Here is a 47851-nt window from a genome sequence, read left to right as displayed (position 1 = left end):
AAACGCGTAAACAAAAAACAAAACGCTATCGAGATCAAAACCAACAAACCCACTCGCGCGAAGTTTCCCTCGCACCGGGGAACCCGATTTTAGAGCACAGAACTCCCTCAGCGGTTCATTCCGTAGCTTTGCCATCAGGCCCGATTTGCCGCTCTACCGACTTAGTCAGTCGCAAGAGCAACGGATATATAACTTAGTAGGTTTCCTACGCAGTGTCAAATCGAAGTTATACATCCGGGGTTTCCCCCCAGTTTTCAACTGTTTACGACACCGCTTCCCGACGCAAGGCATCCTTCAGTTTTATGCGTTCACCGGTGGCCAAGATTCCCCTGCGGTACAGCCGCGCTCCCAGCCATAACAAAACCGGCAAAATCGCCAGGTTTATCACCATAGAGAGCCAGGGCTCCCACCACTCCACGGTGGAGGAGGCAAGCTGACGTGCCGGCATCGCGTAGCAGTTAAGGAACGGAATTAGCGAGACCACTTTGATGAACACGCTTCCGGGAGTGAGTACCGAGAAGATGGCGGCGTAGAACCCGCCCAACTGCAGCAAAATGAGCGGAAGCGTGGACTGGCCAACATCTTCTTGACGCGATGCCAGCGCTCCCGCCCCGGCGAATAGCACCATATAGGTCGCTAAGCCCAAGATAAACCACACTATGTACCAGCCGGAGAAACTGGCCAGGTCAATTCGGATTCCGCTGGTCAGGCCCGAAAATAACAAGGCCACCAGTCCGGCTGAGCCCATGATTACGATTTGCAGAGCTCCCAATAATGTGATGCCCAGAATCTTGCCGATGAGGAGCTGCTTAGGAGTCACCGTAGAAACCAAAATTTCCACTATTCGTGAGGACTTTTCTTCGACTACCCCGTTAGCCACCAGTTGTCCCGATGCCATGACCGTGCCGAAAAGCAGAGTAATCAGCACCATGACCACCAGGTAAGCAGCGAAGTTAAAGTCATCCCCGCGAGCCTCGGACTCTGAGATGTCTCTCACCTCGACCTGCACCTGCTGCATTTTCTGACCGATTTCCTGGAAACTACCGCCCAGATTCCCGATATACGAGCTCAACATGACGCTTTGCGCGGTGGAGTTAATCATCAACATCGCCGTAGGAGAAGCCGGCCCATCGCTGAACACCACCGGTTTGTTCGCAGTGCCGCCAATCCCCAGGCTAATCTCCTTGTTTTGTACCGCCTGTTCCAATTCCTGATCGTCGGCGTATCCCTTGACCTTATACATCGGCCCCATCGGGGAAGCCGTATTCAGAAAGGGATTCGTCTCGGGTTCAAAGGCCGGTGCGTAACTTTGAGTTTGGGTGGTCACGCCGATTTTTTCGGTGTCTACCTCGGAGAGGTGAAAGAAATTTGCCAATCCCCCTGCAATTAACATCACCAGCACCCCCACGATGGTAGAGATAATGGCAGATTTGGATTTCATTCGCACCGAGAACTCACGCCCGGCGATAATCATGATTTGTTTCATTCCTGCCCCTCTTTCACGCCCTCAGTCTCGGCGACGACCGTCGCGGTTACCTCGGATTTTGGTTCATTTTCCTCCACGGCGTTACGGAAGATTTCCGCCAGAGAAGGAATCACGGGGACGAATTCGGTAACAGCCCCTGCTTCTACCGCTGCTTGCAGTATGGCGTGAGCCGTAGGGCTGTCTGAAAGAACCGGCACCAGCAAACCGCCAGGAATAAACTGTACCGACTGGTTTAATCTGCGAGTGGCTTCCACCCCCGCCGCTAGGGCGGCTTCGTCGCCGCACAGCCTGACCACTGGAGTTCCGGCCTCCCGCCGCAGCTTTTCAACCTCACCCGAGGCAACTATGGACCCGCCCGAAAGAATCGATACGTGCGTACACAGCGACTCCACCAGGGACAGCTGATGCGACGAGAAAATGACCGGCACCCCTTGTGCCGCGTACTCCCGCAACACCCCACTCATGACATCAACTGCCAGCGGATCCAATCCGGAAAATGGTTCGTCGAGAATCAGCATCACCGGATTGTGAACCAGCGCCGCCGCCAGCTGCACGCGCTGCTGGTTGCCGAGGGAAAGTTTTTCCACATTATCTTTCAGCCGCTCGGACACTCCCAAACGTTGTACCCAGCGCTGGGTTGATTCGCGTGCGTTGCTTCGATTCTGACCGTGCAATCTGGCGAAATATTCCAGCTGCTCGCCAACTTTCATCTTTGGATACAGGCCGCGCTCCTCCGGCATGTATCCAATGGAGGCCCGGACCGTGGCGTCAATAGGTTCCTCCCCGAAAGTTACCCGTCCCCGATTCGCGTCAGTGATGCCCATCACAATACGCATGGTTGTGGTTTTCCCGGCTCCGTTCGCCCCCACAAAACCCATGACCTGGCCAGGCTCCACGTTCATGGAAACACCTCGTAAAACGTCCCGCGTTCCAAAAGATTTGTACAAGCCCTCAATGCGCAAAGCTCTACTGTTTTGTTCCAAAATTTCCCCTCACACCAGATTGCCAACCCAAAATCAGGATACAACAATCCCCGGGCTTCCGGTTCCGTTTGTCAAGGTTTCACGATACGACGTATAGGATAAAACCCATGTCATGGTGGGAAGCGCTAATCCTCGGTATCGTCGAGGGCATTACAGAATACTTGCCGGTCTCTTCAACGGGACACCTCACAATTACTGAATACCTGATGGGTAAACAGATTGATGACGTGGGAATGGTCGCTTTCACAGCGGTCATTCAAATCGGAGCCATCGCGGCGGCAGTACTGTACTTTTGGAGTGATATTTGGCGCATCATAAAGGCTTGGGTGACGGGTCTGTTTCACAAGTCCGTCCGGCACAATCCCGATTATCGCTTCGGATGGGCCATCATCATTGGGTCGGTGCCGATTGCCGTGGTGGGATTGCTGTTTAAGGACTTTATCGAGACGGGCTTGCGTTCCATGTGGTTCGTAGCAGCCGGATTGGTGGTGTGGTCAGCAGTGTTGTTCGCTGCCGACCACTATGCGGCGCGGCTGGCGGCGAAAACACCGACTCCCGGTTCACAGAAAGCGACGAAAGCAGACAATGAAACCACTGTCATTCAGGCGCTCCTCATTGGCCTAATGCAATGTGTCTCGCTCATTCCCGGAGTTTCGAGATCCGGAGCCACGATTTCTGCGGGCCTGTTCCTGGGCTTTGACCGGGTTTTGGCGACTCGTTTATCTTTCTTCCTGGGGATTCCGGCGTTGGTTGCCGCGGGAACTCTGGAAGGAGTGAGCAACTTTGACACTATTGGCGCGACTGTAGGTTGGGTGCCCACCATTTTGGGGCTGGTCATGTCGTTTGTGATTGGGTACGTATCTATCGCCTGGTTACTGAAGTTTGTCTCGAAGCACAGTTTTAACTCCTTCATCATCTATCGTCTGTGCATTGGCGGGCTCATCGCGGTGCTGCTGATTTCCGGCATTATCCCGGCAAACTGATTTCGGGTATCGTGGAGTCCATGAAAACTGAACTTGGGTTGTTTATCTCTACATTCACCACATTGTTTGTAATCATCGACCCCTTTGGGAACCTCCCCGTGTTCATGTCTCTAACCAAAGATCTCCCCAAGAAACAGCGTCAAACCGTCGCTTGGCAGGCTAACCTGTTGGCGATTATCATCCTGTTCGTATTCGGGTTCTTTGGCTTTCAACTGTTCGGCCTGTTGGGAATCAGTCCCGCAGCTTTACAGATTTCCGGCGGACTGCTGCTGTTGATTGTGGCTCTGCAACTGTTGACCGGTGCGGAGGGAACTGTCGGCGAAGAGGGGGGCTCATTGAATATCGCCGCCGTTCCTTTGGGCACTCCCCTGTTGGCAGGACCGGGAGCAATAGTAGCTCTGATGGTGGCCATGGGACACGCCGGACAGCATCCCCTGTCCGTTATCGCGGTGACCGGTGGAACCCTCGCAGTGATGTTCACCTCGTGGCTCGCTATGCATTTTGCTACACCTATCATCCGATTCCTAGGCGATTCTGGCGTCGCTGTGATGACGCGATTGGCGGGTATGCTGCTCGCCGCCATCGCGGTGGAGCTGATGATTACCGGTGTTATTTCAGTCGTTCAGGATGTAGCAAAAACCCTTTAGTATTCAATCGAAATAATTTATACCTATATTTTGTATTCTAATTTGTCGATGCATATGGACTTTCAGGAGAAGAACCCAAAGCGGTCCATACGTAATTGAACTAAGCTGAGATGACGACACGGCGAGTCGATGCTTCACGATTATGCGACACCACGGCTTAGCCAAAACCTGAGGAGGAAAGCAATGACGCAAGTAAAAGCTTATGCGATGGACGGACCCGATCAGCCCTTTCACCCAGTAACCCTGGAACGCCGTGAGCCCGGCCCTACTGAAGTGTATTTTGAGGTGAAATATGCCGGGGTATGTCACTCTGATATCCACACCGGCCGTGGCGAATGGGGGTCAGTTATCTACCCACTGACGCCAGGCCATGAGATTGCGGGTGTTGTTACCAAGATTGGAACGAACGTTACAAAATTTAAGGTCGGCGATCGCGTCGGCGTGGGCTGCTTCGTGGATTCCTGCGGTCACTGCGAGGCTTGCGAAGCCGGTAGCGAACAGTTCTGCCGCAACGACGGCGGCACCATCTGGACTTACAACTGTGTGGGACGCGATGGACTGCCCACAGCGGGGGGCTACTCGCAGGGAATTACCGTTGAACAAGACTATCTCTGCCGCATCCCGGATTCCATTCCGCTGGATAAAGCCGCTCCGATTTTGTGCGCTGGTATCACCTTGTACTCTCCTTTGACTCGCTGGGGCGCCGGACCCGGCAAGAAGGTTGCTATCGTGGGGATGGGCGGTCTGGGTCATATGGGAGTCCAGATTTCCGCCGCTCTGGGTGCCGAGACTCACGTCATCTCGCGCACGCGCTCCAAAGAGGCTGACGCTCGCCGGTTTGGAGCCGTAGAACTTCACCCCACTTCTGAGCCGGGCACCTGGGAGTCGATGGCAGGACGGTTTGACCTGCTGGTTTCTACGCTTAGCGATGGGGTAGAACTTGACGACCTGGTTGCTTGCGTGAAGCCTGAAGGCGTGGTGGCTGTAGTAGGACTGCCCGAACACAGGCAAGAATTTTTGATGCGTAATGTCGTCAATGATCAAAAGATTATCGCTGGTTCCAGCATCGGAGGCATTGCCAAGACTCAAGAAGTCCTGGACTTTTGTGCCGAGCATGACATCGCACCCCAGATTGAAATCATCAGTGGGGATAAAATCAACGAAGCCTGGGAAAACGTGGTGAATTCCAAGGTGCGCTACCGCTACGTGATTGACACGTCAACTTTCTGATTCACGCGAATCCAAAAAAATTTTCCGCGTCACAAAGTTCCACACCGCGACAACCACGGTGGCGAGGATTTTTGTGATGAGAGGGTCGATGCGGAACACGACATCGCCGACGTAGAGCATGATTTCGTTGATACCTAAGCCAATGACGGCACCGACGAAGAACAGGATGATTTCACGTCGGCGAGTCATGTCGCTCTTGTGCCTGAAAACATAGCGCATCGATGCCGCGTAGTTGAAGGCTAGGGAAACGCAGAAGGAAATCACCGCCGCAATGAGGTAATGAATTCCTATGAATTTGTAAAGGAAGGCGAAAAGCGTGTAGTCGATAAAGAAAGCCAGTAATCCCACAATCCCGAAACCGATAATCTGGTTGCACAGATGCCGCAGTTTCTTCCAGCGATGAGACGATTGAGGTGCTGTGGCCATTTCCTTATGTTCGACTGTGATTTACGACACTAGAATCGGAACCGGTTTCGCCCAAGCTCGAACTTCCAATCGTAAAGGTAGGGGTGTCGAGTCCTTTCAGGTAAATCCACGGATAGAACGGCTTTCGCGGGTAATTAAAAACGTTAAGTGGGTGGTTTAATGGGTGGTTTTTACTCGATTTCCCGACCCCCAAAACGCTCTGACCTGCGATTATGTCTGTCCGGTGGAGCATAGGGGATTCGAACCCCTGACCTCAACATTGCGAACGTTGCGCGCTACCAACTGCGCCAATGCCCCGGTTCGTATAGATTCTAGCGGTTGCAGGAGCTAACTTCCAATTTTTCCGACCCTTCAGAAAGTACGGCAAAAATGCGCAGGAGATTGAAAGAAAATACGCTTTAGTCTCCGCTGGCGCGGCGACGTTCCAGGATACTTTCCAAGTCCACCGGAGCCGCACTCACGTCTTTTGCGGCCAAGGCCTCACCGGCAGGCAGAATCTGAGCTGTCTGCGGACGCATGGGTACCGGGGCGTATTGCCAATCGACACGAAAATCTTGTTCCACAACTACCTGGCGTATGGCACCCGTCTTAAGCGTGTAGGACGGGGTCGGTAGATCAGCAGGATTCCACTTTGCGGTAGTTTCCTGCACAGTTTCAACAGGATTCTCAACGTTTTCAATGCCGGGCTCTGTTCCAGATTTTGCCTTTTTATCAGGGCTCGAGTCTGCTGTTACCGGCTTTGTTTGAGCTTCAGCCTCATTATCATTTTGTACCGGACGTTCCGAATCAGTCAGGTACTCTGCGTTCTCAGCCAGACTTACCGCAGTAGCGGGCGCGGCTTCATTAGCTATCTGCACCGCTTGAGCCAGAGTACCGGGCACCGGTTTTCCTCCTGCTAGCGATGCCGCGGCAACCCTAGCCCACTGCTTAGCTCCGCGCATCCCTACCGACTGCAACGCCGCTCTCCCTGCGGGACTTTGCGCCAAACGCTTTTCGAGAATCCGAATGGACTGCTGGAATTGACGGTCTTGCTCGCGACCGCGCTTCGCCGCTACCGCCCCCCACCAGATAGTTGCCACGATACCCATTACGGGGGCAGCCAGAACCCACCAGGCTAGGAAACCGGTGGCTGCAAAGACGCTGACCACCACCAAAGCAAACACCATGCCACCCAACAGGCCAACGCGACGACGAGCCGAAGTGACCCGGTTGGAAGCTGCCGCCGCGCGGTTGGCCTTCGTCTCTGTGTAGGTTCTCAAATCCTGAGCCATCTTAATGGGACGAGTCGCTGTTCGTCCAAGTTGACCTTGATTTTTATGCAGAGCGACCTCTACGGAATGGGGTTGCTGCACCTGTTGGTCTAGTTCCAAAAGGCGCACTCCGTCCGAGAACCGGTCATCGTTTCGGGCTTGGCCCATTAGACGCCGCGATTTGGCCACCTGGGGTAAAAGCACCCCGATGACCACCAGTGTCAGGCCTAAAAGAATCCATGCAGAGATACCCACAAACCCAAAATAACGACCGGGCGGTACAAAAGGGTCACGCCACTCCGTAATCCCCTCGGAATACCGCAGTTTGACCAGCTGCGGAATCCTCACCAGTTAACAACTACCACATTGCTAACAATATTCACACTGACTCGCGAACAATTTTTGACCGGCGGCTAGCCACGTTGACGCGCCATCTCCAACTTGGCCACCATGTCACCAGGATGCCATTCTTCCGTAGTAATTGCGAAAGAACTATGGTCACGCCACGCCCCATCAATGTAGAGAAAACGCTGACGCAATCCCTCATAGCGCAGACCGAGCTTTTCCATGACCCGCAGTGAGGGGCTATTCTCAGGCCGAATATTCACTTCTAAACGGTGTAGACCGTAGGAGGCAAAACCCCAATCAATGACCATAGCTAGGGCCAGCGGAGTCAGACCCCGACCAGCGAAACGGGAGTTAATCCAATAGCCCAGGGCAGCGCTCATCTCTGCCCCCCGCTGCACCGAACTAAGGGAAATTTGGCCAGCTAGGCGGCCTGCGGCAACGATTCCGAAGTACATCCCCTGACCCAAGCGCGCGGTGCGAGCGGCATCCTTCACGAACTCATCCATGCTGACCGGGTGACCCAACCCCGGCGGCGCTCCGGCCTCCCAAGGCGCTAACCAAGTCCGGTCTCCCATGCGCAACTTTTCGATGGCGAAAAAGTCGCGCCCCTTTAGCTGGCGTACTTCCAGCCAATCGAACTCCGTTTGCAGACCCCGTTCTTTCAGGTTTTCTTCCCGGATGATTATCCGCCGAAATGCCCCCGGGTAAACTGTCTCACCTCGCAAATTACGCATTTTGTAACGCTCATTCCAAAACCATACAGTGCAAGGTTTGTTGAGGCTGGACTTCTGTGATGTCCTCCGGAACCACCGCAAAGGCATTGGCCTGAGCCAGAGCCGCCAGTCTAGCCTGCGGATGCGAACCCAATACTTCTGCGCGGTATTCTCCCGGTTTTCCGGTCAGAACCACGGGAACAAACTCACGACGTTCCGCGGGAGAAACCCAACCTCGTGACATTTTTGCCGGCACGGAAGCACGGTACAGATTCGACCAACCCGCCATCTTTCGCAAAGCCGGGCGCACAAAAGTTTCAAATGCGACTTGGGCAGCCACTGGGTTACCCGGCAGACAATAAATCGGAACCTCGCCCAACTTGCCGACCCCTAACTGACGGCCCGGAGCAATGGCCACATTGTCAAAGCGTAGGGAGCCCAAAGGCGTGAGCACGTCCTTCACAGTATCTGCCGGACCGTAGGATAGACCTCCCGTGGTAACAATCACATCAGCACGCACCAGCTGGTCTTCAATAGTTTCCCGCAACCGCGAACGCTCATCGGTAACCATCACCCGAAAAGTTTTCGCGTCAACTTCCTCGGCAGCGGCGGCCAGGCTATGACCATTCGCATCATTAACCTGACCCGGTTCACGATGAGCTCCCGGCTCTACAAGTTCATCACCAATGCTCAAAATCACGACCCGGACTCGGGGATGCACCCGCACCCGTCCCTTACCCAAAGCCGCTAATAGAGCGATTTTTTGCGCATCCAGACGTTGACCGGCACGCAGTACCGTTGTCCCGCCGGGGACATCGATACCGCTGGGAATGACCATTGCGGAGGCTCCTGGAGAGATCGGCTGGTTGACTGTGACCTGGGAAATGCCCATATCTGTTGACTCCACCGGCGCCACTGCATCTGCACCGGGAGGTAGCGGAGCCCCTGAAGCAATCCGGATGGCGCTGCCCGGCACCAATCGCGTCCACACGGTATCACCCGCTTGAATGTCCGCGGTAACGGGTAAGACTGCGGGAGCGTGAGCCACGTCCTGCGCCCGCACCGCATAACCATCCCCACCAGCCAAGTCAGTTGCGGGCAGGCTGGATTCGGCAATAATATCCGCCGATAACACGCAGCCCACGGCGTCTTCCAGGGGCACTGCCAGTTCCGGCAGCGGTTCAGCGGCCAGCAGGCACAGATTCAGATGTTCTCCAACGGAACGCATCGTCACTCTCCTGCTTGCGTATCCTCATTGACAGAAATCTTATCCGCTAGGCCCTGGATGAATTTACGCATGGTTTTACCGACATACTCATCCTCCAGGGATAGTTCGATCTGTGCTTGAACGTATCCAGCTAGATTACCGGTATCAAAATGGCGTCCACGGGAAACAACCCCCCAGACTCCGCCCCCTTCCGTAACAGGAATTTCAGCAAAGGCAGCCAGAGCGTCGGTCAGCTGGATTTCGTTGTTGCGTCCCGGTGGAGTTTGGGCCAAAATCTCAAAAATACGAGAATCCAAAACGTAGCGCCCCATCAGAGCGTAATTGGACCGTACTTGTTCAGGATTGGGTTTCTCAATGATGTTTGAAAGTTTAAATACCACATGACCGCCAGTGACTTTGTCGCTCAAATCAGCTGTTTCTACGGTTGCGGAACTGTACATTTTCGCCTCTTCAGTGGTCACTTCCATTAAAGCCACCACGCAACCACCAGTCACAGTATGTACGTCCAGCATAGCTTGCAGTAATGGGTCTTCCGGATGATAGAGATCGTCCGGAAGCTGAACCACAAACGGTTGATTCCCCACAATATCACGAGACTGCAGGACGGCGTGACCAAGGCCCTTAGCGACTTCCTGAGTAACGAAATCAACCTGCGGCATAGTAAATGCGCGGGGGTGACTTGGATTATCGTCCTCGCTAGGGGTGAAAAATTCGCGCAAGGCAGGCTTTTGAGGACTTGTAATCAGATGGAACTGCTCGATACCACAGCGTTGCGCCTCCTCGATAACTGTCAGTAGGACGGGCTGACCCACCAGCGGCAGAAGCTCCTTGGGCACAGATTTTGTCAACGGATACATACGGCTACCTTTACCGGCAGCGGGAATAACAGAGCATTTAACATTAGCAACCATAACACCAGCCTAATGTATTTATTCCAAATAACCTGATAAAAGGGAGACATTAAGGCACAATGTTAAGGTGCATGAGATGGAGCTAAACTTACCTGATTTGCGTGGGCAGGAACCCGAAGACGCTAAGCAGCAGTTAAGGCAACTCATTCGCGGATTTAGGGATCGGCTCAGTGATAGCCAGGTTTCCCAGGCCGGCCAGGAAATTAGGGACCGCGTGCTGGAGTTCGCCGCAGACTTTCACACTATTGCTTGCTACGTCTCAGTTAAGAAAGAGCCTCCTACCCTGGAACTAATCGAGGCGCTTTATCAGCAGGGCAAGCGGCTATTGGTGCCAAAGCTGGGTTCCAAGCTCAACCGTGACTGGGCTTATTATGCCGGTCGCGACGATCTAGCCAACCGATCCCCGAACCGACCGATGGAGCCCAGCGGGGACGCTTTAGATTCCTCCGCCTTAGCGGCCGTGGACCTGGTAATCACCCCCGCTCTGGCAGTGGACAGACAAGGAAATCGCTTGGGTCAAGGCGGAGGCTGGTATGACCGCGCCTTGCCTTACGTTAAGAAACAGACCCCTATCTATGCGCTGTGCTACACCCATGAGTTGCAGCGGGAACTAATCCTTCCCACCGACCAGTACGACATCCCCGTGACCGGCGTGTTGACGCCCTCTTGCTGCTTCAAGTTGGCAGGCTCCGAGTTTCAAAAGTCGGGAATTTTGCCCGCTTAATTCCCTTCCATCGGCCCTTTGTACTGCTGTTTTACTCGATCACAGGAGGTTTTCCACAAGGGCGGTGAAATTCGGGTTTTCCACAGGTAGACAACCGTGGTGGTGGCGCGTTTTCCGTCATCTTCCTAGCGTGGACTCATGAACATAAATCGTTTTTGGAATTGGCGTTACCCCCTCGCCGCGGGTTTGGCTATCTTGGCCGTGTTCGTTGTGGTAACGCTCTTTTTACCTGAGAAGGCCGCCGCCACCGTAGTGGTGGTCAAACATGAAGTGTGTGCCGGCTGTGAAATTACCGCGAAAGACGTGGGGCTTTCCGCTCTGGCTCCCTCCGGTGTTCCCCGATACCACTATCAAAAAGCTGACCGTGTCATCGGGAAAACCGCCGCGGTTAACTTGTCTTCCGGAACCGTGCTTCAGCCTGCATTGTTGGTGGAAAACGCGGTGGAGGATCTGCGGACAGGAGAGGTTGCCTTCGCCGTCGAAGTCAGCGACCCCGCGGTGGCAGGGTTCTCCAAGACCGGGCAGCGGGTAGAAATTTGGTGTTCCGGAGGGAACGTGGATGGGGAACTGTTAGCTTCCAATGCTCGGGTCGTCGGGGTAAAAGCAGTCTCAGAGAGTTTCTTGGGCACCGGAAACTCTGCCTCTATCGCTTACTTGGCGGCTCCTGAGGACGAAGCTCGCCGAGTCATCGCCGCCAAAGCCGACTATGACCTCAGTTTCGTGGTTCGCCGATAGCAGATGCCGGACTACAGCTTTCCGAAATGCGGGGGAATGTCCGCCTTCAGTCGTTTGTCATTGGATTCGTCGATTTCTTCTGGTGTTTCCGGAGTCGCCTCAAGTTTTCCTGAGCCGGGAATCGCGAATGGGTTGGCTTTGCCTTCGTCCTGCTGGGAGATATAAGTGGCGCGACGGTGGCTGCGAATTCGCCGACGTTGTCGTTTCGGTTCGGTCTGAGCCTTTCGAGCGGCAAAAATTTCAAGTGGAGTAGGTTTGTTCTGTTCCATCGTTTTCCTCACAAGGCAGCGTTACGCCGACGTACCACGTGGCGCAGCACAGCGTCGACTTGGGCGCCGCGACGCGATAGCTCTAAGGTTTCCCGCAGTTCGTTCACCTGCTGGTCCTCGTTTCGTGCCACCCCATCTGATTGAATCCACTCCAGCAGCTCGTCCAACTGGTCGTCTCCATAGGCTGCCAGGGGTAACCCTTTAGCAACCGGGGGACGTGGGCCGCGCGCGGTGCCGACCATGCGAAGGTTCGGGACGTCGGGACTTTCCGCAGAAGTCTCCTTTTCGGAGGCTGTCTTGACAATGTCCTCAGCAGCGGTTTCCTCAGGGTCCTGCGTCGCGGCGGAGGTCGATGAAGATGTATCTGTACCGTCCAGTACAGAACTTAGACTGTCAGGTTCTTCGGGAAGTTCGATTTGGGGAGCTGCGATGAGCGGAACCGAAAGGGCATCTTGACGGCTAGCCAAAGCCGTTTCCACCGCATGGCGAACCTTTGCCGCCTGTGCCGCCGGGTTCGCAAAAACTTCCATGGTGTAACAGGTAATGACTTTCCAACCTGCCGCTTCTAAGCGGGCTGGCCACAGTCTCTCCCGCCTACGCAGGGAAGGTTCTTTCACGTAAGTGTCATCATCGGTCAGCACCGCCACCAGCAGTTCGCTGGGCAGCTCGGCAGACCCGATGGCCAGGGGAATCTGAATCCCATCGTTCAATCCGAAGCGAGGTACCACCGTCAGCCCTGCTCGCCACAGACGCTCCGCCAAATCCACCAGCAGACGATCCGGTTCCGATTCGAAAGATTCCGGGGTAGTTAAAGCCCGCTCCATACCTTCAGGGTTGTCTGCGGAGTCCAGCAAATCCACCAGCATTCGAGCCCCCGGCTCGCTGATCTTGGACGCATCGACCTCTTTGGCTCTAAACGCGCTGACAATTTCGAGCCGTTGGCGCACGACTTCCAGACAACCCACCACGTGAGCGACCCCGGAGGGGCCGGAAACCGGGCCAAAGTTCAACTGCACCCGCCCGCGCGGGGTCTTGGACATCCCCAAACTCATAATGACCACGTCACGGCGCAACCCGCCAGCCGCAGCGGAATCGACCACAACGAAAGGCTCCCGCGCGTTTCCACTTTGAAAAAAGGCCTGAGCCTGCGGCACTTTTACCAAGGCATCACTCAGGGCGGAACGAATCCGCGCCACTCCCCCGGGATTCAGACAGACCACCGCCAGAGACTGGGAGGCTCGGTTCAGGGCGTGATCCAAGACCAACTCCACCACTCGTGAAATTTCGACCCGAGAGATTACAGGCAATCCATCCCGTGCCAGAGGCGCTTCCGAACCGGTCACCACGTGGAGTTTCACCAGTGAAGCCGGGCGGGGGGACGGCACGGGCGCCACGGATTCACCGTAACCGTGACTCGCCAGGAACAACGCAACCTGCTCAGAAAGCTCACCCAAATCCGAACGCAGGGACACTACCGGCAGGACTTTTGCCGCGGCCTGGGTAAATCCAGTCCACCCTCGCCGGGAATCACCGAGCACCACCAGCTGCTTCGCCCGCGCAATGAGCGGAATCACCTGAGACAAGCTCATGAAATCCAGATGGTCCAAAACCAGAACTTCGATTGTGGAACTTCCATAAATCTGAGCCAGCAGGTAAGGCGAAAGCGCCCAAACGGGACGCAGATGGCGAACGAGGGGGGCAAAACTTTGGAAGTCAGACAACGCCGCCGTATCCCCAGTCTCTAACACAGATTGCAAAGCCTCAGCGGTCGGAGCTTGGGCTTGGCGCGCTTGATCCGCCAGTTCGTGCATGGCTCGCGCCACGGGGTAAGGTAGCGATTCGATTTGTGCCAAATCCAACGAACGCAAGGTATCCGCCAACTCGTGCATGGCTGCCCCGTCAATACCGGCCAAGACCGGGTCACTCTGCATAATCTTTAGCAAGATAGCTGACCACCAAGCCAAATCCAGTTCTGCCAGAGCTAAATCAGCAGGTACTCGCCGGGTCCGTAAATCGTCGAGAAGCGGCCCTAACCCAGAATCTTTCAGTTCCTTTAGCAGCTGCACCTGCCCGGGCAGACGTAATGCCTGGTCCGTAGTTTCATCTAGGGATTTAACTAAATTCAGAAGGTCGGATAGAGGCACTTCCTCCGGTTTCGCCCCTTCCGGGGTGGTGACTTGGCCGAGAATGGGGGCAAGTGCCGCAACCTCGGCAAAAACTTGCGCCGAAAGTTCCTGTACCGCCTCAAAATCTTGCGGAATTCGCGGCCATGCCCCCGGCAGCGCATGGCGGCGCCACAGGTCACGGAAACTTTGGACCCGCACCAGTTCATCATGCAAATCCCTGGGCACCACTCCCGGACGTAGCGAATCCTTGGCTTGCTTTACCAGACTGCGCTTATCCCTGCCTTTCATCGGTAAGGAGCGTTCTTGTCGCCATTTGCGGCTGGCGGTAGCGATGACCATATCCGCGGCCGAATGTTCAAAAATTCCGGGTTGGAAAATATCTAGAGATTGCGCCACTCCCTTCAACATTCCCAGCTGTTCTTTCCAGGCGTTCAACGTGGGAGCGAGGACCAGTCCGGTTTCTTCGCTGACCCGCTCAAGTTCCTGATGCAGAGTTTCTAGGCGACCGTCCGCCAGGGCATGAATTTTCTCGATGACATCCTGGGCATCCGCTTCGGTGGAAAGAACCACGCCTTTCCAGGGGGATTCTTGCAGTTCCGGCCCTAGCAGGCCGGCATCTTGGGCTCGGGTCAGCAGTTCACGAGCCCGTTCGCGTCCTTCTTTGCTGGAGTGTTCGTCATCGGCAAGTTCCAGTTTCACTTTTGTGCGCGGTCCCGGCTGCGCGCTGGTTAAATCGGCGAGAGCCTGCAAGGCGGCATAGGCGGAAACTCCCCACGGCTCACGCACCACGTGCAAACGCTGTGTATAGGCACTGAGTTTGTCTCGAGTTTGGCGCAGCCTCTCGTGAGCTTCGCTCAACTCCGTAACCGGCACGGGCGGCTGCGGATACGCTGTGTCCCCGCTTAGCAGTTGGTCTCGTAAAGCACTGCGCCACTCACTAGCCCCGGTCAGATCCAACACGAAACGGCCCAATCCGGCCTTTTGCAAACCTTCCACCGTGGCCTTACCAATTCGGCGCACTCCCGGTACGTAGCAAACGTGTTTTCCGCTGGCGCCACAATCGGCCAAAATCGCCTGAACAGTGGATGAACCGGGAGCCCCCGGAGGAACCTCAACAAAAATGGAACGTCCGCTGGCGACCAGTTCTATAACTCGTGCTTGGCTCACATCCAAGTCGCCAATACCGCGTTCCAAATCCGGGTCCCGGTCCGCCGGACTGGTTTCAGGCAGCGGCTCCAAGAGCTCGGCAGCTGCCGATTTGTCTCCCGCAAAGGCTTTGACCAGCAGATTATCTCCGGCCACCGGGAGGATGGTGTCCCAATCCGAGCTGAGTACTGCGCTGGATACCCCCAGATTAGCAACCATAAGGTTTTCCTTGAGATCAAAACCCGGTATGAAGTCCTGTCCTGCCCGACGAATCGCCTCAAGAGCTGGGGTCACGTTCAAGCGGCCGTCCTCTAAGCTCGAGGCAATTATGGCTTCAGGATTGCAATCGATATGGCGATCTCGAAAAGCTTTCACCAGGATCGGGTTCATCACTACCGATCCGCCCATTTTCAAGGTGTAGTCCCCGTCAACCGCTTCCAGTTCCAGGGGGCGCATCAGTACCGGCAGGTTGAATTTCTCCAGTTTGAAATGGCTCAGTTCGGGGTGTGTTCCTCGTTCGGATTCTTTAAAAGGCGGCAGTTGCGTCCAGTTTGCTACCCCAATCACCAGATTGGTGGGGTACAGCCCGCAGCGAGCCACTGAGGATTTCTTTTCGGCGTCAAGTTTCCTCATCACCGCTCGGGCGGCACCCAAGGTGGTGCTGTCACGCAGCAACGAAGATAACTTTGTCAGTCGGCCGCCATACAGCTGGGCTATTCCTGCGGGATGAGCCCCAGTCAAATCCAGAAGGTTCTCCAGGGCATCAATATCGCGTATCCCCCGGGCTCCTGGTGAGGCCGATGCTTCTTCGGCCCATAGTGCCAGACGCTCTTGGACCGGGTCGACTGCTACAGGCTGCAAGACCTCGGTGGCAGCGTCAGCCTGATCAGAGGAAGCGGGGGCGGGAATTTCCGCGCTTTCCCCGGGGCTTTGTACCGGCTGTTCCAAATCTTCTTCCACATATCCACGATATGTGAAATATGGCACAATTCCGCGATGGCACGCCAAAAGTGGGCGAATCTAAGGGAGGAAATGCAGAACTTGTGGTCAGAATTACCTCACCGTTTCCAGCTGCCCCAACAGACGCTGAATCACCGTTCCCAGCACTGCAATCAGGTCCTCGCGACTCATGGAGACCAAAGGCTCCAGCTTTACTACGTAACGAGACAGCAAAACCCCCAGCATCGCGCTCATCATCAACTCAATTGGTAAATCCAAGTCCGTCCCGATTTGTTCCCTGATACTGGACATAATTTCGTTTTGTACATAATTCGCAAAGGTTTGCTGAGTTGCCGAGTCCTGCAATAACAGGTTAAACAGCGTCTCTAAGGTTCCCGCGGTAGCAGCTTGTTCCCAAGTGTTCAGAATGGTGGCAGCCAAACGATGTCCGGTTTCTTCTGGGGGACCATCCACCAGTGCTGCTGTCATCAACTGTTTAGGGTCGCCCGGGAGAGCCAATGATTCCCGCAGCAGATGAGCCTTGGAATGGAAGTAATACGCGATGAGAGCCGGGTCGACTGCGGCCCGGCGAGCAATCTCGCGATAGGTCGCGTGTTTATAGTCCAGTTCGGTAAATGCCGCGTTAGCCGCGGCGAGGATTCTTTCTCGGGTTTCCCCTCGCGGTCCCGTAGGTCCTCTTCGAGATGAGTTAGCGCTCTTACTCATTTTAGCAAGCCTTACGTTACGTAATTATTTTTTGAGTTTCAATATTATTTCTCCAGGCTCCCCAGTTACTTTCCCGGTAATGCCAAGGATTCCGTGTTGTATATTATTCTAATTTCAACACGTTAAAATTTCTCAGTTTTCTGGATATGTTCCTAGAAAACACGGCGAGGAAATGAATTGAGGCCCATCGTATGACTGTTAGTGCCGCGAACATCATCCGCCTCGGTGTTGATGTGGGCTCAACCACCGTAAAAGCGGTGGCCCTCAACACTCAAGGACAAAAAGTCTTTGCCGATTATCGCCGTCACAAGGCCGATGTTCGTCGCGAACTAACCCGCCTTTTGGAAGATGTCCTCACCGATTTGGGCAACATTACTGTCCAAACCGCCGTCACCGGCTCGGGCGGCCTCCAAGTCGCCAACTCTATGCGAGTACCCTTCGTCCAGGAAGTCATTGCTGAAACCGAAGCTGTCCGTCAATACAGCCCTCAGACTGACGTAATCATCGAACTGGGCGGAGAGGATGCGAAACTGACCTACCTGCATCCGACTCCCGAACAGCGTATGAACGGATCTTGTGCGGGAGGAACCGGAGCCTTCATCGACCAGATGGCGACTCTGCTGGACACCGATGCCGAGGGGATGAACATCCTCGCGGCGCAAGCACAAACGATTTACCCCATCGCTTCACGCTGCGGTGTTTTTGCCAAATCCGACATTCAACCGCTACTGAACCAAGGCGCCGCCCATGCGGACATTGCCGCCTCCGTGTTCATGGCGGTAGCTACGCAAACTATTGCGGGCCTTGCCAACGGCCGTCCTCTCCGCGGAAACGTCATGTTCCTTGGCGGCCCGCTGCACTTCCTGCCAGAACTGCGCCAGGCTTACCAAAAACTGCTACCTAAAGTGGAAAACTTTTACACACCCCCTGACGCGCAGCTCTTTGTGGCCTTGGGCAGCGCCCTACTGGCTGACGGAGGGTGTGCGGGCGGTAAAGCTGCCACCCCGGAGAACCTGGAAGTCCTGATTGAACGCCTGAAACAGGCCGAAGTAGTCCACGAGTCCACTCGGATGCGCCCGCTGTTTAACAACGACGCGGAACTCAACGAGTTTCGTCAGCGTCACCAGCGCAATTGCATCCAGTCTCTGGACCCAACGGAAGCAAAAGGACGCTGTTGGCTAGGGATTGACGCCGGCTCCACCACTATCAAAGCGGTGGTTATCGACGAGTCTGACCGCATTGTTTTCTCTCATTACGCCACGAATGAAGGCAATCCTCTCCGGGCAGCCATCGACATTGTCCGCCGGATTCGTAAGGAGCTTCCGGCAGGCACCACTATCGGGCGCGCTTGTTCTACCGGCTACGGCGAAGGCCTGATAAAGGCGGGACTGACCCTGGACGAAGGGGTCGTGGAAACCATGGCTCACTACCGAGCGGCCAACCATATCGCTCCGGGGGTGACTTCGGTGGTGGACATCGGCGGCCAGGACATGAAATTCATCAAAATTAAGGACGGCAGCGTCGACTCGATTTCAGTCAACGAAGCGTGTTCTTCCGGCTGCGGTTCGTTCCTGCAAACCTTTGCCGCCACAATGAGTACCACAGTGCAGGAGTTTGCTGCTGCCGCGGTGCAGAGCCCCGATCCGATAGACCTAGGTACCCGGTGTACCGTGTTCATGAATTCCTCGGTCAAGCAAGCCCAGAAGGAAGGCGCCGATACCGGGGCTATCGCCGCGGGTCTGTCCTATTCGGTGGTGCGCAATGCTCTGTATAAAGTCATCAAGCTAAAGGATCCTTCAGATTTGGGCGACAAGGTCGTGGTGCAGGGAGGTACTTTCCTGAACGATGCCGTCTTGCGGGCTTTCGAGCTACTGACGAAACGAGAGGTGATTCGGCCCAATATCGCCGGGCTGATGGGAGCCTACGGAGCGGCCTTGAGCGCCAAAATGCATGACGACCCCACCACGCAGTCCACGCTGGCCAGCTTGGCGGATTTGGATGCCTTCGATGTCGAAACTACCCACAAAACCTGCAACTTTTGCCAAAACCACTGCCAGGTAACGATCTCTACCTTTGCCAACGGCTCTCGCCACGTCACCGGCAACCGTTGCGAACGCGGCGCTAGCTTGGAAAAACGACCTCAAAAGTCCCAGATTCCAAACCTTTATGACTGGAAATATCGCCGACTGTTCGCTTACCGTCGTCTGACTGAAGACAAAGCCACTCGCGGGGATATCGGCATCCCTCGAGTCTTGGGGATGTATGAGGATTACCCGCTATGGTTCACAATTTTGAGCCAGCTCGGTTTTCGCGTCATGATTTCGGGACGGTCCTCCCACGAACTGTTTGAACAAGGAATGGAATCAATCCCCTCGGAAAATATCTGCTACCCGGCGAAACTGGCTCACGGGCATATCGAGCAGCTGCTGGAAAAAGGGGTGAAAACGATTTTCTACCCTTGCGTGAACTACAATATGCCCCGCAATCCCAAAGCTGACAATAACTACAACTGTCCGGTCGTCGCCACCTATCCCGAGGCGCTGCGTCACAACATGGAAGGCCTCAATACCCCCGGAGTGCGCTTCATCTCGCCGTTCTTGAACATGGCAGACCCTGATTTTGTGGCGAAACGCCTGACTGAAGTGTTTGCTGACTGGAACGTCACTATCGAGGAAGCTACCGCTGCGGTTCACGCCGGTTATGCCGAGGATGCGCGGGTCAAGAACGAGATTCGCGAGCAGGGGCGTCTGGCTCTGGAATGGATGCGCACACATGGCAAGCGCGGTGTGGTTTTGGCGGGTCGTCCCTACCACTTGGATCCGGAAATCAATCACGGAATTCCAGAGGCGATTATCAGCTTGGGCATGGCGGTGCTGACGGAGGACTCTATCGCCGATGGCCGTCTGGAACGCCCGCTGCGGGTGCGTGACCAGTGGACTTACCACTCTCGATTGTATGAGGCAGCCGCCCGTGTCGCTGCGGAACCAGACTTGGAGCTGGTGCAGCTGACTTCCTTTGGTTGTGGTCTCGACGCCGTCACGGCAGAGCAGGTGCAAGAAATTCTGGAAGGTCAAAACGACATCTTTACCCAGCTGAAGATTGACGAGGTCTCAAACTTGGGAGCGGCAACCATTCGGCTGCGTTCCCTGGCCGCGGCCGCCATTGAGCGTGAAGATCGTACCAAGCGTCAGGGAAACGCCATCAGCGTCGCCGGCCTGACCGGCAGCGCTCACGTCGACAACACGGGCAGTGTCAACGTGAGCTTCCTGCCCAACACCTCGACCGACACTATTCCCGACAATCACAAGGCCGCTGGTGAGGCTCTCACGTCAGCGACTGTAGCTACTTTCCCGGCCAGCGCCACCCGCCCGGAGGGGGTGCCTAGTCCCCTGTCCGCGGCCCATAGTGCCGGCAAGAACCCTGCTGGTCACGTCTACGAGGTGCACCCCTTCACGAAAGAGATGCGAGACGCGGGCTACACCATTCTTGTGCCGCAGATGGCAACCATCCAATTCCGTCTGGCTGAGCCGGTCCTGAAACGCAAGGGATACAACATTCGACTGCTGGAGAATGTCGATGCTCAAACTATGGAAACCGGACTGAAGTACATCAATAACGATGCCTGCTACCCCTCGCTGGTGGTACTGGGTCAGCTCATCGACGAATTCGTTTCCGGACGTGCCGACCCGGATAAAACTGCCGTAGCCATGAGCCAGACCGGCGGTATGTGCCGGGCGACGAACTATGCTTCGCTGTTGCGCAAAGGACTGCGAGATGCTGGATATCCGCAGGTCCCAGTCATTGCCATGTCTCTGCAGGGGCTGGAAGAAAATCCCGGATTTACGTTTACGATTCCGATTTATCATCGAATTATTCAAGCCTTGGTTATCGGCGACGCCATTCAAAAGATGCTGCTGCGGGTGCGGCCTTACGAGGCGGCTCCCGGTTCCGCGATGGCCCTCTATGAGCGTTGGAACGAGCTGTGGCGCGAGTGGTTCGCTTCGGGCGGGAAACGGGTCGGTGGTTTCGGACGTGTCAGCTACTCCAAGCTCACCAAGGTATGCGTGCGCGAGTTCGATGCCCTCCCGCTAAGGAATATCCCCCGTAAACCGCGGGTCGGGATTGTGGGAGAGATTCTGGTCAAATTCCACCCCTACGCAAACAACCACGCGGTACAAACCATAGAGGATGAAGGCTGCGAAGCGGTCCTTCCTGGCCTGCTGCAGTTCTTTGAGTACTCGCTCGCGGACGGAAAATGGGACTGGGAAAACCTGGGAATGAATCCACAAGCCCGGTTTACGAAACCGCTGGCATTGTGGGTTTTGCGCCGCTACACCGCGACGGTAAACAGGGCGATGTCGGCCACCAACGGCAAGTTCCTGCCCGGTCGCAACATTATGGATATGTATGAGCGTTCCAAAGACATTGCTTCCATGGGTAACCAGGCGGGAGAAGGCTGGTATTTGGTTTCTGAGATGGTGGACATGATTGAAGATGGCTGCCCGAATATCATTTGTGTGCAGCCTTTCGCCTGCCTGCCTAACCACATCGTTGGCAAGGGTATGTTCCGGCCTCTGCGTAACCGCTATCCCCAGGCAAATATTGTCGGCATCGATTATGACCCCGGGGCTTCGGCAGTGAACCAGCTGAATCGGATTAAGCTCATGATTTCGACTGCGAAGATCAACGAGGGGCGCGATTTAGACTTTAGTAAGTTGAGCCCAGATTTGCCCGAATTCTCAGCGGCTGAATCCGCTACGTCTGGCTGTTGCTCCGACCCGGACGAACCGGCGCTGCTGGGGATGCCCACCATGCCCGGCCAAGACTAAACGAAAGCGCCCCCGAGCCGATTCGAACGGCCGACCTACCGCTTAGGAGGCGGTTGCTCTATCCACTGAGCTACGAGGGCAACGTTACCTAGTCTACTGTCTTTTCAGCACGATTTTAAACCTGACTGACAGAAAACCGACTGCGATAAAAAGCGAGAGTGGAGCCGGAATACCGACTCCACTCCACTAAGTTATAAAGTTACTGACCGATACGCACGTATTCAGGATTACCGTAGACCTGCTGAACCCTCACGGATTCGCCAGGGCGCGGTGAGTGTACCATCTTGCCTTCGCCGAGGTAGACACCAACGTGGCCGCCGTAGTAAACGATGTCGCCTGCTTGGGCTTCCCCAGCGGAAACGTGCTTGCCGGAAGCGCCTTGAGCCCACGAAGTGCGGGGCAGGGAAATCCCGGCCTGGTTGTAAACGTAACCAACGAAACCGGAGCAATCAAAGCCATTGGGTGTGGTTCCGCCATAGACGTAGGGCGTACCCTGGTAACGCAGGGCAATGTCCGCGATGGAACCGCCAGCGATATTAGCCGGAATGGAAATCGGAGCGGCCGAAACCGCGGCGCGCCCGGCACTGCGATTAGCGGTGCCGTGATTGTTAGCACTCTGAGCCTGCGCCTGCTGTTGCTGAGCCGGTACCTCGACCTGACCCTCAGTCCACGCTACGTTCTCCGGGGCAGTGACCACCGGGTTAGCGGCAACCGCCAGGTGCGCCTGCGCAACGGCGTCGCCTACCTGAGCGGAGACCGGCACCTTGGCCTGGGATGGGGTATCTGCGCCTTCTGGAGCGGCAATGGCCGAACCAGCCCAAACGGTGCCCAGCGCCAAACCGGCGGAGGCTGCGGCTACAAACCCTTTCTTTCCATCGATGTTTTTCAAAGAATCTAAAGGTGTAACGGGCTTAGTTGCGGCGCGGTGCCGAGCCCGAGAAGTGGTGTTAGCCAACCTTGTCCCTTTCCTTGAAGGCCTGATTTCAAGTTCAGGTTCCGGACGGTTTGAGCCGTCCTCAGAACGTGTTTCTAACACTACACCATTGAATTTCAAATGTCACATTTGGATAACAATTCCCGGTGATTTTGACAAGATTTGGGCAATCTTTGCCTATAGCTTTATGAAAAAATGCTTGAAGAGGTCGCGGGGAATCGTCACTACCGGCAGGTCTTTTTCGCCGCTTTTCCCTGTATTTTCAAGGAAAAGTGCGGCAGCCTCAGCACCGTCGTCAAACCTGAGCGTAACCTTAGAGCCAGGTAACATTTTGGCCTCACTTAATTTCTTAAGAACACCGTCGCAAGCTTGTACCGGCTCTCCGATTCTCCCGATTTGCACCGCTCCGCCGTCAGGGTGACGACGCCAGAAAGAATCTAGGGTAGCCCCCTCGACTATGGGATTAAAGTTCTTATAGTTCTTAACTCGGCGGGGGATCGGATTGCCATAGGGATCATGGTCCGGCATTTGCAGCAGCGCCAGCAACAGGGATTCGACTTTCTCACTCATGACGTGCTCCCAGCGACAGGCTTCATCGTGGGCTTCGTCCCAAGGCAAGCCGATGACATCGGTCAACAGCCGTTCTGCCAGCCGGTGCTTGCGAATGACCTCGGTGGCCTCGCGCAGTCCCTGTTCGGTCAACGTAATTTTTCTATCGTCTTCCAGACTCAGCAGACCGTCACGCTCCATACGGGATATGGTCTGGCTGACCGTTGGCCCCGAATGGCCCAATCTCTCCACGATTCGGGCTCGCAACGGAGCCACTCCGTCTTCCATCATCTCGTAGATGACTTTCAGATACATTTCCGTAGTATCGACCAGTTCACTCATTCGCGTGATTCTTTCTGCATCGTGACTTCTCAGCAACAATCAGTTTTATACCGCCAAGAACACCCTACTAACTTATCAAAATTCTTAACTAGCGGGCACCTCTCCGGTCAAGTTCCTTTCTCCGGTCAGTTTCCCGGTCCCCTTCCCTATTCTTCACAAGAGTCTTGGGTCTGGTTCCCGCGGATTGTTCGGCCTGATAGGCGTGGTGGCATAATCGAAACGTGAGTGAATATGCGAACTTAAAGATTCCCGCCGAACTTTTGCCCAAAGACGGCCGTTTTGGCTGCGGGCCCACCCTGATTCGTCGTGAGCAGCTGGAGCATTTGGGTCATTCGACCCTTATGGGCACGTCTCACCGTCAACCTCCGGTAAAGAATCTGGTGGCCGACTGTATCTCTCGGATGCGTGACCTTTTCGAGGTTCCCGCTGATTACACGGTGGCCCTCGGCAACGGCGGAGCCACCACTTTCTGGGCCGCTGCCACCGCGTCATTGGTTCGCCACCGTGCCGCCCACGCCATCTTTGGTTCTTTCGGTGAAAAGTTCGCCAAAGAGACTTCGGGGGCGCCCTTCCTTGAGGAGTCACTCATCACCAAGGCCGAGTTGGGTGACTCTACCCTCCCGCAGCTTAGTGAGCAGGCCGATGTTTACGCTTGGCCGCAACAGGAAACCTCTACCGGGGCGATTGCGCCGGTGAAACGCCTGGGCCACGCCGATCAGCTGGTGTTGATTGACGCAACTTCCATCGCCGGTTCCGTGCCGGTCGATCTAGCCCAGACCGACGCATACTATTTTTCCCTGCAAAAGGCTCTGGGGTCAGATGGCGGATTGTGGTTCGCTTTCCTCTCGCCCCAAGCGGTGGAGCGAGCCACCGAGATTACCGAAAACCCTTCCGCAGGTCGCTGGATTCCCGCAATCTTGAACTTGCAAACTGCGGTGGCAAATTCCGTAAAGAATCAGACTTTGAATACGCCGGCTATCGCCACGTTGGAACTGCTGCACTCTCAGTTGCAGTGGTTGGACAGCCTCGGCGGGCTCCAAGCGGCGCAACAGCGGGTTCGCGCCAGCTCTGAGGCGATTTATGCGTGGGCGCAAGCTCAGTCTTTCGCTGCTCCTTTTGTCTCAGACCCCGCCAAGCGTTCCCCGGTCGTTTCTACCGTAGAGTTTGATACCTCTGTGGACACTGCGGCGCTACTCCAGATTTTGCGCGCCAACGGCATCGTTGACCTCAGTCCTTACCGCGCGGTAGGCCGCAACCAGTTGCGTATCGGAACTTTCCCCTCTACTGACCCCGCCGACACGGCAGCGCTGCTGGCTTGTCTCGACTACGTTATCGAACGCCTGTAACGACAATAAATGGTAAAAGACCCGACCAAGGTCTTGGCCGGGTCTTTTACGTCAGAACTCAGTTAGGCAATCAGAGCCTGAATGGGGCCTAGGGCAAAGTAGATAACGAACAAAATGCCCACCACCCACATCAACGGGTGAATCTCTTTGAACTTACCGCGCGACAATTTCATGATGATGAAAGCGATGCAGCCAAACCCGATACCGGCGGTAATCGAGTACGAGAACGGCATCATGGCGATAGCCAGGAAAGCTGGAATCGCGTTCTCAGCGTTCTTCCAATCAATGTCCGCCACCTGCGTCATCATCAGGAATCCCACAAAGACCAAGGCGGTTGACGCGGCTTCTGCCGGCACCAGCTCTACCAGCGGGGCAAAGAACATAGACAGCAGGAAACATACCCCGACCACGACCGAGGACAAACCGGTACGGGCTCCCGCGCCTACGCCGGAGGTGGACTCCACGTAGGAGGTGTTCGAGGAAACGCCGCCCAAACCGCCGGCCATGGCAGCGAGGGAGTCAACGAGCAGAATCTGCAGGGTATGCGGCGGGTTGCCTTTCTCATCGAGCAAACCGCCGGCAGCACCGACGCCGACCATCGTGCCCATCGTGTCAAAGAAATCCGCCAGCATCAGGGAGAAAATCAGCAGCAGCACGGAAATTACCGGGAGCTTCGTGAACGCCCCAAAGAAGTCAATCTGACCGAATGTGGCGAAGTCAGGAAGCTGCACGGGCGAGCCCTGCAAAGCGGGAATGTTCTTGGTCCAGCCGGTTTCGTTGACAACCTTGCCAGTCTCATCAGTCATCAGCGGAATCTTGACAATCGCTTGAATAATGACTGCGAAAACAGAAGACACTACAATCCCGATGAGAATGGCGGCCTGGACCTTGCGAATGTAGAGAACCAAAATGACCACAAAACCGATGAGGAACACAACCATCGGCCAACCGGCAAATGATCCCCCGATACCCAGCTGAACCGGAGTGCCTCCCGGACGGACAATCCCCGCGTTGATGAGGCCAACCAGCGCGATAAATAAACCAATACCAACCGAGATAGCGACTTTCAGCTGGCTGGGTACGGCGTTAAAGACAGCCTCACGGAAACCGGTGACCACCAACAGCGTAATGACGACGCCCTCCCAAAAGATGAGCCCCATTGCTTCGCCGTAGGACAGCCCGAAAGGACCGAGCACCAGGGTGAAAGACACCATTGCGTTCAGCCCCATACCAGCCGCCAGAGCCAAGGGGAAGTTTGCTACCAGACCCATCAAGATTGTCATCAAGCCGCCGACCAGGGCAGTTCCCGCCGCTATTGAGGCTGGTGTGACATTTTCAGCTCCACCGGCACTGGCGGCCGCAATCAGGATGGAAGGATTGACGACCAGGATGTAAGCCATCGCAAAGAAGGTCACCAGGCCACCGCGAATTTCTTGCCTTACGGAAGATTTACGCTTGGAGAGTTCGAAAAAACCATCCAGTCCTCCGCTGGTGCGGGCGGAACCAGTAGTGGTTTTCTTATCGAATTTGTTTGCAGGTTTCGTTGTATTATTGCTCACCGCTTAACGCTAGCTGTTTCCCCGACAATAAGCCAAAACGCAACGTCACGGGCTCATGCGTCCTGAGCTTTTCCCGAAAGAGTAATCTCATCCGGGTCAAGTTCCTGCAAGGACTTGTCGTCCAAGAAGGTCCGCCCCACCGGCAGTGTGCTCGGTGTCAGGTCTGCATCGGTTTCGGAGTGGGCTCCACAAGTGTGGTCCATCGCCACCACGTGTCCGTCGTCAGGGCTCCACGCGTTGGTACACAAACCGAACTCCAACCGCAGCGAACCACTGATTTTCCACAGATAACCGCAGGTAGAGCACGGATCTGCCGGCGGGTTACCGTGACGATCCAGTTCGGTGCGCGAATGCGCGTCACGCAGCCAACGTTTTACCGCTGCATTGCGACCTTCCCGATTCAACACCCGTTTCCGTCCCAGTCCCAGTTCCCACAGGGCCAGTTGGTCAGCGTCCTCGCCGGTGGCTTCATATCCTTGGTCGAGGTTCGGGTCGTCCGGGTCGTAGGGAGTCCGGTCTTTACGACCTAGGTCGCCGGGCTCCAACCGCTGTGACCACGGTATCCACGGGGGTGCCAGCAAGGCGCCCTCGGCAGGCAGCAGGTCGGTTTCACACACCGTCCCAATCCGTCCATGCGGCACTCGGGTCAGGCTGACAGCCCACACCCAGCCCTTGTACCCCGATTTCAAGCACTCAAAAAAGTGCGTCACTAGGCGTTCGCCGGTGGCTTCTACCCGCAGATGTTCCCCGACCTCTTCATCTTTCGTGATGGATTTCAGGGCCTTGCGGGCAAGGTCGGACTGTTTCGCCAGCACTGAGTCGGGTTCCGTGGCCCCTGCTGACTTAGTCGTTTGTGTTCGTTTTTGAGCCATCAACAGCTCCTTCGTGTCACTTCTTGGTCTGGTATCAGTCTGGTTTCAGTCTTTCGGCTAGCATTTAGGCTTCAAAAGACTGCGCCACGATTTTCAGCATCTTGGCAATCTGCTTGCCGTTTTCGGGATACTTTCCCCGGCGCAGGCTTCCCGAGGCGTCGTCGAGAATCCGAATAAGATCCTCCACAATAGGAACCATATCGGCAGCTTTCTTGCGCTGCGCTTTGGCTACGGAAGGGAGTTTTTCCACCACGGTCACATTCATGGCTTGGCGACCCCGTTTGCCGTCAACGACCGAGTATTCGACCTTGGTGCCGGGATGCAAATCCACCACGTCCTCAGGCAGAGCCGAGGCGTGTAGGAACACCTCTTCACCGTCGGCTCCGGCCAAAAACCCGAAACCTTTGACAGCGTCGTACCATTTCACTTTCCCGCTCGGCACTTGTCCTCCTCTAAAATCTTGGTCCACTTACCGCACAAATCTAACGATTGCGGTAAAATTTTCAACCCAACCAGTCTAACTGCAAGCCCCAGCTGAGATAAAGTTATAGGTGACGTTTGTTGTGTTCGAAAGAAAGTAGCAAAGTTACTGTGTTCTCAAGAGTTCGTTTCATAGCGGCAGGTTTTGTTCTGCTGATGGCGGGGTTCGTTCCAGCGAACCAAGCTCAGGCTTTCCCCGCTATCCAGCCCGCAGCCGATCCCCTGGACATTTCCAGCAATCAGATTTACGACCCCGATAACAAGCTGGGTGATGACGGCATCTATCAGGTAAAAAGTTCCATCGAAGCCGCCAAGAATTTTAATATGTCGGTCTATATCGCTATCGTTCCCGATTTCGGTGAGCTCTCCCCTCGTGAATGGAACGAAAAAACGATGCAGCTGTCGCATTTGGAGGCCAATTCCTACCTGCTCTCTATAGCCTACAACCCCAATGAGGACGGTTCGGGTGAGATTGCGGCCTCTTCCACCGCTGGTTCGGCTATCAATAGTGCCCAGGCCGGAGACCGGGCTATGCAGGTTTTGCCCTACCAGTTGAGCAACGGTGAATACGCTTCGGGCGTGAGTTCTTTCGTCCAGCAGTTGATGGATCTGGCTATGTCGGCGGGTTCTGGCTCCGCCGCCCCCGCGGGTAATACCGATGTATCAGGACGTTCCACCAATAACTGGTTCATCCTCATGCTCATTTTGGCGATGCTGGTGACGGTGGCGTTGGCTATCGCGATTTACCGGCGGAATTCTTACAACACCGCAGCAAAACCTCATGACACAGTGGACTTTGACGCGGTCGAGAGCGCCGATCGTGACAGAGAATTTGAAAGCAGCGAGGAATTTGCCTCAGTCACGACAGACGAATCCCTGCTTCAAACTGAAGTCACGCAGCCCGTTCCTCCCGTTGGCGCCCCAGATGTTGTGACGGCTGCCCCCGGGGCAGTTCCGGCAGCTGTCTATGCTGCGGAGGCACCGCAGGAAGCCAACCAGCCGGAAACGCCGGCCTATCCAGAGCCAGAAATGCTCTTTGACGAAGCGGCTGCCGCGGAAAACGAAGCCAACTTTGAACGCGGACTCAATGCCTTGAACGACTTGAACGATTCCATTTTTGCGGCCACCGAGGACTTGCACGCTTCCGTGGAAGCTTTTGGAGAAGCGGAAACCAGCAACTTCGCCGCGATCCTGGAGTCCTCCCGCGACCAAGCCAACGCTTTGATGAACTGGCTTGCGGGAGCCGATGTGGTCAACCGTGAGGAAGCCGGACAGCTTGAAGATTCGGCTCACCAGGTTAAGCAGGCCCTGTCCGCTGAAGTACTGGAATTCACGAAACGTCGCCACAATCCTGATCAAGTTAAGGCTTCCCTCAATCGGCTGGCAGATTCATGGAACCGAGCACGGAAGTCTCTGGCCCAAGTTGAGAACGTGGAAAAGCAGCTGGAAGCCGACTATCCGCAGGCGAATTTGGGTCACGCCAGCGCGAACTTGAGCCAATCGAAGCGATTGTTAAAGGCAGCCTACAAAGGCATCTTGTCCGGGCAAAAGTGCCTGCAGGAGGGCGACGCCAAGACTGCAATCCGCTATGCGCGCGGTTCCGAACGGGCTGTCACCCAGACCGAATTCGCCCTGGAACACATCACGAAACTCGGTACCTTCTTGTCTGAAACCAGAGAATACCTTTCTACGATGCTGGAAAGGCTGAATGCGGACGTGCAAACCATCCGGACTTATGACCCCGAGGCGAATGGGCAAGAAATTGCCATCACGCTACGGACTATGGACAAGGCCCGCAAGGCGCTGGCCGGAGAGGGCGACCCCATCGTAGCCTTGAGCAAACTCTGCGGTCTGCAAGCAAATCTGTTTAATGTCTATGGCACTTCGGTTCTGGCGCAAGAATTGGCTCAGTTGCAGGCTCAGTTCCCGCTGCGTCTGGCGTGGGAGCAACAGCATCTGGAGCTGCTGCGCACGAATATCATGTTGCGCCGCAAGAGCATCGATCCGCAGATAGAGGTGGAATTGTCTCGTTGCGAGCAGCTCATCGCCCAGGCGCGAGAGAAGCTCCCGCAAGAACCGCTCATCGGGGTGACAATGCTCTCTACCAGCGCAGAGATGCTGGTTCAGTTAGGCAGTGGGATTCCGGTAGCCTTCCCTACGCCGGCTAAGTAGTTCGATAGCAGTTTTGACCCGATTCTCGGGTCAAAACTGTTTTTTAGAAAAATTTATCTGACTGACGGCACGGCTAAAAAAGTTGTAAACTACTGAGGCGTTTTGAAAATTCCGGGATAGTTTTCGAAGATCTCGGCTGTTCAAATTGTGAAAATTTAAAGAAAACACCATAAGCAAAGAAAAACTCAATGAAGCTGCAAATTCCTGAAGAAGAAACAACTTACCTTCTGGTCGATGGAGAAAACATCGACGCCACCCTGGGGTTGAGCGTCTTGGGGCGCCGCCCCGACCCTGACGAACGCCCCCGCTGGGATCGGGTCCGTGACTACGTCTCGGAGACTTTTCCCGGCCAAACCAAGGGGCTGTTCTTTTTGAACGCGTCTGCCCATATGCCCATGACGTTTGTCCAAGCCTTGCTAGCGATGGATTATCAGCCGATTCCCCTCACCTCCGAAGGGGATGAAAAGGTTGTTGACGTAGGGATTCAACGCACCCTAGAGGCCATCGACAAACAAGAATACGGAAATGTGGTATTAGTTTCTCACGATGGGGATTTTGAGCCTCAACTGCGTAGTTTGCTGCGTAACGACCACGACGTTACGGTGGTAGGGTTTGAAGAATTCCTCTCTGGTGAACTGCGCACTCTTGAGGAAAACGGTCTAAAAATCGTGGATCTGGAGCGCGAAATTCACGCTTTCAACGCACCTTTGCCCCGCATCGGAGCCATCGAATTGAGCGACTTTATCCCGGAAGATTTTATTTAATCGCCGCTAATCGCTCTCGGCGCAAACGCTGCAGTCCCGGAATTTCCGGTATCGCCAACGGAAGGGTCGCCCCCAAAGCGCGTGCTAACAACAAGTCCGCCAGCTGCGGATTACGCGCTAAACACGGTCCGTGCATATAGGTTGCAATGATGGAACCCTGCACGCAGCCTTCCACCGCTCTTCCGTCCTCTGTAGCCCGATAGCCATCAGGAATCTCCCTGCTGACTTCGCGTCCCGCCTGTACTCCGGCTTGTGCGCTAACACCGTCAGCTAGGCCCGGAGCCACCCCGGGCTGACCATTGCCCGTGCCATAAGTCACGAATCCCAACGGCAACGCATCCCCACCTAAGAGGGTTGCGCCTCCATGGTTCTCAAAACCAGTCAGGGGCTCGGTCAGCTCACACGATAACTGTAAACCGTTCGCAGAACTGACCAATTCTCCAATAGCCCGAGCCCCTTGCGGCAAGGTCACCACGTCGAGCAGCCCTGCCCCTTCGGTGCGTTTGCCTTCCGCGTCCGTATACCAGGTTCCCAAGACCTGGAACGCGGCACATATGGCCAGCACAGGCTTCCCATTTTGTACCGCGCGTTCCAATCCGCGGTCAGTCAGTAAGCGACGCGAGGCAATGGTTTGAGCGATATCTTCCCCGCCCCCCAAAGTGTAAATATCCAAAGTCTCCGGGATTGCGTCAGTGCAGCTCACGTGGATAATTTCAGATTGGTAACCCAATAATTTCGCTCGCTGCGCCAGCACCACCGCGTTACCACCGTCCCCGTAGGTGCCCAAGACCTCAGGCATCAGCACCCCGATACGTAACGTTGATTCGCTCACCGCAACCACCCCCGTGCTACAAATTCGGCCCGTGCGTCACGGAAACATGTGTAATTCAACAACATATCGACCTCGCCGGGGTCAGTCATCTCGATAGCTTCCAAAACCGTCGGGGCCCAGCGTGTCTCGATGCCCGCATAGTTCAAACGTACCTGCAAGTCTGCGCCGCGTTCGCCGGTGGCCACCACAGTTTTCCCGCTCAGCGCCTCGAAGTTCACATCCCACAGCCAACTCAGGTCGGTCCCATCGGCGATTTGGCCATTGACTCCCACAATGATTCCAGCCTGCGGATTGAGCATCGTCAAGGATTCCATCCATCCGGCCGGATTCTTTGCCAACAACATCCGAATGTGGCGTCCCTGCAAGCTAAAACTCGCGTAGCGCCCCGCCACATCTCTCACTCTGGCGATACCTGCGGCAGCATCTTGCGCCTCTATTCCCAGCAGCCTCGCCGCAACGAAAGCCTGCAAGGCGTTACCACGGTTGGCTCTGCCAGGAAGCCGCACCGTTGCAGTCGTTTCCTGCCCGCTGCCAGTATCTACCAGCCGCACAGGGGCACCAGCTTGGAAACTCTCGGCTTTCCAAATCCACTTTGGGTCGGGTCGGGCGAAATCTGACTGAGTCGGAGGCCTATCCCAAGGCACCTCATGGGCCAACAATTCCTCGACCGGAACCGAGCGCCACAATACTTCCTGATCCAGACCGGAAGCCAATTCACGAGGTTCGTCAGTCGGCGTATCCGGTTTGTCAGGGGAATAAATTATCGCTCCGCCGGTTCGGGGTGCCGTCAGCGAGTCCCCACTCCAGCCTTTTCCCGCCGCAGCCCATACCGGGTGCGCACTATCCCAGGCTGCCGAGGTCATCAGGGGGTCGTCCACATTGGCTACCACGTAGGCCTGCGGATTTTCATCAACTGCAGCGCGAATGCGCTTTTCAATAACCGCAATTTCCCCGACCCGATCCAGTTGGTCACGCGAGAGATTCAACAACACTATGACCCGCGGACAGGTCGCTTTTGCGACAAGTTCCAAGTGCATTTCATCAATTTCTAGAATCGCTACTCTCGCGTGCAAATTCGACATCAACGCCGTGACGACGCCGGGAGGCATATTGTCCCCGCCACGGTTTGAGGCTACAGCTAAGCCACCCTCCGAGACCGCTTCACTGAGCATCCGCGTAGTCGTGGTTTTCCCGTTAGTGCCCGTGACGAGGGCGATAAGTCGGTGTTCCGCCAAATGCTCCAGAATCTGGGGCTGCAGCCGCAGCGCCACCCGACCCCCAATCATGCCCCCGCTGCCGCGTCCGGTAACTCGGGACAGCCACGCTGCGCATCTGCCCGCCCCTAATGCCACAGAATCACGAAAATTTAGTCGGCCTTTCCAAGATGAGACCGATAGACTGTCTACGTCTGAGGAAGAAACGGATGAACTCACAAAACAATTCTAAGGGCAATAATGAAAAACAACCTCATGCAATTCTGCATATTGTCTAATGTTAACATGGAAATTTATAGATATAACAGCAAATTCTATGTTATGTAATAACTTTTTACGCAATGCTCTGGGCGAAGATGTCGAAGGAGAATGTCATGCAGCAAATCGTCATACTCGGCGGCGGCACTGCCGGATCAACCATCGCTAATCGCTTGCACAGGGAACTCCCACCCAACGAATACAGAGTCACGGTGGTGGACCGTGACAATAGCCATCACTACCAGCCGGGATACTTATTCCTTCCTTTTGGTATGTATAAGCCCCGCAGCATAGTGAAGCCACGTTCGCGTTTCCTACCGAAAGGCGTGCGTTTTCTTATGGACACCATCAAACGGGTCGATCCAGTCACTAAAACAGTGGAGCTGGGAAGTCAGACCATCTCTTACCATTACCTCATCATTGCCACGGGCTGCACCACCCGTCCTGACCAAGTGCCGGGAATGAACGATCCTAGGGTTTGGCGTAAATCCGTCTATGATTTTTATAGCTTTGGCGGTGCCGTTCGCTTACACCAGGCCATGCAACAGTTCAAACATGGCCATCTGGTCGTTCACATCTCAGAGATGCCCATCAAGTGTCCCGTGGCTCCGTTGGAATTCGCGCTTTTGGCTGATTGGTTCTTTTTTCTGCGTCGCCGTCGCTTAGACATCGATATTACTTTCGTCACCCCCCTGGACGGGGCTTTCACCAAACCGGTAGCTAAAGCACAACTTGGGGACTTGTTACGCCATCGTGATATCGAGGTGGAAACCGACTTTAACGTCGAGTACATCGACCCGAAAAACAAAGTTCTAAGGGGCTACGATGGGCGGGAAATCCCTTTTGATTTGCTGGTGACAACCCCTCCGATTATGGGTCAGCAATACATTGCTGATTCTGGCTTAGGCGATGAATCCAACTATGTTTCCGTGGATAAGCACACGCTGCAATCCACCGCCTACCCCGATATTTTCGTACTGGGAGATGCGGGGAATTTGCCAACTTCCAAAGCGGGAGCAGCAATTCATTTCCAGGCCAAGACTTTCGTGCCAAATTTCATCAACTACATGCGTGGCAAGCCCATGACGGAGTCTTTCGACGGACACACCAACTGCTTTATTGAATCAGGTTTTCACAAGGCGCTGTTGCTCGACTTTAACTATGACGTTCAGCCTGTAACGGGCAAGTTCCCTCTCCCCTATGTGGGTCCTTTGCGCCTGTTGAAAGAATCACGTCTCAATCACATGGCTAAAATGGGGTTCTACCTCGCATATTGGGGTCTCTTAATACGCGGTCTTCCGTTACTGTTACCTCGTGATATGCCTAAAGCCGGCAAGGATTTTGCACGATGGGGCTTGCGGGACGATGGGGTTACTGCCCTTCCCCCGAAACCGCGTCGAAAAACGCCCTCTTTTCCACAGGTTCGGATTCCTCGAGTCAAGGTGGCTCCTCCAGTTCCACTGGCGTCTGAACCCTCCACGTTGAATCCAGAACCGCCAGTATTCGCCACAAGAGGCCAACTTCCCGTACTGCATCAAGTCAATGGCATACCTATTGACGTGACCGATGAGGGTTTCATGATTCGTCCTGAACAGTGGAATGACGAAGTAGCCAAGGGGTTGGCGGCGGCTTTGCACTTAGAGCTCGACGATACGGCTTGGGAAGTGGTGCGTTTTGTCCGCCACGAATTCGAGCAGCACGGTGTCTCTCCTACCTTGGGACGGATTGCTAAAGTTGGTGGGTTCGAGGTTAGAACCGTGTTTGAAATTTTCGGAGCCAAGCCTGCGAAAAAGCTAGCTTTCATCGCTGGGGCTCCGAGACCGGTGGGGTGTGTGTAAAAACGAACCAAACTAGCAAATCTAACCCACGAACCTTCTGAGCGACGAAACAGAAAATCAGGAACAAGGATTATGACTCAAGCACATGAAACACCCACAAATGCCGACGCGGCGCAAGACGCAGACGAAATCACTTACGTAAACCGCAAGATGGCGTTTATCTGCTCCAAAGGCAACCTCGATATGGCCTATCCCGCCTTGATTATGGCTCACTCCGCTCTCAATGCAGGTGTCCACGTGGATATATTCTTTACATTCTGGGGGTTGGACTTAATCAATAAACGTACGATGGATCGGCTCAAGTTCACCGTGCAAGGCAACACCGCCATGCACATTCCCGCGCTAGAAAAATATTATCCCGGATTGGGGGATATGCATTTTTCTCCTTCATTAGGAATACTTCCGGGCATGACGAAACTTTCCACTTGGTACCTGAAAAATGAACTGCAAAAAAACGAGATTCCACCAGTACGAGACATGATTGAACAAATTGCTCAGTTGGGGGCGGATCTGTGGGCCTGCAAACTTTCGGCGGACATGATGAAGCTGACTCCTCGTCATCTGCACAAGTCCGTCAGGGGGATAGTCGATGCCGGTACCTTCATCGAACTGTCTGAAGGGTCGCAGATTATCTTCATCTAAGTTTCGCCTTCCCGGGTAGGTTCCCCCGTCGCCAGTGCGGTAAAGTGACTTGGTACCCTTTGTCCTGAGAGGTGGGCTATGCCAAAGATATGCGTAATAGGAGCGTCGGCGATGGGCACGGCGCTCTGCCGGCCCCTCGTAGACACGGGCTGGGACGTAGCCATGTGGGGAACCGAATACGACGATGCCGTCCTGGATGCTTACGCTCTGGGGCAAACTCACCCGGCGATTCACGTGCCTCTGGCCCCCCAGGTTAAGACCTATCGCGCTAAACACCTCGACGCGGCGGTGAAAGGCGCGGAAGTCCTGGCCGTTTGTGTCGCCGCCGTAGGTTTACCTGACATCACGAAACGCTTGGCGCCCTACTTCAGTCGCGTAAGGGCGGTCTGGGTACTGACGAAAGGCTTTATCAAGGACGAGGCGGGCGAGGTTTATTTGCTGGCTGAGGCGATGGCAAAGATCGCCGCCGAAAACGGAGCCGAGCTACCAACCTTGGTGTCCATAGGGGGGCCGGTTATTGCCCGCCAATGCGCGCTGAGCGAACCCACCGCAACAGTGTATGCCTGTCAGGATTTAGGAGCCGCGGTTCACTATGCCCGAGCGGTACGCACTGATTATTACCGCGCCTTTCCTTCTGAGGACACGACCGGGGTTGAAGTCCTGGCTCCTTTGAAAAACAGCTACGCCATTGCTTTGGGCGTGACCGAGGGCATCCAGGAGTCAACCGGATCTCCGCAATCCAACTTGCGCGCCGCGGTGTTCGCCCAGGCAATTCGCGAAATGTCCTTGGTCTGCGAGGCTTTGGGAGGTCGCCAGGAATCTGCCATTGGGCTGGCCGGAGTGGGCGACCTGGAAGTTACCGGCATTTCGGGGCGCAATAAGTTCTTTGGAATGCGGCTGGGACGCGGCGAGCATCCGGCCGAAGCCGAAGCCCAGATGAAGGCAGCGGGGCATACGGTCGAAGGGGTGTACTCCACACCCTTGGCGGTAAAACTCATTGAACAGCGCTGCCCGCAGCTATTGGACGAGCTGCCTTTGCTGCGCGCCGTGGACGAAGCGATTAGCGGTGAAGTAGACATTCGCAAGATTCTGGTCTCGGCGGCACTGCCCGCCTACCCCGCGGATATTTTCGCGACCCAGCAACAAAGCAGTTGGAACTCAGACTGGAACCCTGTCGACACCGGCCGTTCGTGGGGACTAGCGAAGCTGGTCAACCACTTTAAAAATAGGTTGAGCCAGGAGTGAGACCCTCAACAGTACACACCACGGCACAAATCTCATTAGAATTCTTAACGAATTCGAAGGTGAAATCCTAAGGCGGTGAGACTTGGCATGAAAAACGTGGTGATTATTGGCGGAGGAACCGGCGGCACAGTCACCGCAAACTCACTGGTGCGCCGCTTGGACAGCAAAGAATACCAAATCACCGTCATCGACTATTCCGCCCGGCATTACTACCAGCCCGGTTTTGTCTCACTGACCTTAGGGAAAGTTCCCAACCCGCTACTGTGGCGGTGGCGGCGGCAAACCTTCCTCCCCGGTATCCGGTTCCTGCAAGATAAAGTCACCGCGGTCGATCCGGTCGCGAAAACCGTCACCACTCAGACCAAGCAAATTTCCTACGATTACCTGATTTTGGCGACAGGTTGCGAGTGCCGTCCCGAGCTGGTCGAAGGCATGGCACAGGGAACCGTCCTGAACACCGGGATTTATTCCTTTTATACTTTGGCTTGGGCACGTCGCTTGCGCCGGGCACTGCAGACTTTCGACCACGGCCGTTTGGTCGTGCATATCTCTGAATTCCCTATCCGCTGCCCTGTCGCTCCGATTGAGTTTGCCCTTAAAGCCGACCACTATTTCTTTGAACACCGAGTTCGCGATGATATCGATATTAAAATTGTTACCCCGCAATCCCAGGTTTTTGAGCAGCCCGTGGCTGCCCGGAATCTTTCTAATCTCTTGCGCCTGCGCGACATCGAGGTCCAGCCTGATTTCGTGGTGCGACATATCGATGCGGAAGAAAAACGAATGTATGCCTACGACGGGAAGGTCGTTGATTACGACATGCTGGTGACCATTCCCCCCATGCGTGGTCAGCAGTTCATCGTTGATTCCGAACTGGGCGATGAAATGGGATTCGTTCATCCTGACTTGGAAACCTTGCAGCACCGTGAATATCCGGATATTTTTGTCATTGGTGACACTGCCGATTTACCGACTTCCAAAGCTGGTTCCGCAAGTGTATACCAATCTAGGGTATTAGTTTCTAACTTGCTTGATTACATGAGCGGTAGGCCGATGATTCGCCATTACGACGGCCACGCCATGTGCATCGTTGACACAGGCTACAACAAGTCCACCGTGATAGACCGTTCCTACACAGTACCAGCAGTAACGGGCAAATGGATTTTCCCCTATCTGGGGCCTATGTCCCTGCTGAAACAGACCCGGATGAACCACCTCATAAAGCGGTTCATGTTCGTTTTCTACAGTGTGCTCATGGTAGGCCTGCAGATTTTCGATAGATTTTCTCATATACAGCTTTTAGGTAAGGAATTTAGTCGGTGGGGTCTACGGCCGGATGGCACCACCCCACTCAATACCCCGGATCTTTCTCAAGACTCTACAAGTTTCATCGCTCCCACTTGGAAACGTCGTCCCAATGCTTGTCTCGCGGCGGCATTTTCCACGAAAGTTTTGGAAATCCCGGTTCTCCACGAAGCCGGCGGAGTTCACATCGACGTGGACTCGGAAGGTTTCATGACCAATCCGAATCAGTGGACTCACGAAATCGGTGCCGACTTGGCTAGGGCTATTAAATTAGAGATGACGCCCCGGCACTGGGAAGTCATCGAATTCGCCCGGGAAAGTTTCGCAAAATATCAAGTCAGTCCCTCGTTGAGACGTTTCGAAATGGCGGGAGACTTCCCGATTTCCGAACTGTTCGAGCTTTTCCCCTTTAAACCGGTTAAACTCATCGCCTACGTGTCCGGAATTCCCAAACCGGTAGGCTGTATCTAGGTTCCGTAGGAGAGCGAAGTGATGGACAAATCCCCAACTGATTTCTTTGACAAGGATTTCTGGCGCGTCTCGGAGCCCTTGCTGCACGTGGATGAGCGCAAGATGGCCTTTATCTGTTCCAAAGGTAACCTTGACATGGCTTACCCGGCGTTGATTATGTCGATCGCGGCTCTCACGGACAAAATCGACGTCAATATTTTCTTTACTTTCTGGGGCCTAGACATTGTCACGAAACGCACCATGGACTCTCTAAAATTCACCATGCAGGGAAACACGGCTTTGCACCTTCCCCTTCTGGAGAAAATCCGCCCCGGATGGGGTAAACGCTACATGCCTCCCAGCTTGGGAAATCTGCCGGGTGCCACGCACCTCGCCACCTGGTACATGAACAAGATGATGGAAAAGAACGGCATTCCCCCCGTACGTGATTTGTTAGAGCAGATTGTAGAAATGGGCGGTCATCTGTGGGGATGCAAAATGACCGTGGATCTCATGGAGCTGCGCCAGAACATGATGTTTAAAGGGGTGTCCGGAATCATCACCGCCCCTGACTTCATCAAAAAATCGGAAGGCGCCCAAATTATATTCATCTGACCCCGTTTTCAGGCACACTGTCTTAGGCCGGGATTGTCAATCGCGACGCCTAGGGGTGAAAAATTAGCGGACTAGCAGGCAAATTTTCAGGTCTCCAGCTCGCCGCGGCTTGCTTGAGGATTTCTTTCGTGGGGCGGGTCAACAGTTGTGTCGCGTCAGTTTTCGCGGTCTGCCACCCCAGCGTTTCCAAGGCACGCAAAAGAATCTGTTGGTCAGACCACCCCTGGGAGTTCAGTTCGGGACGCGTCACCGATTTATCTCGCTTAGCCAGGCGCTGTCCCAACGTATTCATGACCAACGGCACATGGGCATAGACGGCGGGGCGACCTCCCAAAGTTTCAGTGAGCCAGGCCTGCACCGGAGCACTGGAAGCCAAATCAGCCCCCCGCACAATTTGATCCACGCCTTGATTAATGTCGTCCACCACCACAACCAGCTGATAAGCCCAGTCTCCATCGGTACGCCGCAGCACGAAATCGTGGAGCAGGCCGGTCAGCGGCCCCAACAGGGAATCGTGTACCGTATATTCCACTCCTTGCGGGGCTCGCAGCCGCAAGGCCGGTTTGCGGCCTTGCGCTGCCAGGGCGGCCCGTTTTTCCGCTCGCTCAGAATCACTTAAATCTCGGCAGATTCCCGGATAAATCCCGGGTTTCCCATGCGGGGCGCTGGCCGCTGCCGAGATGTCTGCCCGCGAACAGTAGCATTCGTAAACCAAACCCTTTTGTACCAACTGTTCCAAAGCGGCTTGGTACAGCTCGTGGCGTTGCGACTGGTAAACAACTTCCCCGTCGCTCTCAATTCCCAACGCCGCCAAATCCTCCAGAGATTGCGCGGCAAAAGCAGGACGGGAGCGTCCGGTGTCGATGTCCTCTATTCGCACCAAGAACTTGCGTCCGCTGGATTTAGCGAACAGGTAGGCTGCCACCGCAGTGCGCAGATTCCCGAAATGCATGACTCCCGACGGGCTGGGGGCAAACCGACCGAAGCCGCTTTGGCTCACACTACACCCGCTTGACCAGCGGGAACGTGATAGTTTCGCGGATTCCTGCTCCGGTCAAGGTCATCAGCAGACGGTCCAGGCCCATTCCCATCCCGCCGGCGGGAGGCATCCCCTGCTCCATCGAAATGAGGAAGTCCTCATCCACTTCCATAGCTTCCGGATCTCCGTTGGCGGCATCCAAAGCCTGTTGTTCAAAACGCGCCCGCTGCACCACCGGATCATTCAACTCGGAATAGCCGGTGGCAACCTCAAAGCCGCGAATCATCAAATCCCACTTTTGCACCTGGCCGGGCTTGTCAGGGTGGGTCTTAACCAGAGGCGAGGTATCTTCGGGGAAATCACAAACAAAAGTGGGTTCCCACAATTTGTCGCCAACGAGTTCTTCCCACAGGACTTCCACGATTTTTCCGGAGGCATAGTAGGGTTCCAGCTCGATGTCGAGCCGATCCGCCAAAGTGACCAAGGCATCCTTCGGGGTACGCGCTGTAACTTCCTGACCCAGCGCCTCAGAGAGGGAACCATAGAGGTCAATCCACTTCCATTCTCCGGACAAATCGAACTGGGTACCATCGTTCAAGGTCACGACTTCGGAGCCAAACACGTCCCGGGCACAGCGCTGAATCATCTCTCGGGTCAGGTCCGCAATCTGATGGTAGTCTCCGTAAGCGCAATACACCTCTATCATGGTGAATTCCGGGGAGTGCGAAGAATCCGCACCCTCGTTACGGAAGTTCCGGTTGATTTCAAAAACCTTGTCTATTCCGCCAATCAGGCAACGCTTCAGGAACAGCTCCGGGGCGATACGCAGGTAGAGCTCCGTGTCGTAGGCGTTCATGTGAGTCACAAAAGGACGGGCGGCAGCCCCGCCGTGCAGGTTTTGCAGCATGGGGGTTTCTACCTCGAGATAGTCATGCTCGTCCAGGTAGCGGCGCAGCGTCTGCACCACACGGGAACGGTTGCGCACCATGTCACGGGCGGCGGGGCGCATAATCATATCTAGGTCGCGCCGGCGAACCCGCATATCTTCACTCAAGGAGACTTCTTCGCCGGCTTCATTGATGTATGACTTCGGCAAGGGGCGCAGCGCTTTACAGGTCAGCTGCCAAGAGTCCACGAAAATGGACAGCTCTCCGCGTTTAGAGCTGATGACCCGACCGTGGACAAACAGGTGATCGCCCAGGTCAACCTCCGCTTTGTAGGCGGACATCGATTCCGGGCCGACTTCACGTTCACTGACCATAATCTGAATGGTGGAGCCGTTACCTTCTTGCAAAGTAGCGAAAGCCAGCTTGCCGCTGGAACGCATCAGACGAACCCGCCCGGCCAAGCCAACGTAGTCCTCGGTTTCTTCCCCTGCCTGCAAATCCGGGTACTTCTGACGAACTTCGGAAATGGTTGCAGAAATATCCACATGTACCGGGTAGGGAGTTCTGCCCTCGGCCAGCATCTTGGCACGTTTTTCCGCACGGATTCGGATCTGTTCAGGAGCCTCGGCAGCATACGTCTCATCGTCGCCCGTCGCCGGCGCTGGGTTTACGTTCTCAGTTTTGTTTTTGTTTTCAGCCACCGTCCTAGTTTAGACCATTACAAGGGAGTGTTGTTTCGCAAGGGTTTTGCCCCCGTCAACCGGGTCCCCCACGGGAGCGAGCCGGGTAAAATTGCCCCAAGAAGTCAATCACGATGTTTAGGGGATTCGATGCAACTTTCCGCCGCTGACAAAATGACTGTTTCCGCCCGGCTGAGCGAAGCCAAACAGTCTTTAGATGAGGTTATTGGCCTCATGGATACCGACGCGGACGCAAGCGCGTTGATTTCTAAGTTGAACGAGTCATCGAGACGCTTAGACCGAGTCTCTTTTGCCCTGATGGTTTCCAGTTTGCAGGGCACCGTCGAGGCCAGCGAACCGGAACGCGCGGCAAACATCAAGCACCTCGAGCAGCTGTTCTTGCACATCGAGTAAGCGGCAGCACCCGTAGTTAGTTAACCGGATGGTTGTTCGCGTCTACGTGCACCACGCGAGGAGTCAAGTTTCGAGCTGTTTCTTCATCAACAGTGGCGTAAGCGATGATAATGACCAGGTCCCCGGGAACCACCAGGCGAGCAGCGGGTCCGTTCATCTGAATCGTGCCAGAACCGCGGGTACCGGCGATAGTGTAAGTGGTCAAGCGCGAACCGTTATTGACATCGACCACATCAACTTGTTCCCCCGGCAGGATGTCGGCGCGCTGCAGCAAATCCGCGTCAACAGTGATGGATCCGACATAGTTAATGTCCGCATCGGTCACGGTAGCGCGATGAATCTTGCCGCTCATCATGGTTCGCATCCGCATATTTCCCCCTCAATAGGTTTCCCGCTTTGTTCCTCAGGTACTGACGCCCCAGGGGTCTTTCACAGGGTAATCCGAAATACGCTAGGGTCGCAACATTTCCCGGGACCCCAGGTTCACCCCGAAAGGCGCGGCAGGATCCTCGTGACCTCTAAAGTTGTACGTCCATATTGTCAATCAGCCGAGTGGAACCGACTTTCGCCGCCAGCGCCAAGATGGCGCGGCCACGAAAATCGCCGGTAATCGGCACGAATCCCACCGGGTTCACCAAGGCAACATAATCCACGTCTATACCCGGCACCGACTCGAGGCGCGCACGCACCTTGGCTGCCAAATCGCCCGCACCGAGGCGGGACGCGTTTTCTCGCCCCCACTTCAGAGCCTGGGAAAGGTTGAGGGCGGTGTCGCGTTCTTGGGGGGACAGGTAGCGATTGCGCGAGCTCAAGGCCAGACCATCGGGTTCCCTACGGATTTCCACCGGCAAAATGGTCAGGGGGAAGTCCAGGTCGGTAACCATCTGGGAAACTATAGCGAGCTGCTGGGCATCTTTCTTGCCGAAAGCTGCCACGTCGGGACGGGTCAAGTGGAACATCTTGCCCACCACCAGCAACACTCCGGCAAAGTGCGTGGGGCGAGTTTTGCCCTCCAGGATTGTGGCGGCGCGACCGGGGTCGAAACGTACCAAAGCCTCGCCAGCCGGATACATCACCTCAGGGGTAGGCGCAAACAGTGCGTCAGCCCCGACCGCCTGGAGCTTGGCGGCGTCCCCCGCCAGGTCGCGAGGATAGGTGTCATAGTCCTCGCCGGGGGCGAACTGGGTCGGGTTGACGAACACCGTCACCAGCACGGTATCCGCCTGGGCTTTCGCGGCCCGAACTAAATCTAAATGACCCTCGTGCAGGGCTCCCATCGTCATGACCAGACCGAGTTTGCCCCTGACGCCGTTGCGCCAAGTCGCTAATTCTGCTCTGGTTTTCAACAACTCCACAGTCTTAATCCTCTCTGAGATTGTCTGTTTGGTGCTCTTCGATACTCGCACAAGCCTCCAGGTTAGAGGTTACTCGCTCCAGCCAGGCGGCGGAAGGTTCTTTCTGACGCGCCATGTCCGCGTGGGAAACTTGCAGTTCCCAGAGTCTTTGCGCGGACTCATTGGGCAGATGGTACACCGTGGTCGGCACCACCCCCGGCACCAAGTGCAGTTTGACGTTCGCCATTCCCAAAGCCCGTTGCAACGGTCCTTGCCGCAGAGCTACGGATTGCATCCGGCAATGAGGCACGAAAGATACGCGGCGGGTGATTCTGCCGTCGCGAATCATCACCATCGTCGTGGTCAGCACAGCAGCTTTCCGGTTCCACGTAATCCAGTCAAACCAGCGGGCTTTCGACGAAGCGGTAAAAATACCAGGCGCTGGCCCGGAGCCGTACATCATAACTTCCAATAAGTTTGTACCGGCTGTTCCAATTTCGGCGCCATTGAGGTCGGTGACCGCGCCGAGGTCGTGTTCCATCATCCACAATGCCTGCAACGCCTGGGTTCGCGTTCCTACCGGCAACATCACGTGGGAGCTGGTCTTGCTCTTATTGTTGCCGTTACCTTCGGCGGCGCCCTGATAACCGGCCATAGTTAACTCGACCCGCCACCAGTCCTTGCCTCGCCACAGCAGGGGTTGTTTCAAGACAACGGCGTGAACCCGCCCGGGAGGAATGGTTTGGGAATCATGGGTCGTCAGTCCGTGGCGCAGACGGATTCCATCGGCAGAGGCCGCCGCGGTAAAGTTCCAACCTTCGTTAACTTTTTGCATCACCGCGGCAATAGTGGCGATAACACCACCGATAACACCCAATATTGCTTGCGGGGCAATCAACAAGGCCGCTGCAAAACTGTCTGCATCGCCACTGAGGTAAATGGCTATCGCAGGGATTAACCCCAGTACCAACAGCAGCGGAATCAATAATACCGCGAACCAAGTGGACACCGAACGCAGAATCGAACCCACTAACATTGCGGTCGAAACTTCATAAAGCTTTGTCTCCGGGGCTTCCCCACTGGCGGCAGGCAGGTCCCCGACCAGTCCGGCCTCACCAATCCCGATAATTTTTGTACCATTCGTTAAAGAATTAGCGGCGTTCGCCGCGGAGCCGTTTACGGTTTTTTGCCCAGATGCTTTCGATAAGACTTCAGCCCGCAACGCCTGAGCTTGAGAGGCTTTCAGATACATAATGTCAATCTGAGAACCGCTGGCTCCCGCGGAATCCACGTGCAGCTTCGCCAAACCGAGCAGACGCGGCACTAGCGGGGCGATAACGTCCACCGCCTGAATTCGGTTCAACCGCATGTGACGTTCTTTTTTGAAAATGATGCCGTGGCGAAACAAAACCGCTTCATCAGTCAGCGCGTAAGCGGTAAACCTCCAGCTCAGATAGGCAAAAAGAACCAGCAACAGCAGAAGCACCACGATTCCCAGTAGGGAAAAAAGCAGCACCGGCAAGACCTTTCCCCCTGCTCTTATCGCCGACATCGCCTGGGAAACGTCGCGTATCGAGTCAAGCTGCGAAAAAATGACCGCTACCAGCACCACCAGAGCCCCCCAAACCTGGGCTAGTGGTGTCAGAGGATGAACTTTACGCCAAACCGGAGGCTGTGCAGTAACGCTAGAGATGTCAGAACTGCCCGGAATCCCCTCCGACAAGCCCTGTGAGGGCAAAGCCGCCGAAGATTCTTTCGGCTTTTCATCCGAGGGTTCCCAGCCCGGATCAATTGGTTGTGTCATCTGTCGTTCCTCGCCGTGTTCACAATCCCGCTCGCAAGGATTCACCGCGTGCGGTGAGGATTTGACGTAAGCGATCTGCCTCGGCATGGTCCAATCCGGGAATACTCGCTGCCGATTCCATCGAAGCGGTCTTCATACTGACCTGGGCGATGCCGAAAATCCTGTCGATAGGCCCCTGCTGCACGTCAACGAACTGCATCCGCCCGTAAGGAATCGCCCACATTTTCTTAAACATGATGCCGCGACGTAAGAACAGATCCCGCTCGGACTCGGCGTAGCCCCACGCCTTGACCTGACGCGGAATTAACCACAGCTGCCACACCAGCAGACCAATCGGTACAATCTCCAGGAGCCAAAACCACGGCAGTTCCTGGGTGAACATCATTGCCCCCGCGAATATCCCGAGAGCCAGCGCGAAAACCACAATCCACACCAGCAGCCCCAAAATCCGCACCGTGATGAGCTTCATGGAAATCGGCTTAAACGTCACACCCTCAGGATTGAATAATTCACCACTCATAGGGACATCTTATCCGGGCACGCGGGGATTAATCGAGGCAGAATCTGCATTCAGCCTAAAACTTTTTGAAGTTGGTCGAACTGGGTGGGGCTCAAACTTCCGCGTTGCCGTAGCCGTTGCGCCGCGGCTCGGGCGAGGGCGCGGTAGGAATCGGGCAGGTCAGCCAAATCGTCAAAAGGCAGTGCCGGATCCAAGTCGTCTTTGTCAAGGACGGGTCCGTCCTGCAACGCCTTTAGGTGCAGAGCCACGGTTTGGGAGTCCCCCCGCACCACCGGTCCGGACAGCCCCGCTTCCCCTTCCTGTAAAGCTCTGTCAAAAGCGGCCTTAAGCAAAGGCTCCGCAAAGGCTGCCGGGTCGTCAAGACCCGCCATTCGCAGCGCTCGCAAGGCTTGGGACACCAAGATTACTAAGTGATTCGCCCCGTGCGCTAAAGCCGCGTGGTACAAGGGACGTGCCGAGTCAGGCAACACGTGCGGTACTCCGCCGAGGTCCAAAACTAGAGCTTGAGCCACGGCCAGCAATGCCCGCGGGGCATTCACTGCCCAATGGGTTCCCGGCAAACGCTGCAAATCCAAGGACGTCCCGGAAAACGTTTGCGCCGGGTGCAGCGCTAGGGGAATGGCTCCCGCTGCGGCGGCAGGCTGTAAAACATTCAATCCATGAGCCCCGGACACGTGAGCGACCAGCTGACCCGCTCGAAACGCTTGTGACTCTGCTAAATGCGTAACCAGAGGGGCGATTTCTTGATCCCGCACGGTAAACAGCACGAGGTCGCAATCGGGCACCAGCTGTGCCGGCGGCACCACCGCAACACCGGGGAGGATGGCGTCCACCCGCTCTTGGGAAGTCTGCGAACGTGCCGAGACTCCCACTAAAATGTGGCCTGCCTGTGTGAACGCCGCGGCCAAGACCGGGCCGACCGCACCCATACCGATGACGCCTACTCGCAAAGCCGGGCTGGGACTCCCACCAATTTCAGACATGACACTATCGTAAACCACCGCACCGCGAGGGACTCGACGCGAGCTTACGTCGCCCGAACCAGCCTTTCCCAACCCAGCGAGTCGCCAGAGACTCGTGAATTCAGGGATTCTCCGGACTATTCGATGGGAAATCCGCTCCAAGCTGCACCCAGCACTACCTTTTGCCGTTAAGATGTATGTATGGAGTGTCGTGTCTCCAAAACTTGCACGACATATTGAACACGTTGGTTAACGAGGATGGTTATGGAACCTGCAGTGAGCGAAGCACGACTTTTGGTCGTGGATGACGAACCTAATATTCGCGACCTTTTAGCGTCTTCCCTGCGTTTCGCGGGATATGACGTCTTAAGCGCCGGGGATGGCACCGAGGCCTTACGCCTAGCCACAACGGAGAAACCCGATTTGGTCATTCTGGATGTCATGTTGCCGGACATGGACGGCTTTACCGTGACCCGTAAGCTGCGGGCTTCCGGAGTTGATATGCCGATTCTGTTCCTGACCGCCAAGGACGATATGCGCGATAAGGTCGAGGGCCTGCAGGCTGGCGGTGATGATTACGTCACCAAGCCTTTCGGCCTGGAGGAAGTCGTGGCGCGTATCAACGCCATCCTGCGCCGCACGAAGCGCTCCGCGGTGGAACAACCGTTACTACGCGTGGCTGACCTGGAGCTAGACGACAACCTCTACGAAGTGCATCGCGGCGGTCGTCTCATCGACCTGTCACCCACCGAGTTCAAACTTTTGCGTTACCTCATGGTCAACGAAGGCCGTGTGGTTTCAAAGACGCAAATCCTCGATCACGTGTGGGAATACGATTGGGAAGGCGATGCCGCCATCGTTGAATCTTACATTTCCTACCTGCGTCGCAAGCTCGACGCCCCGGACGAAAACGGCAAGATACCGCCCTCGCTCATCCAGACGCGCCGCGGTGTCGGTTACCTATTGCGGGACCCCAACGAGTAGTTTTTAGCGGTTTACCGCCGCTGCGAACGGTGCAAGCCCCGCGGCGGAGGTAAACCATTTCTCTGCCGCCTGGTGGAACGGGACAGACTGTCGAGAAGTACCCAAGTCAGATGAGGAGTGGCAAGTGCGTCGAATAGGGAAACTGTGGATCTCCCTGGCCTTGGCCACGCG

Annotated in this window: 40 protein-coding genes and 2 tRNA genes; 16 read left to right on the top strand and 26 right to left on the bottom strand. The window is 55.4% G+C overall.

Going from position 1 to position 47851, the window contains the following annotated elements; all coding sequences use genetic code 11:
* Positions 1-262 precede the first annotated feature (262 nt).
* Both Q0X47_RS06425 and Q0X47_RS06420 read right to left on the bottom strand, forming a co-directional pair.
* Complete coding sequence (locus tag Q0X47_RS06425; RefSeq protein ID WP_297724028.1) at positions 263-1486, bottom strand: ABC transporter permease; 1224 nt, start codon at positions 1484-1486, stop codon at positions 263-265.
* Positions 1483-2388 (bottom strand): ABC transporter ATP-binding protein, encoded by a 906-nt coding sequence (locus Q0X47_RS06420; protein ID WP_297724035.1) that lies wholly within the window; start codon positions 2386-2388, stop codon positions 1483-1485. The genes Q0X47_RS06425 and Q0X47_RS06420 overlap by 4 nt, the downstream gene beginning before the upstream one ends.
* A gap of 188 nt (positions 2389-2576) precedes the next feature.
* Here Q0X47_RS06420 and Q0X47_RS06415 point away from each other — a divergent pair, with 188 nt between their 5' ends.
* The 3 genes from Q0X47_RS06415 to Q0X47_RS06405 all read left to right on the top strand — a co-directional run bounded on the left by Q0X47_RS06415 (position 2577) and on the right by Q0X47_RS06405 (position 5329).
* Positions 2577-3452 (top strand): undecaprenyl-diphosphate phosphatase, encoded by an 876-nt coding sequence (locus tag Q0X47_RS06415; protein WP_297724026.1) that lies wholly within the window; start codon positions 2577-2579, stop codon positions 3450-3452.
* Between the two features lie 20 nt (positions 3453-3472).
* The gene (locus Q0X47_RS06410; protein WP_297724024.1) at positions 3473-4099 is read left to right on the top strand and encodes a MarC family protein; all 627 of its coding nucleotides are present in this window, start codon (positions 3473-3475) and stop codon (positions 4097-4099) included.
* Between the two features lie 183 nt (positions 4100-4282).
* On the top strand, positions 4283-5329 hold the full coding sequence (locus tag Q0X47_RS06405) for an NAD(P)-dependent alcohol dehydrogenase (protein WP_297724021.1): 1047 nt from the start codon (positions 4283-4285) through the stop codon (positions 5327-5329).
* Here Q0X47_RS06405 and Q0X47_RS06400 read toward each other — a convergent pair.
* The 6 genes from Q0X47_RS06400 to Q0X47_RS06375 all read right to left on the bottom strand — a co-directional run bounded on the left by Q0X47_RS06400 (position 5318) and on the right by Q0X47_RS06375 (position 10205).
* On the bottom strand, positions 5318-5755 hold the full coding sequence (locus tag Q0X47_RS06400) for a GtrA family protein (protein ID WP_297724020.1): 438 nt from the start codon (positions 5753-5755) through the stop codon (positions 5318-5320). The genes Q0X47_RS06405 and Q0X47_RS06400 overlap by 12 nt on opposite strands.
* 224 nt (positions 5756-5979) lie before the next feature.
* Positions 5980-6052 (bottom strand) — tRNA-Ala (locus Q0X47_RS06395).
* A 101-nt stretch (positions 6053-6153) separates the two neighbouring features.
* Positions 6154-7353: a hypothetical protein gene (locus Q0X47_RS06390; RefSeq protein WP_297724018.1), complete on the bottom strand. Its 1200-nt coding sequence runs from the start codon at positions 7351-7353 to the stop codon at positions 6154-6156.
* A 65-nt stretch (positions 7354-7418) separates the two neighbouring features.
* Entirely contained in the window at positions 7419-8087 is a 669-nt protein-coding gene (locus Q0X47_RS06385; protein WP_297724016.1) for a GNAT family N-acetyltransferase, read from the bottom strand.
* A 10-nt stretch (positions 8088-8097) separates the two neighbouring features.
* Positions 8098-9294 carry a gephyrin-like molybdotransferase Glp gene (gene glp / locus Q0X47_RS06380; RefSeq protein ID WP_297724014.1) on the bottom strand — a complete coding sequence of 399 codons (1197 nt, stop codon included), beginning with the start codon at positions 9292-9294 and terminating at the stop codon, positions 8098-8100.
* A 2-nt stretch (positions 9295-9296) separates the two neighbouring features.
* Positions 9297-10205 (bottom strand): UTP--glucose-1-phosphate uridylyltransferase, encoded by a 909-nt coding sequence (locus Q0X47_RS06375; protein ID WP_297724012.1) that lies wholly within the window; start codon positions 10203-10205, stop codon positions 9297-9299.
* A gap of 76 nt (positions 10206-10281) precedes the next feature.
* Here Q0X47_RS06375 and Q0X47_RS06370 point away from each other — a divergent pair, with 76 nt between their 5' ends.
* Complete coding sequence (locus Q0X47_RS06370) at positions 10282-10929, top strand: 5-formyltetrahydrofolate cyclo-ligase (RefSeq protein ID WP_297724010.1); 648 nt, start codon at positions 10282-10284, stop codon at positions 10927-10929.
* A 138-nt stretch (positions 10930-11067) separates the two neighbouring features.
* A complete protein-coding gene (locus Q0X47_RS06365) occupies positions 11068-11664 on the top strand; it encodes an SAF domain-containing protein (RefSeq protein WP_297724008.1) in 597 nt (198 codons plus the stop codon).
* Between the two features lie 11 nt (positions 11665-11675).
* Here Q0X47_RS06365 and Q0X47_RS06360 read toward each other — a convergent pair whose 3' ends face one another.
* The 3 genes from Q0X47_RS06360 to Q0X47_RS06350 form a co-directional block, all read right to left on the bottom strand.
* Positions 11676-11933 carry a hypothetical protein gene (locus Q0X47_RS06360; protein WP_297724006.1) on the bottom strand — a complete coding sequence of 86 codons (258 nt, stop codon included), beginning with the start codon at positions 11931-11933 and terminating at the stop codon, positions 11676-11678.
* An 8-nt stretch (positions 11934-11941) separates the two neighbouring features.
* Positions 11942-16165, bottom strand: coding sequence for a DNA helicase (locus tag Q0X47_RS06355; protein ID WP_297724004.1), 4224 nt, complete (start codon positions 16163-16165; stop codon positions 11942-11944).
* 93 nt (positions 16166-16258) lie between these two features.
* Positions 16259-16870, bottom strand: a complete 612-nt coding sequence (locus tag Q0X47_RS06350; RefSeq protein WP_297724002.1) for a TetR family transcriptional regulator — start codon at positions 16868-16870, stop codon at positions 16259-16261.
* A 191-nt stretch (positions 16871-17061) separates the two neighbouring features.
* On the opposite strand from Q0X47_RS06350, the gene Q0X47_RS06345 reads away from it, so the two are divergent.
* Positions 17062-21699, top strand: a complete 4638-nt coding sequence (locus Q0X47_RS06345; protein WP_297724000.1) for an acyl-CoA dehydratase activase-related protein — start codon at positions 17062-17064, stop codon at positions 21697-21699.
* Positions 21700-21706: 7 nt separating this feature from the next.
* Here Q0X47_RS06345 and Q0X47_RS06340 read toward each other — a convergent pair.
* The 3 genes from Q0X47_RS06340 to Q0X47_RS06330 form a co-directional block, all read right to left on the bottom strand.
* A tRNA-Arg gene (locus tag Q0X47_RS06340) sits at positions 21707-21779 on the bottom strand.
* A 119-nt stretch (positions 21780-21898) separates the two neighbouring features.
* Positions 21899-22654 carry a C40 family peptidase gene (locus Q0X47_RS06335; RefSeq protein ID WP_297723998.1) on the bottom strand — a complete coding sequence of 252 codons (756 nt, stop codon included), beginning with the start codon at positions 22652-22654 and terminating at the stop codon, positions 21899-21901.
* Positions 22655-22810: 156 nt separating this feature from the next.
* On the bottom strand, positions 22811-23524 hold the full coding sequence (locus tag Q0X47_RS06330) for a metal-dependent transcriptional regulator (protein WP_297723997.1): 714 nt from the start codon (positions 23522-23524) through the stop codon (positions 22811-22813).
* Between the two features lie 221 nt (positions 23525-23745).
* Between Q0X47_RS06330 and serC the strand changes: the two genes are divergently transcribed.
* Positions 23746-24870, top strand: coding sequence for a phosphoserine transaminase (gene serC, locus Q0X47_RS06325; protein ID WP_297723995.1), 1125 nt, complete (start codon positions 23746-23748; stop codon positions 24868-24870).
* A gap of 62 nt (positions 24871-24932) precedes the next feature.
* Here the strand turns inward: serC and Q0X47_RS06320 are convergent, their stop codons facing one another.
* The 3 genes from Q0X47_RS06320 to Q0X47_RS06310 form a co-directional block, all read right to left on the bottom strand.
* On the bottom strand, positions 24933-26429 hold the full coding sequence (locus Q0X47_RS06320; RefSeq protein ID WP_297723993.1) for an NCS2 family permease: 1497 nt from the start codon (positions 26427-26429) through the stop codon (positions 24933-24935).
* Between the two features lie 53 nt (positions 26430-26482).
* Entirely contained in the window at positions 26483-27301 is an 819-nt protein-coding gene (locus tag Q0X47_RS06315) for a DUF3027 domain-containing protein (protein WP_297723991.1), read from the bottom strand.
* Between the two features lie 64 nt (positions 27302-27365).
* The gene (locus tag Q0X47_RS06310) at positions 27366-27743 is read right to left on the bottom strand and encodes a cold-shock protein (protein WP_297723989.1); all 378 of its coding nucleotides are present in this window, start codon (positions 27741-27743) and stop codon (positions 27366-27368) included.
* Positions 27744-27892: 149 nt separating this feature from the next.
* Here Q0X47_RS06310 and Q0X47_RS06305 point away from each other — a divergent pair, with 149 nt between their 5' ends.
* Both Q0X47_RS06305 and Q0X47_RS06300 read left to right on the top strand, forming a co-directional pair.
* Positions 27893-29953 (top strand): TPM domain-containing protein, encoded by a 2061-nt coding sequence (locus Q0X47_RS06305; RefSeq protein ID WP_297723987.1) that lies wholly within the window; start codon positions 27893-27895, stop codon positions 29951-29953.
* A 188-nt stretch (positions 29954-30141) separates the two neighbouring features.
* Positions 30142-30717, top strand: a complete 576-nt coding sequence (locus Q0X47_RS06300; protein ID WP_297723985.1) for an NYN domain-containing protein — start codon at positions 30142-30144, stop codon at positions 30715-30717.
* On the opposite strand, the gene Q0X47_RS06295 is transcribed toward Q0X47_RS06300, so the two are convergent.
* On the bottom strand, positions 30710-31549 hold the full coding sequence (locus tag Q0X47_RS06295; RefSeq protein ID WP_297723983.1) for a type 1 glutamine amidotransferase: 840 nt from the start codon (positions 31547-31549) through the stop codon (positions 30710-30712). The genes Q0X47_RS06300 and Q0X47_RS06295 overlap by 8 nt on opposite strands.
* Positions 31546-32901 carry a MurT ligase domain-containing protein gene (locus Q0X47_RS06290; protein ID WP_297724033.1) on the bottom strand — a complete coding sequence of 452 codons (1356 nt, stop codon included), beginning with the start codon at positions 32899-32901 and terminating at the stop codon, positions 31546-31548. The genes Q0X47_RS06295 and Q0X47_RS06290 overlap by 4 nt, the downstream gene beginning before the upstream one ends.
* 236 nt (positions 32902-33137) lie before the next feature.
* On the opposite strand from Q0X47_RS06290, the gene Q0X47_RS06285 reads away from it, so the two are divergent.
* The 5 genes from Q0X47_RS06285 to Q0X47_RS06265 all read left to right on the top strand — a co-directional run bounded on the left by Q0X47_RS06285 (position 33138) and on the right by Q0X47_RS06265 (position 39116).
* Positions 33138-34859, top strand: coding sequence for a TusE/DsrC/DsvC family sulfur relay protein (locus Q0X47_RS06285; RefSeq protein ID WP_297723981.1), 1722 nt, complete (start codon positions 33138-33140; stop codon positions 34857-34859).
* Between the two features lie 72 nt (positions 34860-34931).
* Positions 34932-35501 (top strand): DsrE/DsrF/DrsH-like family protein, encoded by a 570-nt coding sequence (locus Q0X47_RS06280; RefSeq protein ID WP_297723979.1) that lies wholly within the window; start codon positions 34932-34934, stop codon positions 35499-35501.
* A gap of 78 nt (positions 35502-35579) precedes the next feature.
* Positions 35580-36746 carry an NAD(P)H-dependent glycerol-3-phosphate dehydrogenase gene (locus Q0X47_RS06275; protein ID WP_297723977.1) on the top strand — a complete coding sequence of 389 codons (1167 nt, stop codon included), beginning with the start codon at positions 35580-35582 and terminating at the stop codon, positions 36744-36746.
* A gap of 87 nt (positions 36747-36833) precedes the next feature.
* On the top strand, positions 36834-38522 hold the full coding sequence (locus Q0X47_RS06270; protein ID WP_297723975.1) for a TusE/DsrC/DsvC family sulfur relay protein: 1689 nt from the start codon (positions 36834-36836) through the stop codon (positions 38520-38522).
* 21 nt (positions 38523-38543) lie between these two features.
* On the top strand, positions 38544-39116 hold the full coding sequence (locus Q0X47_RS06265; protein WP_297724030.1) for a DsrE/DsrF/DrsH-like family protein: 573 nt from the start codon (positions 38544-38546) through the stop codon (positions 39114-39116).
* Positions 39117-39165: 49 nt separating this feature from the next.
* Here Q0X47_RS06265 and gluQRS read toward each other — a convergent pair whose 3' ends face one another.
* Entirely contained in the window at positions 39166-40116 is a 951-nt protein-coding gene (gene gluQRS, locus Q0X47_RS06260; protein ID WP_297723973.1) for a tRNA glutamyl-Q(34) synthetase GluQRS, read from the bottom strand.
* Position 40117: 1 nt separating this feature from the next.
* Positions 40118-41683 carry a lysine--tRNA ligase gene (gene lysS, locus Q0X47_RS06255; protein WP_297723971.1) on the bottom strand — a complete coding sequence of 522 codons (1566 nt, stop codon included), beginning with the start codon at positions 41681-41683 and terminating at the stop codon, positions 40118-40120.
* Positions 41684-41812: 129 nt separating this feature from the next.
* Between lysS and Q0X47_RS06250 the strand changes: the two genes are divergently transcribed.
* Positions 41813-42076 carry a hypothetical protein gene (locus Q0X47_RS06250; protein WP_297723969.1) on the top strand — a complete coding sequence of 88 codons (264 nt, stop codon included), beginning with the start codon at positions 41813-41815 and terminating at the stop codon, positions 42074-42076.
* Positions 42077-42092: 16 nt separating this feature from the next.
* Here the strand turns inward: Q0X47_RS06250 and panD are convergent, their stop codons facing one another.
* The 5 genes from panD to Q0X47_RS06225 all read right to left on the bottom strand — a co-directional run bounded on the left by panD (position 42093) and on the right by Q0X47_RS06225 (position 46717).
* Positions 42093-42446 (bottom strand): aspartate 1-decarboxylase, encoded by a 354-nt coding sequence (panD, locus tag Q0X47_RS06245; protein WP_297723967.1) that lies wholly within the window; start codon positions 42444-42446, stop codon positions 42093-42095.
* A gap of 148 nt (positions 42447-42594) precedes the next feature.
* A complete protein-coding gene (gene panC / locus Q0X47_RS06240; protein ID WP_297723965.1) occupies positions 42595-43431 on the bottom strand; it encodes a pantoate--beta-alanine ligase in 837 nt (278 codons plus the stop codon).
* A 4-nt stretch (positions 43432-43435) separates the two neighbouring features.
* Complete coding sequence (locus Q0X47_RS06235; RefSeq protein WP_297723963.1) at positions 43436-45214, bottom strand: PH domain-containing protein; 1779 nt, start codon at positions 45212-45214, stop codon at positions 43436-43438.
* A 19-nt stretch (positions 45215-45233) separates the two neighbouring features.
* The gene (locus Q0X47_RS06230) at positions 45234-45734 is read right to left on the bottom strand and encodes a PH domain-containing protein (RefSeq protein ID WP_297723962.1); all 501 of its coding nucleotides are present in this window, start codon (positions 45732-45734) and stop codon (positions 45234-45236) included.
* Between the two features lie 50 nt (positions 45735-45784).
* Complete coding sequence (locus Q0X47_RS06225; RefSeq protein WP_297723960.1) at positions 45785-46717, bottom strand: Rossmann-like and DUF2520 domain-containing protein; 933 nt, start codon at positions 46715-46717, stop codon at positions 45785-45787.
* Positions 46718-46954: 237 nt separating this feature from the next.
* On the opposite strand from Q0X47_RS06225, the gene Q0X47_RS06220 reads away from it, so the two are divergent.
* Entirely contained in the window at positions 46955-47680 is a 726-nt protein-coding gene (locus tag Q0X47_RS06220; protein WP_296180798.1) for a response regulator transcription factor, read from the top strand.
* The last annotated feature ends 171 nt before the right edge of the window (positions 47681-47851 follow it).

It is taken from the genome of uncultured Mobiluncus sp., assembly GCF_947254095.1.
Taxonomy (GTDB): domain Bacteria; phylum Actinomycetota; class Actinomycetes; order Actinomycetales; family Actinomycetaceae; genus Mobiluncus.
Note: the sequence above shows the minus strand (reverse complement) of the source record. Positions and strands in the feature narration are given on the sequence as shown.

Bases quoted from the DNA above. Each gene is read 5' to 3' on its own strand.
- Q0X47_RS06250 (WP_297723969.1), top strand. From the start codon at position 41,813: ATGCAACTTTCCGCCGCTGACAAAATGACTGTTTCCGCCCGGCTGAGC.
- Q0X47_RS06315 (WP_297723991.1), bottom strand. From the start codon at position 27,301: ATGGCTCAAAAACGAACACAAACGACTAAGTCAGCAGGGGCCACGGAA.
- Q0X47_RS06415 (WP_297724026.1), top strand. From the start codon at position 2,577: ATGTCATGGTGGGAAGCGCTAATCCTCGGTATCGTCGAGGGCATTACA.
- Q0X47_RS06265 (WP_297724030.1), top strand. From the start codon at position 38,544: ATGGACAAATCCCCAACTGATTTCTTTGACAAGGATTTCTGGCGCGTC.
- Q0X47_RS06420 (WP_297724035.1), bottom strand. From the start codon at position 2,388: ATGAACGTGGAGCCTGGCCAGGTCATGGGTTTTGTGGGGGCGAACGGA.
- Q0X47_RS06300 (WP_297723985.1), top strand. From the start codon at position 30,142: ATGAAGCTGCAAATTCCTGAAGAAGAAACAACTTACCTTCTGGTCGAT.
- Q0X47_RS06370 (WP_297724010.1), top strand. From the start codon at position 10,282: ATGGAGCTAAACTTACCTGATTTGCGTGGGCAGGAACCCGAAGACGCT.
- Q0X47_RS06220 (WP_296180798.1), top strand. From the start codon at position 46,955: ATGGTTATGGAACCTGCAGTGAGCGAAGCACGACTTTTGGTCGTGGAT.
- Q0X47_RS06375 (WP_297724012.1), bottom strand. From the start codon at position 10,205: ATGGTTGCTAATGTTAAATGCTCTGTTATTCCCGCTGCCGGTAAAGGT.
- Q0X47_RS06365 (WP_297724008.1), top strand. From the start codon at position 11,068: ATGAACATAAATCGTTTTTGGAATTGGCGTTACCCCCTCGCCGCGGGT.
- panD (WP_297723967.1), bottom strand. From the start codon at position 42,446: ATGCGGATGCGAACCATGATGAGCGGCAAGATTCATCGCGCTACCGTG.
- Q0X47_RS06235 (WP_297723963.1), bottom strand. From the start codon at position 45,214: ATGACACAACCAATTGATCCGGGCTGGGAACCCTCGGATGAAAAGCCG.
- Q0X47_RS06330 (WP_297723997.1), bottom strand. From the start codon at position 23,524: ATGAGTGAACTGGTCGATACTACGGAAATGTATCTGAAAGTCATCTAC.
- Q0X47_RS06400 (WP_297724020.1), bottom strand. From the start codon at position 5,755: ATGGCCACAGCACCTCAATCGTCTCATCGCTGGAAGAAACTGCGGCAT.
- Q0X47_RS06230 (WP_297723962.1), bottom strand. From the start codon at position 45,734: ATGAGTGGTGAATTATTCAATCCTGAGGGTGTGACGTTTAAGCCGATT.
- Q0X47_RS06270 (WP_297723975.1), top strand. From the start codon at position 36,834: ATGAAAAACGTGGTGATTATTGGCGGAGGAACCGGCGGCACAGTCACC.
- Q0X47_RS06350 (WP_297724002.1), bottom strand. From the start codon at position 16,870: ATGAGTAAGAGCGCTAACTCATCTCGAAGAGGACCTACGGGACCGCGA.
- Q0X47_RS06285 (WP_297723981.1), top strand. From the start codon at position 33,138: ATGCAGCAAATCGTCATACTCGGCGGCGGCACTGCCGGATCAACCATC.
- Q0X47_RS06275 (WP_297723977.1), top strand. From the start codon at position 35,580: ATGCCAAAGATATGCGTAATAGGAGCGTCGGCGATGGGCACGGCGCTC.
- Q0X47_RS06345 (WP_297724000.1), top strand. From the start codon at position 17,062: ATGACTGTTAGTGCCGCGAACATCATCCGCCTCGGTGTTGATGTGGGC.
- glp (WP_297724014.1), bottom strand. From the start codon at position 9,294: ATGCGTTCCGTTGGAGAACATCTGAATCTGTGCCTGCTGGCCGCTGAA.
- Q0X47_RS06405 (WP_297724021.1), top strand. From the start codon at position 4,283: ATGACGCAAGTAAAAGCTTATGCGATGGACGGACCCGATCAGCCCTTT.
- Q0X47_RS06425 (WP_297724028.1), bottom strand. From the start codon at position 1,486: ATGAAACAAATCATGATTATCGCCGGGCGTGAGTTCTCGGTGCGAATG.
- Q0X47_RS06410 (WP_297724024.1), top strand. From the start codon at position 3,473: ATGAAAACTGAACTTGGGTTGTTTATCTCTACATTCACCACATTGTTT.
- Q0X47_RS06225 (WP_297723960.1), bottom strand. From the start codon at position 46,717: ATGTCTGAAATTGGTGGGAGTCCCAGCCCGGCTTTGCGAGTAGGCGTC.
- Q0X47_RS06385 (WP_297724016.1), bottom strand. From the start codon at position 8,087: ATGCGTAATTTGCGAGGTGAGACAGTTTACCCGGGGGCATTTCGGCGG.
- Q0X47_RS06280 (WP_297723979.1), top strand. From the start codon at position 34,932: ATGACTCAAGCACATGAAACACCCACAAATGCCGACGCGGCGCAAGAC.
- Q0X47_RS06360 (WP_297724006.1), bottom strand. From the start codon at position 11,933: ATGGAACAGAACAAACCTACTCCACTTGAAATTTTTGCCGCTCGAAAG.